The 57,671-nt window shown below is 38.0% G+C and carries 49 protein-coding genes, 1 tRNA gene and 1 pseudogene; 17 read left to right on the top strand and 34 right to left on the bottom strand.

What is annotated here, in order from left to right; translation table 11 throughout:
- Nucleotides 1-124 precede the first annotated feature (124 nt).
- The 6 genes from M1381_02520 to M1381_02495 all read right to left on the bottom strand — a co-directional run bounded on the left by M1381_02520 (nucleotide 125) and on the right by M1381_02495 (nucleotide 9,488).
- On the bottom strand, nucleotides 125-844 hold the full coding sequence (locus M1381_02520; GenBank protein MCL4477963.1) for a glycosyltransferase family 2 protein: 720 nt from the start codon (nucleotides 842-844) through the stop codon (nucleotides 125-127).
- Nucleotides 837-1,985, bottom strand: coding sequence for a DegT/DnrJ/EryC1/StrS family aminotransferase (locus M1381_02515; protein MCL4477962.1), 1,149 nt, complete (start codon nucleotides 1,983-1,985; stop codon nucleotides 837-839). The genes M1381_02520 and M1381_02515 overlap by 8 nt, the downstream gene beginning before the upstream one ends.
- Before the next feature lie 11 nt (nucleotides 1,986-1,996).
- Entirely contained in the window at nucleotides 1,997-4,444 is a 2,448-nt protein-coding gene (locus tag M1381_02510) for a YfhO family protein (GenBank protein MCL4477961.1), read from the bottom strand.
- Nucleotides 4,434-5,783 carry a glycosyltransferase family 39 protein gene (locus tag M1381_02505; protein MCL4477960.1) on the bottom strand — a complete coding sequence of 450 codons (1,350 nt, stop codon included), beginning with the start codon at nucleotides 5,781-5,783 and terminating at the stop codon, nucleotides 4,434-4,436. Before M1381_02505 ends, M1381_02510 begins: the two co-directional genes overlap by 11 nt.
- Nucleotides 5,780-6,601 (bottom strand): hypothetical protein, encoded by an 822-nt coding sequence (locus tag M1381_02500; GenBank protein ID MCL4477959.1) that lies wholly within the window; start codon nucleotides 6,599-6,601, stop codon nucleotides 5,780-5,782. The genes M1381_02505 and M1381_02500 overlap by 4 nt, the downstream gene beginning before the upstream one ends.
- Nucleotides 6,602-7,073: 472 nt before the next feature.
- Entirely contained in the window at nucleotides 7,074-9,488 is a 2,415-nt protein-coding gene (locus tag M1381_02495) for an SLBB domain-containing protein (GenBank protein MCL4477958.1), read from the bottom strand.
- Between the two features lie 660 nt (nucleotides 9,489-10,148).
- Here M1381_02495 and M1381_02490 point away from each other — a divergent pair.
- The 4 genes from M1381_02490 (at nucleotide 10,149) to M1381_02475 (ending at nucleotide 14,957) form a co-directional block, all read left to right on the top strand.
- Nucleotides 10,149-11,732 (top strand): cobalamin-dependent protein, encoded by a 1,584-nt coding sequence (locus M1381_02490; protein ID MCL4477957.1) that lies wholly within the window; start codon nucleotides 10,149-10,151, stop codon nucleotides 11,730-11,732.
- A 215-nt stretch (nucleotides 11,733-11,947) separates the two neighbouring features.
- The gene (locus M1381_02485; GenBank protein ID MCL4477956.1) at nucleotides 11,948-12,181 is read left to right on the top strand and encodes a hypothetical protein; all 234 of its coding nucleotides are present in this window, start codon (nucleotides 11,948-11,950) and stop codon (nucleotides 12,179-12,181) included.
- Nucleotides 12,182-12,193: 12 nt separating this feature from the next.
- Complete coding sequence (locus tag M1381_02480) at nucleotides 12,194-13,606, top strand: hypothetical protein (protein ID MCL4477955.1); 1,413 nt, start codon at nucleotides 12,194-12,196, stop codon at nucleotides 13,604-13,606.
- A gap of 157 nt (nucleotides 13,607-13,763) precedes the next feature.
- A complete protein-coding gene (locus tag M1381_02475) occupies nucleotides 13,764-14,957 on the top strand; it encodes a hypothetical protein (GenBank protein MCL4477954.1) in 1,194 nt (397 codons plus the stop codon).
- 146 nt (nucleotides 14,958-15,103) lie between these two features.
- On the opposite strand, the gene M1381_02470 is transcribed toward M1381_02475, so the two are convergent.
- The 6 genes from M1381_02470 to trpE form a co-directional block, all read right to left on the bottom strand.
- A complete protein-coding gene (locus M1381_02470; protein MCL4477953.1) occupies nucleotides 15,104-15,712 on the bottom strand; it encodes a phosphoribosylanthranilate isomerase in 609 nt (202 codons plus the stop codon).
- Nucleotides 15,713-15,824: 112 nt separating this feature from the next.
- The gene (locus M1381_02465; protein ID MCL4477952.1) at nucleotides 15,825-17,174 is read right to left on the bottom strand and encodes a TrpB-like pyridoxal phosphate-dependent enzyme; all 1,350 of its coding nucleotides are present in this window, start codon (nucleotides 17,172-17,174) and stop codon (nucleotides 15,825-15,827) included.
- Between the two features lie 11 nt (nucleotides 17,175-17,185).
- A complete protein-coding gene (gene trpC, locus M1381_02460) occupies nucleotides 17,186-17,995 on the bottom strand; it encodes an indole-3-glycerol phosphate synthase TrpC (protein ID MCL4477951.1) in 810 nt (269 codons plus the stop codon).
- Complete coding sequence (gene trpD, locus M1381_02455; protein ID MCL4477950.1) at nucleotides 17,992-19,014, bottom strand: anthranilate phosphoribosyltransferase; 1,023 nt, start codon at nucleotides 19,012-19,014, stop codon at nucleotides 17,992-17,994. Before trpD ends, trpC begins: the two co-directional genes overlap by 4 nt.
- Nucleotides 19,015-19,016: 2 nt before the next feature.
- Nucleotides 19,017-19,595 carry an aminodeoxychorismate/anthranilate synthase component II gene (locus M1381_02450; GenBank protein MCL4477949.1) on the bottom strand — a complete coding sequence of 193 codons (579 nt, stop codon included), beginning with the start codon at nucleotides 19,593-19,595 and terminating at the stop codon, nucleotides 19,017-19,019.
- Between the two features lie 5 nt (nucleotides 19,596-19,600).
- Nucleotides 19,601-21,085, bottom strand: a complete 1,485-nt coding sequence (gene trpE, locus M1381_02445) for an anthranilate synthase component I (GenBank protein MCL4477948.1) — start codon at nucleotides 21,083-21,085, stop codon at nucleotides 19,601-19,603.
- 283 nt (nucleotides 21,086-21,368) lie between these two features.
- On the opposite strand from trpE, the gene M1381_02440 reads away from it, so the two are divergent.
- From M1381_02440 to M1381_02420, 5 genes are all read left to right on the top strand, one after another.
- Nucleotides 21,369-22,091 carry a UDP-2,3-diacylglucosamine diphosphatase gene (locus tag M1381_02440; protein ID MCL4477947.1) on the top strand — a complete coding sequence of 241 codons (723 nt, stop codon included), beginning with the start codon at nucleotides 21,369-21,371 and terminating at the stop codon, nucleotides 22,089-22,091.
- 168 nt (nucleotides 22,092-22,259) lie between these two features.
- Nucleotides 22,260-23,069: a prolipoprotein diacylglyceryl transferase gene (lgt, locus tag M1381_02435; protein ID MCL4477946.1), complete on the top strand. Its 810-nt coding sequence runs from the start codon at nucleotides 22,260-22,262 to the stop codon at nucleotides 23,067-23,069.
- Nucleotides 23,038-23,334: a DnaJ domain-containing protein gene (locus M1381_02430; protein ID MCL4477945.1), complete on the top strand. Its 297-nt coding sequence runs from the start codon at nucleotides 23,038-23,040 to the stop codon at nucleotides 23,332-23,334. The genes lgt and M1381_02430 overlap by 32 nt, the downstream gene beginning before the upstream one ends.
- Nucleotides 23,335-23,364: 30 nt before the next feature.
- Nucleotides 23,365-25,458 (top strand): acetate--CoA ligase family protein, encoded by a 2,094-nt coding sequence (locus tag M1381_02425; GenBank protein ID MCL4477944.1) that lies wholly within the window; start codon nucleotides 23,365-23,367, stop codon nucleotides 25,456-25,458.
- A gap of 10 nt (nucleotides 25,459-25,468) precedes the next feature.
- Nucleotides 25,469-26,539 carry a phosphotransacetylase family protein gene (locus M1381_02420; protein ID MCL4477943.1) on the top strand — a complete coding sequence of 357 codons (1,071 nt, stop codon included), beginning with the start codon at nucleotides 25,469-25,471 and terminating at the stop codon, nucleotides 26,537-26,539.
- A gap of 3 nt (nucleotides 26,540-26,542) precedes the next feature.
- Here the strand turns inward: M1381_02420 and M1381_02415 are convergent, their stop codons facing one another.
- The 4 genes and pseudogenes from M1381_02415 to dusB all read right to left on the bottom strand — a co-directional run bounded on the left by M1381_02415 (nucleotide 26,543) and on the right by dusB (nucleotide 29,652).
- Nucleotides 26,543-27,004 (bottom strand): hypothetical protein, encoded by a 462-nt coding sequence (locus M1381_02415; protein ID MCL4477942.1) that lies wholly within the window; start codon nucleotides 27,002-27,004, stop codon nucleotides 26,543-26,545.
- Nucleotides 27,005-27,181: 177 nt separating this feature from the next.
- Nucleotides 27,182-27,900, bottom strand: a pseudogene (locus M1381_02410) (hydroxymethylpyrimidine/phosphomethylpyrimidine kinase).
- Between the two features lie 56 nt (nucleotides 27,901-27,956).
- Nucleotides 27,957-28,643, bottom strand: coding sequence for a hypothetical protein (locus M1381_02405; GenBank protein ID MCL4477941.1), 687 nt, complete (start codon nucleotides 28,641-28,643; stop codon nucleotides 27,957-27,959).
- Nucleotides 28,636-29,652, bottom strand: coding sequence for a tRNA dihydrouridine synthase DusB (gene dusB / locus M1381_02400; GenBank protein MCL4477940.1), 1,017 nt, complete (start codon nucleotides 29,650-29,652; stop codon nucleotides 28,636-28,638). The genes M1381_02405 and dusB overlap by 8 nt, the downstream gene beginning before the upstream one ends.
- A 245-nt stretch (nucleotides 29,653-29,897) precedes the next feature.
- On the opposite strand from dusB, the gene M1381_02395 reads away from it, so the two are divergent.
- The 8 genes from M1381_02395 (at nucleotide 29,898) to M1381_02360 (ending at nucleotide 38,435) form a co-directional block, all read left to right on the top strand.
- Nucleotides 29,898-30,587, top strand: coding sequence for a phosphatase PAP2 family protein (locus tag M1381_02395; GenBank protein MCL4477939.1), 690 nt, complete (start codon nucleotides 29,898-29,900; stop codon nucleotides 30,585-30,587).
- Nucleotides 30,584-32,623: a glycoside hydrolase family 31 protein gene (locus M1381_02390; GenBank protein MCL4477938.1), complete on the top strand. Its 2,040-nt coding sequence runs from the start codon at nucleotides 30,584-30,586 to the stop codon at nucleotides 32,621-32,623. The genes M1381_02395 and M1381_02390 overlap by 4 nt, the downstream gene beginning before the upstream one ends.
- An 88-nt stretch (nucleotides 32,624-32,711) precedes the next feature.
- The gene (locus M1381_02385; GenBank protein ID MCL4477937.1) at nucleotides 32,712-33,857 is read left to right on the top strand and encodes a hypothetical protein; all 1,146 of its coding nucleotides are present in this window, start codon (nucleotides 32,712-32,714) and stop codon (nucleotides 33,855-33,857) included.
- Nucleotides 33,858-33,860: 3 nt separating this feature from the next.
- On the top strand, nucleotides 33,861-35,174 hold the full coding sequence (locus M1381_02380) for a DUF4388 domain-containing protein (protein ID MCL4477936.1): 1,314 nt from the start codon (nucleotides 33,861-33,863) through the stop codon (nucleotides 35,172-35,174).
- A gap of 1 nt (nucleotide 35,175) precedes the next feature.
- Nucleotides 35,176-35,871 (top strand): orotidine-5'-phosphate decarboxylase, encoded by a 696-nt coding sequence (gene pyrF / locus M1381_02375; protein MCL4477935.1) that lies wholly within the window; start codon nucleotides 35,176-35,178, stop codon nucleotides 35,869-35,871.
- 21 nt (nucleotides 35,872-35,892) lie between these two features.
- On the top strand, nucleotides 35,893-36,600 hold the full coding sequence (locus M1381_02370; GenBank protein ID MCL4477934.1) for an ABC transporter ATP-binding protein: 708 nt from the start codon (nucleotides 35,893-35,895) through the stop codon (nucleotides 36,598-36,600).
- A gap of 24 nt (nucleotides 36,601-36,624) precedes the next feature.
- The gene (locus M1381_02365; GenBank protein ID MCL4477933.1) at nucleotides 36,625-37,338 is read left to right on the top strand and encodes a tetratricopeptide repeat protein; all 714 of its coding nucleotides are present in this window, start codon (nucleotides 36,625-36,627) and stop codon (nucleotides 37,336-37,338) included.
- A gap of 65 nt (nucleotides 37,339-37,403) precedes the next feature.
- The gene (locus M1381_02360; protein ID MCL4477932.1) at nucleotides 37,404-38,435 is read left to right on the top strand and encodes a PQQ-binding-like beta-propeller repeat protein; all 1,032 of its coding nucleotides are present in this window, start codon (nucleotides 37,404-37,406) and stop codon (nucleotides 38,433-38,435) included.
- 68 nt (nucleotides 38,436-38,503) lie between these two features.
- On the opposite strand, the gene M1381_02355 is transcribed toward M1381_02360, so the two are convergent.
- From M1381_02355 to M1381_02270, 18 genes are all read right to left on the bottom strand, one after another.
- Nucleotides 38,504-39,913, bottom strand: coding sequence for a glycosyltransferase family 39 protein (locus tag M1381_02355; protein MCL4477931.1), 1,410 nt, complete (start codon nucleotides 39,911-39,913; stop codon nucleotides 38,504-38,506).
- A gap of 213 nt (nucleotides 39,914-40,126) precedes the next feature.
- Complete coding sequence (gene ruvB / locus M1381_02350) at nucleotides 40,127-41,152, bottom strand: Holliday junction branch migration DNA helicase RuvB (protein ID MCL4477930.1); 1,026 nt, start codon at nucleotides 41,150-41,152, stop codon at nucleotides 40,127-40,129.
- Nucleotides 41,153-41,175: 23 nt separating this feature from the next.
- Nucleotides 41,176-41,760 carry a Holliday junction branch migration protein RuvA gene (ruvA, locus tag M1381_02345; GenBank protein MCL4477929.1) on the bottom strand — a complete coding sequence of 195 codons (585 nt, stop codon included), beginning with the start codon at nucleotides 41,758-41,760 and terminating at the stop codon, nucleotides 41,176-41,178.
- Nucleotides 41,744-42,247 carry a crossover junction endodeoxyribonuclease RuvC gene (ruvC, locus tag M1381_02340; GenBank protein ID MCL4477928.1) on the bottom strand — a complete coding sequence of 168 codons (504 nt, stop codon included), beginning with the start codon at nucleotides 42,245-42,247 and terminating at the stop codon, nucleotides 41,744-41,746. The genes ruvA and ruvC overlap by 17 nt, the downstream gene beginning before the upstream one ends.
- A complete protein-coding gene (locus M1381_02335; GenBank protein MCL4477927.1) occupies nucleotides 42,244-42,999 on the bottom strand; it encodes a YebC/PmpR family DNA-binding transcriptional regulator in 756 nt (251 codons plus the stop codon). Before M1381_02335 ends, ruvC begins: the two co-directional genes overlap by 4 nt.
- Nucleotides 43,000-43,054: 55 nt before the next feature.
- Nucleotides 43,055-44,935, bottom strand: a complete 1,881-nt coding sequence (dxs, locus tag M1381_02330; protein ID MCL4477926.1) for a 1-deoxy-D-xylulose-5-phosphate synthase — start codon at nucleotides 44,933-44,935, stop codon at nucleotides 43,055-43,057.
- Nucleotides 44,932-45,678 (bottom strand): polyprenyl synthetase family protein, encoded by a 747-nt coding sequence (locus tag M1381_02325; protein MCL4477925.1) that lies wholly within the window; start codon nucleotides 45,676-45,678, stop codon nucleotides 44,932-44,934. Before M1381_02325 ends, dxs begins: the two co-directional genes overlap by 4 nt.
- Nucleotides 45,679-45,786: 108 nt before the next feature.
- Nucleotides 45,787-46,530, bottom strand: coding sequence for a C4-type zinc ribbon domain-containing protein (locus tag M1381_02320; GenBank protein ID MCL4477924.1), 744 nt, complete (start codon nucleotides 46,528-46,530; stop codon nucleotides 45,787-45,789).
- Between the two features lie 28 nt (nucleotides 46,531-46,558).
- A tRNA-Ile gene (locus M1381_02315) sits at nucleotides 46,559-46,631 on the bottom strand.
- Nucleotides 46,632-48,512, bottom strand: a complete 1,881-nt coding sequence (gene rpoD / locus M1381_02310) for an RNA polymerase sigma factor RpoD (protein MCL4477923.1) — start codon at nucleotides 48,510-48,512, stop codon at nucleotides 46,632-46,634.
- On the bottom strand, nucleotides 48,509-50,260 hold the full coding sequence (gene dnaG / locus M1381_02305) for a DNA primase (protein ID MCL4477922.1): 1,752 nt from the start codon (nucleotides 50,258-50,260) through the stop codon (nucleotides 48,509-48,511). Before dnaG ends, rpoD begins: the two co-directional genes overlap by 4 nt.
- A 9-nt stretch (nucleotides 50,261-50,269) precedes the next feature.
- The gene (gene rpsU / locus M1381_02300; protein MCL4477921.1) at nucleotides 50,270-50,470 is read right to left on the bottom strand and encodes a 30S ribosomal protein S21; all 201 of its coding nucleotides are present in this window, start codon (nucleotides 50,468-50,470) and stop codon (nucleotides 50,270-50,272) included.
- 65 nt (nucleotides 50,471-50,535) lie between these two features.
- Nucleotides 50,536-52,968: a S8 family serine peptidase gene (locus M1381_02295; protein MCL4477920.1), complete on the bottom strand. Its 2,433-nt coding sequence runs from the start codon at nucleotides 52,966-52,968 to the stop codon at nucleotides 50,536-50,538.
- Nucleotides 52,969-53,123: 155 nt separating this feature from the next.
- Complete coding sequence (gene gspN, locus M1381_02290) at nucleotides 53,124-54,041, bottom strand: type II secretion system protein GspN (protein ID MCL4477919.1); 918 nt, start codon at nucleotides 54,039-54,041, stop codon at nucleotides 53,124-53,126.
- A 12-nt stretch (nucleotides 54,042-54,053) separates the two neighbouring features.
- Nucleotides 54,054-54,608 carry a type II secretion system protein M gene (locus M1381_02285; protein ID MCL4477918.1) on the bottom strand — a complete coding sequence of 185 codons (555 nt, stop codon included), beginning with the start codon at nucleotides 54,606-54,608 and terminating at the stop codon, nucleotides 54,054-54,056.
- A complete protein-coding gene (pilM, locus tag M1381_02280; protein ID MCL4477917.1) occupies nucleotides 54,605-56,056 on the bottom strand; it encodes a pilus assembly protein PilM in 1,452 nt (483 codons plus the stop codon). Before pilM ends, M1381_02285 begins: the two co-directional genes overlap by 4 nt.
- A gap of 4 nt (nucleotides 56,057-56,060) precedes the next feature.
- Complete coding sequence (locus M1381_02275; protein ID MCL4477916.1) at nucleotides 56,061-57,017, bottom strand: acetyl-CoA carboxylase carboxyltransferase subunit alpha; 957 nt, start codon at nucleotides 57,015-57,017, stop codon at nucleotides 56,061-56,063.
- 255 nt (nucleotides 57,018-57,272) lie between these two features.
- A partial coding sequence (locus M1381_02270; protein MCL4477915.1) for an SRPBCC family protein occupies nucleotides 57,273-57,671 on the bottom strand: 399 nt, incomplete at its 5' end.

Genomic DNA, 57,671 nt, shown 5'->3' with positions numbered 1-57,671 from the left:
TCCATGAATAATGTCAAGGTATTGCTTAGCTTGGAAAAGACAGAAAAAATTTTTTCTTTTGCTTTACATGTAAAACGGAGGGTAATAAAAATAATGTACCTTCAAATACATTATTTAGGTTAGTTTACAAAGATTTGTACACGGTTCTGAATTTTACCAGTTTCTTAAAATAATATATTGAATCCGGTATAATTTTGACGGTTGATCTTTTCGTACTGCTCCTTGCATAAACACATGGTATCTCTTTAATTTTATAACCTTTTTTATACATCCTGGCGCATATCTCCGTATCCCAGAACCAGTGATGATCCTCCATACTATCCAAAATAAGCATGAGTTTTTGCCTGCTAAAGAACTTAATGCCGGCCTCTGTATCATGCAAAGGTAGATTTATCAATGTACGCATGAACATATTATATCCCCTGCCCGTAAAGAACCTTGGAATTGAATGCATGCTAAAACGTGATACCCGTTCACCAATGGCGGCATCATACCCCCGTTCAATAGCATGATAAAATGAATAGATATAAACCGGGTCTATCTCAAGATCTGCATCTATGTAGCCGGCTACTTCACCCTCTGCTGACTTAAGACCATCCGTAACAGCCTTTCCTCTGCCTGTATTTATGTTATGAAGGATTTTATTTAATCTCATACCACGGTGACTTTTGAAAATATTATCTATTACTTCTATGGTATTATCTGTACTTTTGTCATCAACAAATATAATCTCATAAATCAAATTTGAGTATGAGAGTATACCTTTTAATCTGTCAAAACTTTTCTCGAGATGTGATGCCTCATTATAACATGCAAGAACGATGCTTAGCTGCGGTTTATCCATTGCATAACCGCCTTACTGCATTTATCACCCTATTTACATCCTGATCGGTCATACCCGATGTAAGAGGCAGCGATAGTGTTTGATTTGAGATCTTTAAAGCATGAGGGAAATCATAGGCACTATAGCCGTATTTCTTCTTGTAATAGGAATGAAGATGCAATGATATAAAATGGATACCCGTTCCAATGCCGTAGTTATTAAGTTTATGAATAAATGTTTTCCTGTCTATGCCGGTTCTCTTTTTGTCGATCATGATTGTGTAAAGATGCATAGCATGTAAATGATCAATATCACCTGCATCGGGTAGACCTATGGGAAGTGTTTTAAATGCCGTATCGTATTGTTCCCATATATATCTCCTGCGTGCAGTCCTTTCCGAATAAGTGTGAATCTGGGAAAGTGCAATTGCAGAAAGCACGTCGGGTATCTCAAAATTGTAACCAGGCAAGACTGTATCATACGGGATACCGCTCTCAGTTTTTTTAAACCTTTCCCATGATGTTTTTGTTATTCCGTAGGATCTCAACAATCTCAATTTATCAGCAAGCCCTTTATTGTTCGTTGTTATAACTCCACCCTCAGCAGAAGTTATGTTTTTTGTTGCATACAAACTGAATACCGCCGCATTCCCAATATTACCTATACTCTTACTTTTGTATTTAGCACCAAGTGCATGAGCCGCATCCTCAATAACAAAAAGTTTGTGTTTTCCCGCTATATCCACAATGCTATCCATATCACACGGCCTTCCGTATAAATGTATAGGTATTATAGCCTTTGTTCTTTTTGTTATGGCCTTTCCTATTTTTGAGGCATCAATATTACCATTGTCATCAACATCCACAAACTTTACATCAGCTCCTGTGTGTATAATTTCATTGGCAGTTGCCGGGAACGTCATTGGTGATGTAATAACCTCATCGCCCTTTGAAATACCGGATGTTATCATCGATATAAACAAACCCACAGAGCCGCTTGATACCGCAACAGCGTATTTCGCCCTTGTTAATTGTAAAAAAGCCTTTTCAAGAAGCTTTGTCATAAAGCCCATACCTATCCAACCGCTTTTTAAAGCAGCTACCACAGTATCAATGTCTTCTTTTCTGATATCTGGTTTTCCAAAAATAATTTTATTCATCATTTGAAATTCCCTTAAGTTTTTTTCTTGTTTTTTAACGGCATATCATTATATTCAGGATGCGATACTTTCACGGCTGATGGATATGCATTAATTGCACTTTTATCATCGTGCGATTTGAGGTAAACGATATACAACAATAGTACAGCAAGAATACCTATTATTGAAATCACAAACCCGATAACAAAGCTCAGCGGCATGTAATCCAACTCAATCCAGTGTATGCCTTCGGGAACAAATACCCCCTGAAATGCATAATCAGTCCTTATGACCTTTGACTTCCTGCCGTCGATACGAACATGCCATCCTGGAAAATAGGTATTGCTTATTACAAGCAGCCCGGGCAAAGTTGTAACAACATGCAGCTTTATATGATTTGGAGAGTACTTTTCAAAAGAAACACTACTGCTTGATGTTGTTACCGTATTTACCGGCATAAATGATGCATACCTTGCATCTTCCTTAAATATGACTGCCGTCTCGCTTAATTGTGATGCATACCAGCTTACAAGATCAAACGCTTTGTTATGCGTATCCGCAATCTTATAATTATAGACCATAAATGCCCTTCTCAATGTATCCGGATTTTTGTAAAGCGTAAAACCGTTGGCAGAAAGAACAGGTTGAAACTTATTTACAGGCATATCAATGTCAAAAGAATATCTGTTTATATAAAGCGAGATATTATTATAAGATACGATCGCTGGTTCTAAAGTCTGCACCTGGGAAGCTGATACAGCAGCATTAATAGCTGTATGCCGCGGCAATATAATGTATTTGACATTCAAAAAGTTTGTTATGCGCGGCTCTGTTAAGAGGTTTAATACAAATTTATCATACCATCTTACACCCATTGTATCATAGTTTCGAAGGTCCTCTATGTTATAAAAGGTATTCAGATCGGGATCATAAGCCTTTATACCACTTTTCATTACAGGAAAGACACGGAAAGGGGGGTTATCACCTTTTATTTTGTTTATAATAGCATTGGTCGGGAAAAAGTAATCAGGGTTCAGAGGTGGTGAAAGAACAACTATCAATAAAACGGCCTGAAATAAAAACACCATTATACCAAGCAATACTGCTACAACATTTTTATTCTTTATCTTCATTGTAAAAAGGACAGCAATGCCCACAAATATGGCTATACATACGGGAGCAATGTTAAGCCTATAATACCTCCCGGACATCAAGAATAAAACAAGGATTATGAATACAGTTAAGTATACGGCAATGTTGATTGTTTTTGGTTTATATTTCCCGTTTAAAAAGGCACCCAGATACTTCGCCCCGATAAATATAAGGAAATAGCCTGAAAATATTAACAGATAGCTCTTTCTGGCAACATCAAAGCCTAATATATCGGCAAAAATATTGTGTATCAAAGGGATATTGAATGGTATAATCATTGTCACAATAAATAACGCGGTGTATGTTTTAATAATCCGTTCTCTAAAAAGATTTACTATCCCGGCAAGACCAAAAAGGAAAAACACCATACCAATATAATTCACCACCCGAGTATGCATCCAGTGAAAAGAAGATGCGTTTATAGTGATAATATTCATACCGAAGAAATCGCTTATCGCAGCCAAAAACGATGAAAGGGGATAAAATGATATGCCCTTGATTGAGGTTCTGTAAGAAAATACCGTGTTTGTATGTAAATACTCAATAAACGGCAATAGCTGAATTGCTGATATGAGAATGCCTATAAATATAAATAAGCATGCTTTCCCTATAATGAGATATCCCTGTTTATCAAATCCATATTCGGTAAATACCCTTATTAGGAAATACACAGCAAGAACAAATGTCATAAAAAATAATATTTCTGGCTGGCCTGCAAATACGGCGGTAACGAATGCCGTCATCAATAAAACATATCCCATAAATCTATCAGGATGTTTTATTACGAACTCTATTGCCCATAGCCCGAGAAAGAAACAGAATGCCGCACCGGTATCCTGGAATTGGAACATATACATATAGCCGGAATACATACACGCCATAGATGCAACAAGAGCAGCACGGTAATCTACACCTATTTCCGATAAATAAAGGTACGCAAACAAACTAACAAGGAAAAACTTAAAAAAGTATAAGAGCAGCAATCCCCATTTCCAGTCAAACAGATATACGAACATATTAAGGGGATAAAAAAATGCCGACTGAATATTTGCTATATGAGGCGCACCGCAGCCGTTATCGGGGTTCCATAGCGGCAGCGAGAAATTTCTCAAAGATTCCCTGTCAAAATGAAACCACGGCAGAAACTGATTGACGGTATCAAATGGTTCTGCCGGGAATGAAGGTACGCCTTTTACTGAAAAGAATGGATTGAAATCATGTACATTAGATATAAGAATTATTTTATTTGTAAAGATTGAGTGTGAAAAGACGATAATAAATGTAAGTGCAAAAAAAGAACATGCTAAAAGAAGCTTATATTTATCTTTCATCCATGATGTCCTTATCGAATAGAAATGCAAGGCTTACCAATAGCATAGAAGGCGTGATCTGTATCATCAACCTTTGCACAGTAAAACCAAGCTCCGAGGATAATGGATTCGGCTGTAGATAAAGTGCAATTATGTACGCAGCGAACTGAAGAAAGAATACAGTGTATACGGATAAAATAAGCCCGATTCGTTTTCTGTAGATCGTGTAGATTAATGAGATTATAACAATAATCAGGAACGGCTCGTTCAGTATCATTTCTTTCCCAAATGACTCTGTAATCTTGTATAACCTGAAGGAATTGACAGTCAAATTATTATTAAGGCCATACCTGATCCAATCTACAGGAAAATGGTATATATGAATAAATACACGCCACGGTAATATGAAGACCATGCCAGGGACTAAAAAACATATTGTCCGTTTTAATGATGTAAAGACAGTTTGCCTGAGATAATACTTCGTAACTACAAATATGCATATCGCCATACTTGCAAGATATGCAATCCCTTCATACTTTATCCATGCACCGATACCAATGGATAATCCGGCCAATATTAGATAGTGTACATCTCCTTTTTTTATAAAAAGATAGTAAAATGAGGTACCGATAAGCAGGTACAGTGCAAGCGGAACGTCAACGCCCGAATAAGTCAAACCGAGGAGTCTCCGGAGTGTAAAAATTGCAAGGGCTGATAATAACGCGGCATATTCCGGCATTATTGATTTTAAATAACCGTACATAAATATACATATAAAAAGAGGATACATCAAGAGAACAATCTTCGCCGTATCGGGATCAACATGGCCGAGTAATTTATATAGATAAGCGATCTGAAGCGGTATGTGCAATGGGTAATCCGGATGAGAAAATAAATATTGCGGCACGGTTAGAGAAATTGAACTTACTCTATTTTCAAGAAAGAACATCTTTGCCTTGAAAAGGTAAATAAATCTTGGGTCCCAGCCGAGCGGCATTACCTTATAGGAAATAATAAGCATCACAATAATCAATACAAATACGGGGATGATATAAATATAGCCGGTTATATTTTTGGCGGATTTTTCCGGTTTCGGGTCTGTTTTTCTCCTGATTAAGTATACAATGGCTATACCAAGAATAAAAATAATCAAGCCATCGAAATTCCCCGCTGTTATCCCCGATATAAACATGAGCAGTGTTAATATGCCGCTTCCCATTGCATAATCAATCAACAATCGTATCATTTTGCCTTTTGAATATTTTCTTAAATCTATGATTGAAAGCACGAGAAACCCTATAAGCCAGCTTATAAAGATATCAAACAAGAGGGTAACGCATGGAATCATCGCAGCTTTCATTCGTTTTCCTTAATAATAAGTGACTTCATAGTTTTTTTTATTTTGTTAATGTCAAAATGTTCACCGGCCTGAGGTATATAAACAGTGTCCTTATCGCGTAATAATGGATTATAAACGATGTCCTTAGTCTGTATATATCTTATAAGGTTTACATGGATTATCTTGTTATGCCTTAGTATAAGAACCCTGCTTAAATCCGAGTTAGTCAATCGGAATTTAATTTTACTAAAGACATCTATTAATCGTGCCCCTTTATTCAGGGTAAAACTTCCGGTATGCTTCATAGCAACAAGCAAATATATCTTAACAACCTGCATTACGGTGGTTAATTCAGGGCTCTTGCCTATAGAGCGTTTTTCGCACTTATAAAGTAGCCATTTATCTGAGGCTTGTTTTATCAATTTGCATACATTTTTTAATGTCATGTCATATGGCAGCAAAACATAATCGAATTGCTGTACGAATTTTATATCCGGCATTCTTGTAAATACATCAACAGGTAAAGGCATAAGTTTATACTGCATTTCCGCATTAAATGTAAAAAAAGAAATATAAGATATGCCGGTTTCCATGCTCGAATTGGTCTGTAAAGGGGAAGTCGATTTATAAAGTACCAATACGCTTGCACGTTCTATATCCGCATTTTTGATAATGGAGGCTGCATCATCAGCATATTTTATAGCCCCGCCCATTGCACTTGATACTGCTAAATCCGGTCTTGATTTTTTATTGACATCGATATCGTTTATATCAAAAAAAACATATATCAGGGAGGATACAAATAAAATGGCAATAACCAGCTTCTGCAATTTATTCATTTTTACCGTTCATATTTTGCTTTTAGCAAAACCTATTTCCCTCTCGTATTTTTCTTCGCCTTCTTGAGATTAAAATATTGCTTCCTTAAAAATTGTATCGTCCCTATCCTTTCGGAACTGCTCATGCATAGACATTAATCCCCTCAAACTTCTCAGCGGGTTGAAGTGAATTTGCTTTATGAAACCAAATCCTTTTCACGCTATATACCCTCGTTAAAAGGACAGAATAATTTTCGGTAGAGTGTCCTTCTAATGATAAATTTATAATATACTTTTGATAAAAGCAATATTTTGAATGAACATTGCTATTACAGGAGAAGGCATAGGGATGGTAAAATACTTACTTAATCCCTAAAATGCATTCAAAAATAAGCGGACATGAAGGACTTTATAAATGACAGAATAGGATATTATATGTTTTGTGGACTACCACCGCAAAAGGCCGTGGATTCTGAGGCACGCTCACACGATGTTATTTAGATAAATCCCGTGATTTTTTGATAATTTGTGCCTTATCAATAACTTCACCTGTCTCCGGCAGGTATATAATATCACCGTTTTCTAACAATGGATTATCACCATTATTATGCGTCTGTATATATCTTAAAAAATCTATCCTCATTATTTGATTACCCCGTATCATGATCACATTTTTCAGATCAGCAGTTGGGGAAAGCTCCCTGCCGATCGCATCCATAAGTCTTGCACCCTTATTAAAAAAAATGCGTCCGGGTTTTTGTATGGTCCCGAGAAGTGTTATGTTCAGTGCCCCCGGGAATACCTTCTCCTGCCGTATACTCTGAGGAATGTAAATCTTATCACCTTTTTCTATCACAGGATTATATTCGTTGTTATGAGTTTGAAAATAATTAAGGAAATTTATATCAATGTTCTCCCCTCCTCTTTTTATAATGACATCACCCAGATCGGATGTAGTTAATGGACCACCTGCAAGCATCATCACATCGGTCAACCTGCCCCCTTGGTTGAGGAAATACCGCCCCGGCTTGTAAACGGCACCGGTAATGGATACTGAGAAGACCTCTGATGAAATCGATGTAATGCCATTGGTTGTTATACTGATCTCATCTGATGGTATCCCGTACTCGCGGGCAAGTATATCCTTAAGATCATACAAGGGCATACCAGATACGTTTATCCTTTTATTATGCGGCGATGTGATATTTCCATGCATGCCTACAGTAAATTGCCTGTACGAAGCATGTTTTTTGCTCACACCGTTAGCGGCAGTCACGGTAAGCACATCGCCGGCTTTTAAAAGCTTTAGTTTCCATAGATCAAAAAGACCCACATGGACCACCGGCTCATAGTTATCCCATATAAACTTCTCGATCATATTAGGCTTATACCCCACTCCGTTCCTTTGCGCCCAGATGATTATGAATCTGTAAGACCATTGATAAGTAATAATGTATTTTATTTTTAAACGTTCTAATTGATCAACGACATCTTTAAAAAGGCCTGACAAGCCACTCGCGATTTGTCCAAAACTTACTATTATATCATACTTCGTTGTATTTCTTAAGTTTAGCAGCGTATACAATGTGGATGCAAGAGGATAAGCAAACACCTCTCTATCGTTACCCAATATTCTCTCCGACTCATTATTAAATTTGATAAGGTCTTTTGCACCATCTTCATCGTATGTCCAGTAAGAAGTATTGTTAAGAGTAAAATGAAACACCCTTGTTCTTATGTTTGATATGTCTTTGTAGATAATCATAATGCTTATTGCAGCAATAAGCATAAATGCACCATGTATAAACAAATCTGCAAGTTTATACACCGACATGGAATAATGATTCTTTATATATCCGGTAAATAAAAACACACAGTAAATAATGAACGTAAAACTCAAGCCCGATGTCGCACGGCCCGGGTCTATTACACTATTGCTTATAGTTAACCAGTGCCACGTATAAAGAAAAAATATTATATTGCCTGCAAATAAAACAACCTCTTTATTTGACGCATTTTTTTTTAAGATCAGGAAACCAATACTCCCAATAAAAGAAACAACAATCATTAACTTTACAGGTGTTATTACGTTATAGAAAGATATTAACGGTTTTGAGTAAAATAAGGTATTGGGGGGATAGAGCTTCAAGAGAATAATCTGGCTATGTATGAACGGCATGAAGGCATTATTCAACAAAAGATATAATACAAAAGCCAAAACTGGTATAGCAATGCCGATACCGAACACAGCGATTCGTTTAACGATACCTTCATGCCTTCTCGTCCTGAGATAAAGGACAATCAGTAGTACAACCGTCGTATATATGCCCGCTGATTGCAAAAAGATGCCGGTTAGTCCAACAAAAAAACCAGATAAAAAAAGGTATGTAATAGTTGATTTATCCGATGCAGTCAGTCTTTCCATATAAACTGTAAGTAATATAAGAGCTGTTAGAAACGTGACCGATGTTGTCCAATAATGACTGAAGATAAACCAACTTGGGAAGCCTATAATAAGAAATAGTAACGGAGGTATAATAGCGTACCAGCGTTTTAACATCATGTATGAGATTTGAAAGAGCAGGATATTACAAATAACATCAAGAACAATTACGGCTTTATTTGTAACAATAAGACTATAGCCGAACAATTTATATATAAGTGCGAGTAAGAAAAAATTCCCGGGCGCAAAAAATTCAAAAAAGTCTCTGTAGATCACCTGCCCCTGCACAATACGCCATGCTCCCGACATTACTCCTTCATCGTTTGCTACATCGGTAGCAAAAAGAAAATGGGTGAAATGAGATAGATATAGAATGGAAACGATAGAGACTATAAAATATAAAGATAAAGTTTTAATCAGTTTTAGTTCTTTGGATTTAAAAACATTAACTATTTTATTATTCATACTAAAGCCTTTTTTAAAGTGAATCCTCTGGAGCAGAGGATATGATAAGATAAGATTATATTTAATTTATCCATGGGGATGGTATTCATATAACGATTGTCGCCTTTTATAGGATATATAAAACTATGTATAATGTCAACCACGGAATACATCTAAAAAAAAAGGGTGTGCTCGAAGCAGACTCTATATAAAGAAAATACGCCCTATTGACATCTACTGTAAAACTTGTATATTAAAATCAGAAGGAGGACAGATATGTGGCGTCCGGCTCCAAGAATGAATATATAATCTTTTTATTACTATTCTCCTATGATGTACAGAAAACCTTAACTGCATCTTTAGGAAAGTGGTATTATATTTGCTGACGTAAACAAACTTCCTTTTCCGGATTAGGTATTGAATTATATGCATTATTATCTACCCTTCTGATAGTGAATAAGGTTTACAGTAAGAATTTTGAGTGACTTCAGAGAAAACCATACGGAAGATTTTATACCAAGACGGAAAATTTTACAGATATGTTTAAAATTGTGAATTTGAGAATAAAAATCTCTTATTACTACCACAAATAAATTATAAGATAGAATTTTTCTTGAACTACTGTCAATTTTACCATAAACGAAATTAGAATAGAAAATAAATTTAAAATATTTAAAAAAAATGAATATAAATAACGTATTACCGGATAAGGATAACGAGGACATTGATTGTCTTCTGATACATACCCCGAAGTTTAATCATTATATGCACCCGTTTAATAAGGTGCAATTCGTCAATCTCATGCCTATGGGTCTTTTATTCATGGCGGATTTTTTGGATAGTCATGGATTTAATGTTAAAGTCCTGCACCTTGGTATTGAAAAGTTATTTACTCAAAATTTCTCTTTAAGAGAATATCTCCTTTTTACAAAACCGAAAGTGGTCGGCATTACGCTTCATTGGCATCATCAATCTTTTGACGCTATAGAAGTTGCAAGAGAGATAAAAGAGGTTTTACCGGACACATTTATAGTTGTCGGCGGCTTGACTGCAAGTTTTTTTAAAAATGAGATACTGGAAAACTTCAAATTCATTGATGGAATCATATCAGGGGATGGTGAGATACCTCTTCTTAAGATTATGAAGTACATTGTTAGAAGAGAAGCTGATATATCCTCCATTCCCAACCTTGTATGGCGGAACGGGGACAGCATCGCACAGAATAAATACAATTATGTAACAACAAAAGAGATATTGGACGGGACTTCTTTTAGCAACTATGCATTACTGAACAACTATAATTTCTATCCGCGGTTATTTTTTTTTAATTTCAACACCAATCCGGCGCTTAACAATATCATTTATAAAAGTTCTTTAGTAGCATCCATGTATCTTCCAATCGGTAAAGGATGCGCAGCCAATTGCAGCTTCTGTGGAGGAGGGTATAATGCAAATGAACTTTTAAACGGTAAAGCTCGTATTACATTAAGATCGCCGGATAAAATAATAGAAAACATCATGGACGGGATACAATGGGGTTTTAAAAATTTCAATACCGATTTTGATCTGCCGGACCAAAATTCAAATTCATATTTTTTAGATCTTTTTAAAGCTATTAGAGATAATAGGCTAAAGATAGTATATAACTTCAACTCATACGCACTGCCATCCATTGATTTCATAGACGCATTTAGTACTACCTTTTCTAAAGACTCTCAAATAATAATCTCACCGGAGAGCGGTTCTGAGCAACTCAGAAAGATACACAAAGGCTACTTCTATACCAACAATGAACTTATACAAACCTTAAAATATATGGAGAGAAAAGGAGTAAATGCGGGCATTTATTTTTCCGGTGGATTGCCGCTGGAAACAGAGAAAGACCTTGGAGAGACAATAGCATTACAGAGGTATTTAACAAAGTATAAAAATATTAAACAGCTTATTACCTATCCGATAGAGTTGGATCCAGCGTCACCAATGTTTTTGAATCCTGAAAAATTCAATATAATTTTAACAAGAAAGACTTTCATTGATTATTATATGGATCATTCAAAGCTATTGTTCAGCAGAGGATATTATATAGACGGTTCATCGGAGAAAAAAATGATGAAGATACAATGTAAAAACTATTGTTTTTTAAATCCAGTTTTTGGAAAATATGTTTGTTATGCATCCCACATCATCACCAAACCCAAACGTAACTTTTTTATGAGTTACGTTGGAGCTCTTTTTTCTTTTATTCTGAAAAAGCTGTTTAAATAAACGACAATCTTTGTCCTTTTTCAGAATTGGTATGCAATAGTTCTCTGCACAAAATTTCTAATTTTCAATACGTTTTTCGGGTTTACAAAAGAATCCCGATCTGTGACTAATCTGTGACTTTTCTTATGTTATAAGGATAGACATACCAAACTCAGCCGGAAGAGTTTGAGGAAAGGCATAAATTGGATATTGGATAGAGGACAATAATTAAAATTATGGCAAATAAAGACCTTATAAAAACTTATATTATCCGAATTTACAGGTACAGGAAAAGGGATCCCAAATTCCTCGTTGGGACCGTAGAAGAGGTTGGCTTTTACGGGAAAAAAGCTTTTTCCAACAGAGATGAGCTGTGGGAGATCATGAATTACGGTAAAATCGGGACAGGCGAAACCTATGAAACAAAAGAGAAAGCTATGGGTAAAAAACTTAAAAAATTACATAATTAAAAGGATGGAACAATGAAAAAATATAAAAGTAAAAAATTAAATTTGTTAGGTACGATCATGGTTATTACGATTTTCATAGTATCTGGGTGTCAGGGTAGTAAAAGCGGAGTTGGACAGACTATTGTATCTTCTGCGACTACATCAGGCGGTCTTGCAACAATAAATACCGGCGATCTGGTGATAGCCTTTATTCCAAATGGTAATACCGTGAATATTGTACCGCTATCTCAAAAAGGTTCTTCTTTTACCATCTCTTCTTATCAGCAGCACTCTCTCGGAGTGATGTCGTCAGGCCCTACACAAACTACCATAACCACATCGTTCGCGGTGGATAGCTGTGCTGCAGACGGTAAAAACCTCAGAGTTGTGTGCGTTGGCTACGACAGCTCAAAAATAGCAATTATAGATGTAGCCGGCTATATAAGCAATGGTTCTGCACCTACGGTAACCGAGCCTGATCTTGGTAATACGGTATATTCAAGTTTCAGCGGAGGAAGCTGCCTTGACTGCGGTGTTATCATAGATCCGGTTGATCACGGATTCATAGTTTCCTCGGGAGACGGATACCGGGTCGTCGATTATACAGGTAAGGTGACAAAACAGTTTCTGTCTGATCTGACTGCTACTATACCCGTTGACCTCTCAACCGAAAATTTCGGTTATGATCCTGCCGCTAATATGATATATTCCCCGGAATATGCTGATTCGGGATCAATAACATCTACAGATGAATATCTGTGGGTGATAGATATAAACAAAAGCAAGGTTTACCACTGGTCTAAAAGGATGGTGGATACAAACACGGACCCAGCCAATGGAATTCCTGAGCTTAATAGTACGGGTATTGGCTCACTTACCGCGGATGCGGTTTCAGTAGATCCATCTACCGACCTAATTACAATAGGACATGAATGGACGCCGCTTTTACTGGTTCTCAATATGAATGCAGCCGCGTTCAATGATTCAACAGCTACATTTGATGCTCCGTATGCAGTTGTTCCCCTGCAAAATGTGTATTCTCCAAGCGGTTACCTTACAACCGGCATGGTAGTAGAATCATCAAGCCATATCATGTTTCTTGAGGGGGAATTCGGAGATGATATCGGTGCGGCACAGATGCCGACAACATCCACATCAGGAGGCATCACTATAACATCCTACACGTCGGCTCAAATTCCAACACCAACGACCGTGTGTCCTTCGGTTTCTTCGTGGAGCAATGTCGGAGATCCACACGGGCTTTCTGCATTTACTGCTGTAATCAACAAACAGCCCATGGGACTCCTGATAGACAGTTCAAAGTCCTGTCTTGCCATAGTAGACCTTAACAAACTCCTTAACGCCCCAAAGCAGCCGGGAACGAACACTGTCTCTCCAACCTACGATTTAATATCCAATGGAGTAATCAGTTTTATAGCCATGTAAAATAACTTAAGCATAAAGGAGGAAACAATGAAAAAAATAAGATTGAGGAAGGTATGAAAAGCAAAAAGACAAATGTAATAAGTAAAATAGTTTTAGGTGTATGTCTTGCTATGTTTTTAATAGTATGATATTAGAACATTAAAATCGGAGGTAAATTATGAAACAATTAAAATTATTATCAATAATTCTGCTTATGGGTAGTATAGCGTTAGGCTGCGGATCATCAGGAGGTTCGTCTTCATCGGGTACTCAGGTTAGCGGCAGTTTAAATTCATTACCAAACGCACAGCTTACAGTTAGCAATATCGGCAGCGCTGCAAGCCAGGCACTGAAAGTGAATCAGGATGCAACAAACTATGCAAGTCAGAGCACAAGTGTAAGTTCAATTACAAACAGTACCAATGGAAATCCAAATAATCTTCCTGCATTTGGAGGATTATCAATGATTACACAAAATCCATCCAAGCTTGTGGTCAGTCCGTCTTACTTGAAACAAACAGTTCTTGATCAATTAAAATCGTTTAAAATTCTTCAGTATGCTAGTTGCAATACCCAGCCGGTTGTCACGAATAACAGTTCAACAAGCGGGAGCACAACCTATGTTGATATAACATCCACGTGGAGTAATGAAACATGCTCTTCCGGAGGTATAAGCTTTACTTTTAATGGCACAATTTCATGGACAGGTACTTATGATTCAAGTGCCGGTTCAGCAAACCTGAAACTCATATACACGAATTTTAATTTTGGTGAAACCTACTCCGGCACTTCAATGAGTATGACATGGAATGGGGGTTTTACCTTCACAGGCAGCAACATGATAAGCGGCGCTTCAAATGCTCAGTATACGGAAGATGGAAAGCTTAATCTTACCGGGATATACTCGAGCGCGCAAGGGATTATAGGGTTATCAGGATGGTTTAGTATTGATGATACATTCACCGGAAATACTTCATTCTTTACCCTTGTTTTGAATGAAGGGAATGAATTTGATGTAGCAAGCGGAAGTGAGTCTGCCCGGATTGGAGAATACCTGCAAACAACCCCGTCTCTAACCATATCAACTACAAGTAGCACAACGGTATTGAATGGAAGTGGAACCGCGGGTATTGCCTATATTATCAATGGAAAAAGCTTTACAACAGGTACAACATCCTATTCAGGCAAATACTCTTTTGCATTCAATAACCTCACTTATGATAATGCTATATGTCCTTATTGCCCTTCAAGCGGTACTCTTACCCTGACAAGCGGAACCGAGACCTTTGTTTTTAATTATAATAGCACCAGCTGCAATACTGGACAGTGCTGTGCCGATGTAACCGGTGCTTCATCTCCGGTATGCTGGTAATGGGCATATAATAGTATAAATTACTACACATAAATTAATGATTTTGCAGGGGTTCCAAGTTTTGAACCCCTGCCCGGTTTCATATAGTATAAATCGAATGTGTAGATGATTTATGTAAAAAAGGTGTATTAAAAAATGCTCAAAATTTATAGGGCTTTTTTTATATTTATGAATAATGCTGTTAGCTTTTCTTTTGATTTTTTACCTGGAGATGCCTCGACGCCGCTTGATACATCAATACCATAAGGCTTATATGTCTGTACTATCTCAGCAACATTCTCCGGTGTTATGCCGCCCGATAAAATAAACTTGATACCTATAGAAAGGTTTTTAAGGAATGCATGGTCAAACCGCTTACCGGACCCGCCGTGAAGGGATGTATGGCTGTCGAGTAGAACATATTGAAGCCCTGATCCGTTTACTTCTTCAATAGAATCCTTGTCTTTTATATTGAATGCCTTTATTGCCTTATTCCCAAACATCCTAACAGTACTTATGGGTTCATTTCCATGAAGCTGTACGTAATCCAGCCCAGTGTCTGTTATGAGTGACTTAACAGTATTAATATCTTCATCAACAAATACGCCGACCGAACTGACAAAAGGAGGCAGTTTTTCTATTATTTGTTTAGCCTGTTCAGGCAGGATGTATCGCGGGCTTTTTTTATAAAATACAAAGCCCAGAGCATCTGCACCATGTTCGCATGCTGCCACGGCATCGCTTAAAGATGTTATACCGCAAATCTTGATCTTCACTCATTCTTTCCAATCTTTGTTATCTTCAGCAGAGACAATCCTATGTGATTGCCCTTTAGTTCGGTGCATATAATATAGGGCAGACATACATATCTACCCTACCTTGCTATATCTATACCACCGGCAGTTCCTTTAGCGATTTTTTTATTTCTGCCTCCGGGTATTCATAATCCCTTAATTTACCCTTTAGATAACTATCATAAGCGGAAAGGTCAAAATGTCCATGTCCGCTTAAATTAAGCAGGATTACCCTTTCTTTGCCTTCTTCTTTTGCCTTTTTAGCCTCATTTATAGCACCGAGTATTGCATGGGCTGACTCAGGCGCCGGTATTATGCCCTCTGTTCTTGCAAATGTTATAGCTGCTTCAAACACCGGAAGCTGGTTGTATGCAACAGCTTCTATAATGCCTTCGTTGTAGAACTGGCTGACAAGAGGTGAATCTCCATGATATCTCAAGCCGCCTGCATGTATGCCTGGAGGCACAAAACTGTGGCCAAGCGTGTACATCTTTATGAGCGGTGTTAGTCCTGCCTCATCACCAAAATCGTAGGTGTACGGGCCCTTTGTGAGGGTAGGACATGATGCAGGCTCTACTGCAATGGCTCTGACCTTTTTCCCTGCAAACTTGTCCATGAGGAAGGGGAATGCAATGCCGCCGAAGTTACTTCCACCTCCGCACGATGCAATGACAATATCCGGATAATCATTGATCTTCTTAAATTGCTCCTTGGCTTCCAGCCCTATAACACTCTGATGTATTAACACATGGTTAAGGACACTGCCGAGTGAATAGTTCGTGTCCGCGTGCGTTGCCGCGTCTTCGACTGCCTCACTTATGGCTATGCCGAGACTGCCGGGTGATGATGGATCCATCTCAAGGACCTTTTTCCCTGCGTTGGTAAGGTTTGTTGGACTTGCATGAACATTTGCTCCCCATGTCTCCATCATAATCTTTCTGTACGGCTTCTGGTCATAACTTACACGTACCATGTAAACCGTAACATCCAGCCCGAAGAACCTGCCGGCCATTGCAAGCGCACTTCCCCATTGTCCTGCACCAGTTTCAGTTGCAAGCCTTTTAATGCCTTCCTTTTTGTTGTAATACGCCTGTGCTACAGAGGTGTTCGGCTTATGGCTGCCAGGGGGGCTGAAGCTCTCGTTCTTGTAATATATCCTTGCGGGTGTCTTGAGGTATGCCTCAAGATTATGCGCCCTGAACATGGGTGATGGTCTCCATAAGGCATAAACCTTTAATACCTCTTCGGGTATGTCTATCCATCTTTTCGTTGAGACCTCCTGCTCGATAAGTCCCATCGGGAATATGGGCTTCAGGTCATCTGGTGTAACGGGTTTTTTTGTGCCGGGATGCAATACCGCTGCAGGCGGGTTTGGCATGTCCGCCATAATGTTATACCATCTTCTCGGTATCTCTGTTTCATCCAGTATTATCTTTGTCTGCATATTTATCTCCTTTACTTGAAAGAACTTATTCTAAATTTATCTATAAACTCTTTTAACTTTTTTGAAGGTGATGACGCACGCATAAATGTCTCGCCTATGAGAAAACCGTCTATGCCGAGTTTCATAAACTCCAGTATAATGTCTGTAGATGTAATGCCGCTTTCTGCCACAGTAAACACATTGTCTGGTATATAATTTATAAGAGATGCGATTGTGTCAAGCGATACATTAAAAGTATCAAGGTTTCTTGTGTTTATGCCTATTATCCTTGCACCTGCATCAATTGCCGTCTTAAGCTCATTTTCATTATGAATCTCAACGAGAGGCTCCATGCCCAGCTGCCTTGAAAGCTCTAAATAATGATTAACGGCTTTATCTAAGATTTTAACAATCAAAAGTATCGTATCGGCGCCGTTTGCCCTTGATTCGTAAATCTGGAACTCGTCTACAATGAAATCCTTACGAAGTACCGGGATAGTCACGGCATTCTTTACCGTAATCATATCGGAGATGCTGCCTTCAAAATATTCCTCATCGGTTAAAACAGATATTGCACACGCACCCGCGGACTCAAAATCTGTTGCAACCTGTTTCACATCTATGCCGGAGGCTATAACGCCTTTGGAGGGTGACCTTTTTTTGATTTCTGCAATTATACGCGGAGGCACATTCGCAGAGAGAGTTTCTATAAAAGAGAGCGGATGTTTTATACTGTCTATAGCTTTGATCAGTGATCCAATACCGGTATGCTGTTTTTTGATCCCGACTTCTCTTTTTTTTGTATTAACGATGTCATTAAGAAAATCTATTTTATCAGTCATTTAAGATTATCCTCATTACTAAGTTTTTTCAAACCGTCAAGTTTTTTCAAAGCTAAGCCGGAATCTATACTCTCTCTTGCAGCGATAATTGCATCGTGCAGATTATCTTTAATATTTGCAATATAAATTGCAAATGCTGCATTCAATTCCGCTATGTCCCTCATTGCTCCACCGGCACCGTTCAATATGTCCATTATAATTGCTGCATTACGGTCTGCGTCCCCTCCAAGAAGTTTTTCAGGTGAGCAGCATTTATAACCATACTCTTCTGGATCAAATTTATATGTTTTGATACGGTCGTTTTTAAGCTCCGATATGGTTGTCTTACCAGTAAGAGTAATTTCATCAGTTCCATCGTCGCCGTGAACAACACAAGCAGCAATACTTCCGAGGTTATGTAATACATGGGCTATCTTTTCTGTCATCGTTCCATCATATATACCAATTACCTGATACTTTGCTTCAGCAGGATTTGTAAGCGGTCCAAGCATATTAAAAATAGTTCTTATGCCGATCTGCTGTCTTGGTCCTATAGCATACTTCATCGCACCGTGATAAATCGGCGCAAACAAAAAACACATACCTATGGTTTCAATCGCGTGCCGCGCCTTTCCCGCGCCCATTTTGACATTTATTCCAAGAGCCTCAAGCACATCGGCACTCCCACTTTTAGAGGAGACGGAACGATTGCCGTGCTTGGCGATAAAAACGCCTGCACCTGCCGCTATAAATGATGCTGCTGTGGATACATTGAACGTACCTTTGCGATCTCCGCCTGTACCGCACGTATCAACCAATACCTTTTTTGATGAATATACCTTTGTTGCCTTATCTCTCATAACCTTTGCAGCACCCGTTATCTCTTCTACGGTTTCGCCTTTGATTCTAAGCGCTGTGATGAATGAAGCGATCTGGGCATCCGTTGCATTGCCCGACATGATTTCATCAATAACAAGCTCCATCTCATTCTCCGAAAGGGATATATGTTCCGTTACCTTTTCAATCGCTTCTTTTATCATGTCTATTCCTTAACCAATTTTATAAAATTCTCAAGTAACTTTTTACCGTTTGCAGTCAGTATAGATTCCGGATGAAACTGAACACCTTCTATGATAAGACTCTTATGTCTTATTGCCATTATTTCCTGATCCTCTTCAGACTCTGCATCAATGACAAATTCATCAGACAATGTTTTTCTGTCTATTACAAGAGAGTGGTACCTTGTAGCCGTGAATGGATTGTCAAGCCCCATAAATATCGTTTTACCGTCATGCTTTATCTGAGACGTTTTCCCATGGTAGATCTTCTGCGCTTTAATTATGTCCGCACCGAATGCGTAACCTATTGCCTGATGACCGAGGCATACACCGAGTATGGGATAAATACCGGCGTATTGCTTTATGGCGTCAACGGATATACCGGCTTCTGCCGGTGTTGACGGGCCGGGAGATATAACGATTGCATTTATATCGAGGGTTTTTATATCTTTAACTTTTATACGATCATTCCTGAATACAATCACTTCAACCCCGAGTTCACCAAAGTACTGAACAAGATTATAGGTAAAAGAATCATAGTTATCGATCATAAGTATCTTCATAAAAGCTATTTTATCTCTCCGGATTTTTTCAGGGCGTCCATCAAAGCCTGAGCCTTTGATCGTGTTTCGGAATACTCGTTTTCGGGCTGGGAGTCGTATACTATACCTGCACCGGACTGTATATAAACGCCTTTTTTATCGACAAATGCAGTTCTTATCGCAATACACGTATCCATACTCCCTGTATAACTGATATAGCCGACAGCGCCGCCGTAAGGTCCCCTGTTGTCCTTTTCGAGATGTTCTATGATTTCCATCGCTTTAACTTTTGGAGCACCCGAAAGTGTCCCCGCGGGGAATGTTGCCTTCAGGATATCCACGGCATCCTTATCATCAAGTGCAGCACCTCTTACCTCCGATACTATGTGCATAACGTGCGAATACCTTTCCACGATCATAAGTTCATCGACCCGTACGCTGCCTGTTTTCGCAATTCTTCCGATATCGTTTCTGGCAAGATCCACCAGCATAACGTGTTCCGCTTTTTCCTTTTTATCTTCGAGCAATTCCTTTTCCAGTGCTTCATCTTCTTCCCGTGTTTTCCCGCGTTTTCTTGTGCCTGCAATGGGTCTTATGGTGACCCAGCCCCCCTCGAACCGTACAAGCACCTCAGGGGAAGAACCGATAAGATATTTATCTCCGAGATCAAAATAAAACATATAGGGTGAAGGGTTGATAAGTCTCAGTGCCCTATAAAAAGAAACGAGGTCTATTTTTGAGGGTGAGAAGAACCTCTGCGACAATACGACCTGAATAATATCGCCCTCCATTATGCGTGATTTCCCTTCGATAACCATCCGTTCATATTCCTGCTGCGTCATATTCGATCCGAATGGTTTAATTTTATTGATCTTCCGTTTCTTTGCTGCTTGAAGCGGCCGGTTGAGTATGGAAATAACCCTTTTTACGGAGGCCGCTGCAGTATCGTACGCACTCTTTGTATTACCTTTCTGTATAAAGGCATTTGATAGGACGATCATGGTGTGTCTGAGATTATCAAAGATCACGAGTTTATCCGTAAAAAGCAGGAAGACATCATCAAAATCGGGCGACCGTTTCTTTAGAGCAGGAACTTTCTCAAAGGTTTTTACGACATCGTAACCGAAATAGCCGACAGCACCGCCTACAAACCTCGGCAGGCCTTTTATGATTGCTGGATTGTATCGTTTCAGTTCCGTTTTTAAAAGTCCGAGCGGGTCAGGAACATCATGATGTATCTTTGTTTTCCCGTTTTCTGTTATAAAAACATCCCGGTTTTTTATCCTGAACATAACCGACGGCTCGAAGCCTATAAAACTATACCGTGCCCATTTTTCACCGCCTTCCACGCTCTCAAGAAGGAATGGGTAATTCAAATGTTTCAGTTTTAACAGTACGGAGACCGGCGTTTCCACATCGGATAGGATCTCCGTATAAACAGGGATAAGATTTGCATGCTCCGCAAGTTTTAAAAAATCTTCATAAGACGGATAAATGTGATTACTCTCCATTATTCAAACCTCTGTCCATAAAAAACATTGTAATGATCATACCAATGCCTTTCAAAGTGCCTATAATAACAGACTTTTCAAATTTTAAATAAATCATGTCAAACACTTTAGCTCCCGAAATATAATTCTTGCCGAAATTCTAACATATATAGCACAAACTAAGCAAGAAATGAACATCATCGCCGCAGGCAGCGAGGTATCTGCAGCTCGTGTGGGCAGCTCATTGTTCCGCTTAAAACAAAGTTATTTGACATTGCATAAAAATGATTGGATATAATCTTTTATGTACTGCATATTTCTTTCCGATGCACATTTGCATGGTAAGGATGACCCAAATCAGCGAATAATGGTAAGGTTTTTTAAAAGCCTGGAGAACGAGCCTCCAGATGCACTGTTTTTGCTTGGTGATATATTTGATTTTTGGATAAGCCCCGGCGGGTTAATCGATCCCGTTTATGTATCTTTGCTTGACAGCCTTAAAAATCTTTCTGAAAAGGGCGTCAGGCTGTACTATGCGGTCGGCAATCATGATTTCTTTGTAAAAGATGTGTTAAAAAATATATTTGATGTTGAAATAATAGACAGAGATTATGATACCACTATCAACGGGAAAAGATTTCATATAACGCACGGAGATACAATCGATTATACGGATAAAGGCTATAGGTTTTTAAGAGCCGTTTTAAGAAGCAGGTTTGCACGTATAATTGTTCAGATTGTTCCTGTAATGATGCTGAAAAATATCGCAGCATGGCTGTCAAAGCAAAGCAGAGATGTATGGACAGCAAAAAGAGAAATGCCTGCTCATGTACTTGATGAATACATAGAAAAAAAGGCAATGCAGGGCATTGAAGTGCTCATTGCGGGACATTTCCACAAGCCTTTGATAAGGGAACTTTTTTTCGGAGAAAGACATATAAAGTATGTTAACACAGGCAATTGGTTCAATGACTATACATATGTTATTGTAAGGGATGATAGAATTGATCTGAAGTTTTTTAGGTGATCAAAACGCAGATGGCTATAACAATCGGAGGCTTAATTCATCACATAGTCTTTCAGAATATTAAAAAGCCCGCCATCGCACTTTTCAACTTTGATTGACATTTTTATAAACATATTGAAAATGCAGTATAATAGATTTAATTTACACTTAAAAGGAGAACATACATATATGCATCCGATCCTATTTCACTACGGTCCAATAACAATTCATACCTACGGGGTTGCAATGGCTTCAGCGTTCATAGTTGCAATCTACCTAGCTACGAGAAAGGCCAAAAAACTTGCTCTTGATCCAAACATTGTCCTCGATATGAGCTTCTGGATCATGATCGGTTCTATCTTAGGCGCGAGGGTTGTATTCATAATAACATTATGGCATTACTATATGCAGCATCCGCTTGAGATGCTCGAGATCTGGAAAGGCGGGCTCGTTTTTTATGGGGGTTTATTCGGCGGAGTCCTTGCTATACTGATTTATATAAAATGGGTAAAAGCAAGCTTTTTTAAATATGCGGATTTAATCTCCCCATACCTAGGGCTTGGCTATGCAATACATCGTACCTTTGGATGTTACATGAATGGCTGCTGTTTTGGTAAACCTACTACACTTCCATGGCCACTTGGCTCTATATTCTCACCTAACAGTGATGCCGGCCTTGCCTATCCAGGCCAGAGATTATACTCTACAGAACTTTTTGAGGCGGTTAACGGGCTGATCCTGTTTGGATTTTTATTATGGTACGAAAAGAAATTCAAAAAGAATGACGGCGAGCTTGTAGGGCTTTTTCTGATTCTATATTCGTTTAACAGATTTATTATAGAATTTTTCAGGGGTGATACTATCCGTAGATTTGTAGGCCCTCTTTCAACATCACAGTTTATAGCAATACCCACATTTATGGTAGGATGGATAATATTTATCTGGGCAAGGACAAAGAAAACAAAAAATGAATCTACCAAAGTACAGGGAAATAAATAAAGCAAGAAGGATACTTGGATTACCTTATATAGCAACAATTGATCATATAAAGGATGCTTATCACAGATTGGCCAGGCAGTATCATCCCGATAAATGTGAGGATAAGAATAAGGATTTTTGCACTAAAAAGATGGCAGAGATCAATTACGCTTATAAGCTATTAATGGATTATACTCATAACTATAGATATTTTCTTACAGAGGATGAATACAAAAGACAGGATCCTGAATACGCGTTGAAAAGATTTTATAACTCATTTAAGTGAAGTTCCTATAGCACGATATCGGAGGTACAAATGCTTGATACAATATTCAATCCGGAAAGTATAGCCCTCATAGGTGCATCAAAGGTACCGGGTAAGGTCGGATACAGCATGATCAAGAATATCATAGAAGGGGGATACAAAGGCAGGGTCTATCCTGTTAATCCATCCGCTAACGAGATACTCGGGGTAAAGGTTTATCCGGATATTAAAAGCATACCCGACCCAATATCGCTCGCAGTGTTTATGATACCGCCCAAAGCAATAATAGCTTCACTAAAGGATTGTGCAGAAAAGGGTGCAAGATACATTATTGTAATATCGGCAGGGTTCAAAGAGATTGGGCATGAAGGCGCTCTACTTGAGAGAGAATTGCAAGAACAGGCAAAGAACTATGGAATGAGAGTGGTTGGACCAAATTGCCTTGGAGTCATCGACAGCAAGAGTAAATTGAATGCAAGTTTTGCTGCGGACATGCCCATTGCAGGGAATATCTCAATCATATCACAATCCGGCGCTTTATTGACCGCTGTTTTAGACTGGTCTTTAGAGAATGATATCGGTTTTTCTAAATTCATAAGTCTTGGCAATAAGGCGGATCTTAATGAAGCGGATTTTATAGAGTATCTGTCGGAAGACCCCGATACAAAGGTCATACTTGGATACATAGAAGGTGTATCGGATGGAAAAACATTTATAGAAAAGTCTTACATAGCTTCAAAGAAAAAACCCGTAATACTGATCAAGGCGGGTGGAACAAAAGTAGGTGCAAGGGCATCATCGTCTCATACGGGAACCCTTGCAGGCTCTGATGCAGCCTTTAATGCCGCGTTTAAACAATCAGGGGTAATAAGGGCACAGACAATTGAGGAGTTATTTAATATAGGCAGGCTGCTCGAAACCCAGCCGCTGCCTGATGAAGAGGGGTTGGCCATCATTACCAATGCCGGCGGTCCCGGAATAATAACCGCCGATGCATCGGAAAGATTAAATATAAGTCTTGCCCATCTTAGCGATGATAGCATGCTTGCCCTTAAAAAGGTACTCCCGGCATCTGCAGCGTTTGGTGATCCTTATGATATAATCGGCGATGCAAGAGAAGACAGGTACAGGGCAGCTCTTGAAATTATTACTAAGGATAAAGGCGTTGCCGGTGTTTTTGTTTTACTTACACCTCAGGACATGACAGAGATAAATAAAACCGCCGAGGTCGTTGTAGATATATCAAGACGTGCAAATAAAACAATACTCGGTGGATTTATGGGCGGGAAGGACGTTGCCTCAGGCATAGAGATACTTACAAAAGGCGGAGTCCCAAACTTTGTATTCCCGGAACCGGCAATGACCGCATATAGAACTGTACTCGATTATAAAGAATGGATTAAAAAGCCTGCAAAAACTTATAGAAATTTTGAAGTCGATATAAAAAAGGTAAAAGGACTTCTGCAGACGGTACAATCATCTGGGAGGTCAAGTCTTGTAGACGTTGAGGCACGCGAGATTGTAGAGGCGTATGGTTTTAAAACACCAAAAAGCGGACTTGCAAGAACATCACAAGAAGCAAGGGCTTTTGCCGAATCAATAGGTTATCCTGTTGTTATGAAAATAGCCTCACCCGATGTACTGCACAAAACGGATGTCGGGGGCGTGGTTATAGGGATACAGAATGTATCGGAACTTGAAACCGCATTCCAGAGTATCACGGGTAACGTTAAAAAGTTTATGCCGGATGCGAAGATATGGGGTGTTGTCGTTCAACAGATGCTTAAGACAGGGACTGAAACAATTATTGGAATGCATATCGATCCAAATTTTGGTCCACTAATGATGTTTGGACTTGGGGGCATATATGTTGAAGTGTTAAAGGACGTTTCATTCAGAGTAGCGCCGGTTGCCGAGGCAGAGGTTCAGGATATGATAAGAGAGATAAGATCATTTCCTTTGCTGCAGGGGGTCAGGGGTGAGAAGAAACGGGATATTAATGCGATTGCAGAGGCAATATTGAGGTTATCACAGCTTGTGACCGATAATCCTGAAATAGTGGAAATGGATGTAAATCCACTGCTTGTCCAGGGTGAGGGTGAAGGTGCAATAGCAATAGATGCCAGAATTGCAATAAAATATTAAGGAGGCTTTTATGGTTCCCTTTTTTATAAGTTCTACAAACAGCTATTCGGGTAAAACCCTCTTATCAATAATTCTCGGTAAGATACTTCAATCGCATCATAATAAAGTGGGTTATATGAGAATTATAGGCAAATCGGTGGCAGGAACCGGCGCAGCACTTTATGATATAGATACTGCATTTGTAAGAAGTATGCTTGGGATTCCAGACCCTATTGATAAAATGACCCCTGTTGTTGTAACGCATGATCTGCTCTCATCCGTTCTTAAAGGAAAGGATTTTGACGGCATGCGGCTATTTAGATCTGCCTATGAAACCCTTTCTAACGGCAAGGATGTAATGATTATAAGCGGTGCTCAAAATCTTTATGAGGGTCTTTCTATGAAGATCAGCGATCTCATAGTTATAAAATCCTTAAATATCCAGACAGTTCTTATTGATCCTTATAGAGACGAGGTTTGCATTGATTGCATACTATCCGCAAAGGAGCTGCTCGGGAATAGGCTTGCAGGTGTTATTATCAACAGGGTAACGGCTGATGATATAGAATTTGTCGGAAGGACGGTAGTTCATTATCTTGAGGGAAAAGGGATAAAGGTATTTGGCGTAATACCGAGAGAGCCCTTGATCGAGTCTGTTTCTATCAGACAAATCATGGATACAGTAGGCGGTGAGATGCTTTCAGGCCATGATAAGTTAGATGAATTAATTGAGAATCTTGTTGTCGGAGCCATGGACGTGGAAAATGCATTAAAGAACTTCATAAAAAGTAAAAACAAGGCAGTTATAACAGGCGCAAACAGAGCAGATATAATTATAGCAGCTCTGGAAACATCTACAAAATGCCTTATCCTTACAGGAGACATATTGCCCAATGAAATCGTACTCGGCAGGGCAAAGGCAATGGGAGTGCCGATAATGCATGTAAAATACGATACACTTACAACCATATCAAGGATTGAATCTATAATAGGAAAAATACGGGTGGCAAGGGAGGATCAGGTTAAAAAAGGTTATGAACTTATAAGTAAACATGTGGATACAAACAGCCTGTTCTCCGCTGTAGGGGTCAAGGTTAAGTAGAAGCTATTTTTTTATAAGTTTTACATTATCAACAGCATCTATTGATTCTAAGTTTACCTGAATAGAGCCGTAAGGCGTCATACCATAACACATCCATAAGCCGCTCACGGTAAGGCTAAGGGTTTTATCATCTTTAAAATGTACAATTGCGATAACAGGATGCTTATCCACTTTAAGCATAACCCCTGAAGGGGTGTGCGCGGCATTTGTAAAATCTATTGATGTAATATTGCTGAGAGGTACAATATTAAGTATTAACCCGTTGTAGCCCGATAGATAATCTTTCCCGTCTATACTGCCGTGCTCAACCGATGTTCTAACCCCAAGCTTATCTACAACAGTAAAGCTAAGATTTTTTGCCGGCATTGGTATACGTTCTGTCTTACCGCCGAGTATACCCATTGGGAAAGCCTGGACAGGCAGCATCAATATCAGAATAGTTATTATAAATGACAATCTATTCATTGAAAATTCACCTCTTCATTTGAATATCATAACAATCATATTCGGGCAAGCCAAAAGTTAACGAAGGTAAAAATGAATCACACTTGCATTCTTAATGCAGTGATAGAGCCGCCGGCTTATGTCATAGCGGTTCAATAACCCAAAATATGCATTTCAAAAAAGGCGGGCGGTATCCTCCTACAATGCTCTTCCAACGTACCTTTTAAAGTTATAGGAAAGCTTGTAGCTGCCTTTTATATACCGTGACGTAAGTAACTTTGCATTTTTTACTGCCTCCATTGTGTCGTAACCCTTTATCAGATAAGCAGTGATTGCTGACGAGAATATGCAACCAGTGCCGTGGACATCTTTATTTATTGCATTTGCTTTTAAAAAAATATGCTGTTTTTTATCCATATAAAGATCCGTGGCCTTCAGGATAAAATGCCCCCCCTTTATTACAACAGCAGGTACACCCTGATTCAGAAAATATTTGCCTGCCCTTATCATGTCATCTTTTTCATTCTCTCGATGTTGATTTTCGTAATAATCTTTGCCTCATGAATATTGGGAGTTATTATCGAACATAAAGGTATAAGTGCATAAAGTGACTTTAATGCATCATAGTTTAATAATTTACTGCCGCTTGATGATACAAGTACAGGATCAAGCACAACATTTTTTAGTTTATACGTATTAATGACATCTTTAACCAGATTTATGTTTTCTTTTGAATAAAGCATGCCGATTTTCATGCCGTGCATCTTTGTATTTGATAAACTTATGTCAATCAGTTTTTTGATTGTATGGGTTTTTATAGGAACTACATCTTTCACAACGTCTGTGTTTTCTATTACAAGTGCGGTGGGTATGGCGGACGCATGAATGCCGGCCGATGTTAATACCTTAATATCCATTAACAGCCCTGCACCTGCAACCGGATCAAAACCAGCAATAATAAGTGCGTTTCTGCTCATTGTTTATTTATGCTAAGTTTTGTCATCTTTGTTTTTAACGTATTCCTATTTATTCCGAGTATTCTTGAAGCCATTACCTGATTATTTTTTGCTGCTTTTAAAGCTGTTTCTATAAATGCCTTTTCAACAAGCGGCATGCCGAGAGAATACAAACCGGTAAGTTTTATGTTCGAATGCCTTGAGAATAGATGTGAAAGTTTTTTCTTTACAAGTTCATCAATCCCAAGCTCCTCTATTTCTTTCTCCAACACATCAACCTGTACACGCGAATCCCTGTTACTATTGTTCAATGATGAGATCGCTTTCAGTTCTCTGTATAGATTTATGACATCATAAGCCCTTTTAATAGATGCCTCTACAAAATGCTGTTTTAAAGGTTTTTGCAGTATATCAAACGCACCGTTGTTTAAAAGTTTTTTATAATTTGAGATCCTGTTTTTAGGTATAACGACTATCAAAATGCACGATTTAAGAGATGAGATCCGTTCTATTATTTCCAGAATCTCCATACCATACCCGCATATATCTATGAAGACAAGTTTAAACCCTCTTTTATGTATAATTTCAACAGCAGTTTTTTGTTCGGACGTTATGCGGCAGGTTAAACGATTTTTTCTCAGCACTTTTAGCAGTATAGGGGGTGGGAGTTTTTTTGAGAGAATGAATACTTTTATTCTATACATGCACTACACCATGAAAATGTTTTTCTAAATAATAAAAGTATTGATCTATGAGTTTGAATAGACTGCCGGCATCACTTATTAAAACAGCACGGCTTCTAAAATCAGAACTATTGGGTGCTCTCAGTAAAGGCGAGATTTCACTGCCTTTTGAATAATGAACAAGATGTTTTCTGAACAATTTTACGCCCTGTACCTCTCCATGGTACCCTATCATAAAATTAAGATGCCTGATGATGGTGTTTTTTACAAGTGTCAGTTCTGGCAGTGTAAAACTATTATTCTCCATATACTCATTGAGCAAACCAAATATCCAGGGTACACCTAATGCGCCTCTGCCAATCATGATACCTGCACATCCTGATTGTTCCAACATAAACTTTGCATCGTAGGGTGTGAGTATATCCCCGTTGCCGATTACCGGTATCCTTGAAATTTTTACGGCATCAGTCAATGTTTGCATATCAATACCTCTTTTAAACCCCTGCATCTTTGTTCTGAGATGTATCGCTATTGCATCGATCCCCTCCTCGTTTGCTATTTCGAGTATTTGAAGAACATTTTTTGATTTATCATCCCAGCCAATCCTTGTTTTAATCGTAAACGGAACAGTTATACCTGCCCTCATTTCCTTTATAATTTCTCTTACGAGTTCGGGCGACTTCATTAAAGCAGCGCCGGAACCGTTATTTACGACATTGCTTGCAGGGCATCCCATGTTAAGATCTATGATATCGGCACCGGAAGCGATTGCTATCCGGGCTGCATGCACAAGTATCCCAGGTTCTTTACCGAGCAATTGAATGGTCAAAGGTTTTTCTTCCTTTAGATGTGACATAAGGGCAAGCGTTTTTTTATTTGAATGGACAATCGCATCAGCACTTAATAGTTCCGTGTATACAAGTGATGCTCCATAAGATTTTACCATTCGTCTGAACGGACTATCCGTATACCCTGCAATGGGTGCCATTATAAATGGATTTTGGAATGCCAAATCACGAATTTTAAACATGCTTAATGATTAAGCATAACGTTAAAAAAAAATCAGCAAGTATTTTTGAATGAGCATCCTCGCCGAAAGCAGCAAGGTATCTGTTATACCAAAGTACGCTTACATACATTCTCCGGATTCCCGCTTTAGCGGGAATGACAACGTTGGCATTTTACCCAGGCGTAAACGCCGGAAAATTTTTTTGATTATATCTTTTGACAGTTTGTATAAATTTTGGTTTAAATATTATTTCAAAAGGATAAATTATGAATTATAATAATCAGATGGATGAAAATACCGTCTCATTCAGCATTGTGGATTTTTATATTAAATACGAAAAAATAATAATCACCATGTTTGTTGCGAGTTTTTTAAGTATTAGCTTTTATTACCTTGACTGGTATAATAATATATTATGGAAAGAGGGCAGCAGCTTTCATTATCTTAATACATGGATAGACCAATCAGTGCCATTCGAACCCGAATTTGTCTGGCTCTATTTACTGTACTATCCTTTTTGTTTCGCACCGATAATTCTATTAACAAACATAGATACATTCAGAAGGATCGCTTTTGCTTACCTGTTTGAAGATGTTATAGCTTTTATCGTGTTCATTGTTTATCCCACTAAAATGATCAGACCTGATATAGTTGTAAATTCAATTAGCACAGAAGCACTCTCACTGGTTTATAAGGTTGATCCGGGATTTAACGTGTTTCCAAGCCTTCATGTGGCTAATTCATTGCTTGTTGCCCTTATCTTTTATAGGTATAATAAAAAACTCGGTATCCTGTTTATGCTTATAGCAGTTTTGATTTCCATATCCACACTATATGTAAAACAGCATTACCTTGTTGACATTTTTGCAGGTGTGATTGATGCTTTGGTTGTTTATGCAATAGTGTTTAAAGGGCATATCCCTGTACATAAAATGTTTAAACCGGATGCAGTATGATGTTTAACAAAAGAAAACCGAAAATATTTATTACATTAATCTTTATTATTACAATACTTGGCTGCGGCAGTTCCAAAGGCTTGCATTTTATAGCAATGCCTCAAAACCTTACACTCACGAGCTCCAATTATTCGCTCATAATAAACAGATCGCCATTTGGCTTTACGGTAACATCCAATAATGTGCCGGTTTTCGCTTCAATACCATGTACTAATACGACCTTATCCAATGCTACGGGGAATTATGATATTAACGGGAAAGCAGGATGTGTGTTCTCTGCCTCGGGTTATAACACTATAACAAATGGAACTATTGTTTACCTCCAGGGCAGTAATACCGGTTTGATCTCATACACATTTTCATTATTAAACGATATGATAAAGATTGATATCTCAGCGCAGAACTCTAATGTTACGGGTGTTGGCGATAGTTTTTCTGTTGGAACAGCAGGACATTGGTACGGTCAGGGAGAGATTGGCAACTATATAGATCCGATTTCAGGAAATTCTCAAGCAGGCGCACAATGGTTTCCGCTTGAGCAGGGCAGTTTTACCAGGTGTCCATTACAGACCGGTGATCAAAATAATATCATAACACCGCTATGGTTAACTTCTAATGGTGCAGGATTGTTTGTAGACAGCTATGGACCTATGTGCGTAAGTCTCGATAATATTATGTTCAGTATTACAAGCACAACAAATAATTTTTCTTATTACATACTTGTGGATAAAGATATTCCGTCAACATATAAGGACTGGATCTCAACAAACTTTACTTATAAAAAGGCGTGGCAGCCTGTCCCCATACCTGCACCTCAGATGTTTCAAGGGCCTGTTTGGTCAACGTGGGCAGAATATCCGTTGTTCAATGTAAACCAATCGAACGTGCTTTCAATGGCACAGGACATAAAATCACTTGGTTTTACCTATTCGGTTTTAGAGATTGATGATACATGGCAGCCCGCATGGGGTGATACAGATTTCGATAAGACCAAATTCCCTGATCCAGCATCAATGATAGCACAACTGCATGATATGGGATTTAAGGTATCATTATGGGTTCCGCCCTTTGTTAATGACAATTCTTCAAACTTTAACACTTCAACAAAAAAATACTTTGTCCAGTCAACGAGCGGCGGAGTTTCACTTGTAGGATGGTGGGATACGTTCGGTAAAAAAGAAGCCGGTCTTATAAACTTTGCCGATCCGGATGCGATGAACTGGTGGGCCGGCTTGCTTGGCGGTATAATATCAACTTACGGCATTGACGGATTTAAATTCGACGCTGGCGAGGCAAACTGGTTTCCGCCCGGCGGGGTTACATCAGGCTATCTCTCATCAAACCGGTATGCTGATTTTTATATAACAATTAACAAGCATGTACCTGCAATGGAATTCAGATCAGGCTGGTTTGCGCAGGACAGCGGACAGATCATGCGTGAGTATGACAAAGATTCAACATGGGACATCAATAACGGCTTACAATCCGCACTTACACAGATGTTTGCACTTGAGCTTATTGGTTACCCTTTTGTGTTACCCGATATGATCGGCGGTAATGCATATACAGGTTATCCGAGTTCCGAACTTTATATAAGATGGGTTGAGATGAATGCGTTTATGCCGCTTATGCAGTTTTCCCTTACACCATGGAATCAAAATATATCAGGCTACACCACACAAACAACGACAGATATCTCAAAGCTTTATACCGGAATTCACCAATCACTATCAACTTATATGATGGGTCTTGCACAGAGCTCGGCACAAACAGGCATGCCCATGGTTAAGCCGCTCTTTTTTGATTATCCTTCCGACCAAAATACCTACACAATAGATGATGAATTCCTGCTCGGGGATAAGTATCTTGTATGCCCCGTATTTACAGCAGGTTCAACATCCAGGGATGTATACCTGCCCTCAGGGACATGGACTGATTACTTTACAAGCGGAACATTCACAGGGCCGGCAACTCTTAAAAATTACCCTGCCCCCTTGAATGTTATCCCCGTATTTGTGAATAAAGCAATCAAATAGTGATAGACAAACTCTTACAGTTACGATAACAGATACAGCAGGTCTACAGTAATGTGGGTTATGATTAATTAGTGTTACGAGGTAAATTATGACATATATACCGAGCAATGTGATTTCATTTAACATAGATAAGGATCAATTAAGGTCATACATAGGTGACATTGACAATGCAATACTTATCCAGTCTTCACAGATCGAGCCTGTAACTTTAATTGGAACAGCAGAAAGGTTATATTCAATATCTTTTACCGGCATTATACTGTGCGATCGGGCTGATGCCCAAAAGGTTGTCTATGTAAAAGACGGGGAACTCTATTTTGCCAGATCCAGTTTAAAAGATGAAAGGCTTGGAGAAACATTGTGCCGGATTGGGAAATTAACGATAGAAGGGCTTGAGAAGGCTTCAAAAGAAATCACAGCCACAAGAAGGCTTGGCAAGGTGCTTGTAGAGAGCAAATATATAACGCCAAAGGATCTGTGGATTGGTGTAAGGAGACAGATATTTGAGATATGGGGCAGTTATATATTACCTCAGGACGGCTGGTTTCATGTAATACAAACGAACATAGATTCCGGCAATATGATAAAGCCTGATACAAATATGGTAGATAATCTTTTTCAATACATAAGAGAGGTACACGATCAATTAAATGTTAACCTTTTATACGATAGCGTGATTTATCTAAATTCTATAAACAGTTTTTCCAAACCCACCGACATAGAAAAGGTAATATTAAAACAGATGATGGTTTCCAACAGCATAGCTGTCGACTCACTTGCAGAGAAAACCGATTTGAAAGTTCCTTTACTAATAGAAGCTCTAATACCGCTCGTTTATACGGGCAAATTGGGGATTAAAAAACCGGTTCTTAAAACCGAGTCAAAAACAGAAACTCAAAAATTTAATGAGCTTATCAATTTAACGAATACGATAATGACAAGTATTGCAGAAATCATGCAGCAAAAAGCGCCCGATGTAAATTTTAAGATCAGCGTTGCAGAATATGTAAGATCATCGGGAGGCATGTTTAAGGACTGTAAATTAAATGAAAAAGGCTGTTTTAATACTGAAGTGATACTCAAAGTTTATAAGGCATCACAAAACCTCTCACCTTATGAAGATGCAGTTCATTTTATTAAAGAGCTTATACACTTTGAACTGTTTGAAATGAAAAATTATCTCTCAAAAGAGCAAACCACAGAACTTGAGAATATAATATCTACACTTGCATAAAAAATGACAAAAAAGTATAATCTTGAAGAGCTCATAAAGGTTTTACACGATACAAATTTTGATGAGTTTGTTAAAAAGAAGTCGGAGTTTGACTTTGAGAATACATCACGACTGAATGTTATAAGCTTTGGTAAAACATTTATACTGCTCAAAAACGTATCCGATCATAAAGACGATAAGGATTTAAAGCCCGTTTTTATGGGTAATCTTGTCTATCTCAGTTCTGCTGATGTGTTTTCTATAATAAATATGCTGCAAAAAACAGGTATGCTTGTTATAAATTCGGCTGATAAAATCAAAGGTGTTTACTTTATGAAAGGCGAGATCGTGTTTGCATCATCCAATCAACCCGAAGAAAGACTTGGTTATCTGCTTTATAAAACCGGTAAGCTTTCTAAAGAACAGTGGGAAGAAGCTGAAAAAGCGATGGTCATGGGAGCAAGGTTCGGTTCAATTTTATTAAAAAATGAACTCATATTGCCGAAGAATTTATGGTGGGGTGTTAAATACCAGATTGAAGAGATTGTCTATAGTATTTTTGGCATTACATCGGGTGAGTTTTTTTTTCTTGAAGGCTTAATCCCAGAAGATGATCTGATAAGATTTTCATTGAATACACAGAATATGCTTATGGAAGGCTACAGGAGACTTGATGAATGGAAACTCATAATAGAGAGGGTTCCATCCGATGAAACAATGATAAGGCTATCAAGCAGGCTGCCGAACATAGAATTAACTCAAAGCATGAAATCAATAATAGAGGGAATAAACGGAGAGGCAAGCGTAGCTGATGTTGTGAGGTACAGCCAGCTTGGCAGGTTTAATACATATAAAATCCTGTACACACTTTTAAACGCCGGTTTTGTAGAGGTTGCCGGCACCCAAAAGAAAGAACAGACATTTGATGAAACAACAATAAAAATTATAAGCCTCATAAGGAAATACAATAAGATGTTTGAAAAGCTGTTTGCAACAATTAAAACCACCAATCCTGGGTTTGCGCATAATGAATTACTTGATAACTTTGTATCAGAATCATCTGAAAGGCTTAAAAAGCTGTATGAGAACGTAGGCATATCAGAGGATGGCGAACTTGACGAAGTAAAGCTTGTTATGAATCTTGACTCTATGAAACTTACAGAAACAGATTCCTTAAGTAAGGTTGTTGGTGTGGCGGAGCTTATGCTCTCTCAATATATGCTTGAAGGTTTGAATGAGTTTTTAAATTATCTGATTTTTATGGCAAAAAATCTTACGACATCAGAGACATTTGAGGAATTACATAAAGAGATAAAGGCTATACAGCAAGGGGCTTAGCATGGATTATGCAAAAAAGATCATATTGGCAATAGACGAAACATCGATAGACAGGATCAGGACAATAGTTGAGGCAACATCAAAGTATATCTCAACATACAAGCTCGGCAGTATTCCATTTACAGCGCATGGACCTATACCCGTAAGAGAGATAATTGACATGGGTAAAGATGTGTTTCTCGATTTAAAATATTTTGATATTCCAAACACGGTAAGCAAAGCAGTTGAACAGGCTATAAATCTTGGAGTAAGGATGATAACGCTGCATGCAATGGGTGGGGAAGAGATGCTGAAAAGGGCGGTAGAAGTAAATAGCGGAAGGTCAATGCTGTTTGCCGTAACAATACTCACAAGCATGGAGAATTCACAATTGTCTATAATAGGCATGAACGGCGATATTAAAGATATGGTAGTCGGACTTGCAAAAATGGCCGTTAATACGGGTATAGATGGTATTGTTGCGTCCGGTCGGGAAACATCATTATTAAGGGAGAGTTTTGGCAGAAAACCTGTTATTGTTGTTCCAGGTGTAAGGATGGATAATAACAGCAGAGATGATCAAAAACGTGTCGTAACTCCAAGAATGGCTTTTGAATCGGGGGCTGATTATATCGTTATTGGCAGGCCAGTAACAGAAAGCAGATACCCTGAAAAAGTATTAGAAGAAATCATCCAATCCTGTGAACTATACAAATAATGATGCTATATGATTTAAAATATGCTTAAAATAGAGAACTTATATACAAGTTATAATCATATAGAAGTCTTGCATGGTATAAATATAGAAATAGAAAAAGGAGAAAAGATAGCACTTCTGGGAGCAAACGGTGCAGGTAAAACAACAACCCTTTCAAGTATAGTCGGGATAACGAAAGAAAAAAAAGGCAAGATCACATTCAACAAAGAAGACATTACGCACATAAACACATACGAAGCCGTTAAAAAAGGTATTGTGCTGATTCCGGAGGCAAGACATATTTTTATAAAACTAACAGTAGAAGAAAATATTTATATAGGCGGTTTTCTTATATCAAAAGATCGTAAAAAGTTAAATGAAGCTGTAGAAGAGATATACAGGTTTTTTCCTCTATTGAAAGAAAGAAGAAAACAAATGGCAGTAACATTGAGCGGCGGTGAACAGCAGATGCTTGCAATTGCAAGAGGTTTGATGGGTAAACCAAAATTGATGCTCCTTGATGAACCTTCCCTTGGACTTTCACCAATTATGGTTACAAAAATCTTCAAAACTATTGACGAGATCAACCATCTTGGTGTTTCAATTCTACTCGTTGAACAGAATGCAAATATAGCACTTGATTTTACACATAGGACGTATGTGCTTGAACTCGGTAATATTACTTTAGCAGGAGAATCAAGACATTTAAAAGAAGACAAAAGGATAAAGATAGCTTATCTTGGTATGTGAACAATTTTAACATTCGGAGGTCAAATGGCAAAAAGACTTACAAGAAAAAAACTTAAGCAAAAAGATGAGTTCTTAACAGTTGCAGAAAGAATTATAGCTGCCGGGACAGGACACAAAACATTTCTTATAATAATAGCGATAAGCCTTATATTTATAGGCATATTTTCGTCTATAGGGTTTTACTATTACAAGGATTATACAAAAAGAGGTAGTATTGCCTATTCTCATGGTTTACATCTGTACGATGTTGCAACACAAACGAAAAATAAAAATGATATAAACAATGCATTAAATGCTTTTGAGGCCTTTAGAAATAATTTTAATTTTTTAAATACATCAAAAATCGCATTGTTTTATATAGGAAATTGTGAGTATCTTCTCAACAACTATGACAAGGCAATTAGTGATTATCAGGAGTTTATTTCTACGTGGGGTAGCAATAATAGATACCTGATCTCTATTGCAAAGAACGGAATTATTCAGTCTTATATGGCACAGCATGATTGCAAAGACGCGATGCCCATTATACAGGAATTGATCAATCAGGAAGATAATCCTTTAGTGGAGCTTACTTATTTGCATGCAACCGATTGCTTGCTGCAATTGAATCAGCCGGATAAAGCCGTAACACTATTACAACAAGGTATAAAAAAATATAGTATAAATAGTGCTGCATATCAGCAGCTTACGGCTCTAATGACTTATGCAGAATCTGAAATAAACAAGGATAAAAAATAAGTTGTATGCTCACTACATTAATGACTTTAACTGCCATATTAATCACAAAGCAGCCAACCCATAATATGGCGTTTTTCTACAGGATAGTTCCTACAAATACACTTGTTTTTCATTTAAACTTTATGAAAAGTAAAGAAGAGCCCTGTAGCCCCGTTGTAGAAGATAATATCCTATATCAGGGCTTATATAACGGTTTGATCCTTTCGCAGGACATTGAAAACAAAAAATTACTATGGGAATACCATACTTATGGCTCACCTACGTCCATAAGTATCTATAACAATATATTAATAGCTACTACACTAAACGGAATGATCTATACTTTAAACAAATCTAATGGTCATTTAATCTGGTCTTACAATACGCAAAAAGAAATCATTTCAAGAGCTGTTATATACAATAATACGTTATTTGTTCAAACAACTATGGATAATCTATACGCGTTCGACGCATCTACAGGTACACTTAACTGGCAGTATGCTATAAAAAACCTTACAGGTAATCTGACTGTGTATGCTACACCATCTCCTTATGTTTCAGATGGTATGGTTTATACAGGTTTTTCGGATGGTGAAGCGGTTGCATTGAATGCAAATACCGGCGCAGTGGTATGGGATAAAAAACCGCCAACGACTAAAGGGTTTCAGGATATTATAACAGCACCATCAGGCAATAGCAAAGTAGTTGTATTTGGCAGTTACGATAATGGTTTGTTCTGTCTTAATAGGAAAAATGGATACCTGGTATGGGAGCGAAATGATCTTAAAAGACCGATCGGTTTATATACAACTCCAGACAGCCTTTATCTGATAAGAGTAAACGGAGAAATTTATAGGCTTGATATGAGGACAGGTGATACGATATGGAAAACTTTAATTAGCAAGAATGCAGACCTGTTTGGCCCTGTTTTGTATGACAACCTAATTGCAATAGGCGTAGGGAATAGCTTAAAAAGAGGTGTGATGCTGCTTAATAAAGATGATGGTAAAATAATAGATCTATTCCCAATAGTTTCAGGATTGTCGGCACCTCCGGATGTGACGGAGGATGGCATTTATGCTACCTCAAATGGTGGATTTTTATATAAATTCAAATAACAATGGGTTTTAATTGATCCAAAAACCTAAATAGTTTTGCAGTGCGGGTTTTAAACTTGTCCGGAAGATTATTGTTCTAATGCCATCAAAACAAAACCACCCCTCCTGAATACAGGGACATAATGATGCATTATGTACTCATCAAGTTTATTCGGAACATATTTAATCCCAAGCTCTTTGGATGTCGTTTCAAATGTGTTTGGAGCCCAATCATAAGTAATAATAAATCTTACCGGAATATTCTTGAGATGCTTGATTGTATCTTCCAAAACAGCATTGGGTGTTCCCTTGCTGTTACCAACCTTTATCAGGACATCATATTTTGACGGACTTTCGAGATCTAGTAATGTATAAAGAATAGGTGAATATGGATAAACAAGTACCATCCGCTCGTTACCCATGATCCGTTTAGCGTGCATGGAAAAACTCTCCAAATCCATTGCGTTCTGCTTATTGTATGTCCAGAGTTCTATGCCGTTAACATTAAACCAATTAGCGTTATTTTGTATATAGTTTATGCGTGAATAAAATTTAAAACCTATACCCACAAGTGCGGCAAATGCGACAATACTTATAAGCCTATTTATCCCGTTATACAGTACTATCCACAGTTTCGTTCTTAGATAATCAAGTAAAACTTTAAAAAGCCATATCAAAAACACCATTGTCATTGCAGAGTTTATAAACACGAGATACAACGGTGCAAATATAATTCTCTGCCATGTATTTAGAAATAATACACCTGTTCCAATAAATAAAACGGTCTGGGCTGGTGTTTTGTGTTTCTTAAAGACAAGCAAGATTATACCCGTTATACCAATAATACTAAAAACTGATACGATTATTATCGATTGTTCATGCCATACGGGTAACATAGACTTAAAAAGCATAAGCATGGAAAACGATACCAACCCTTTGTAGATACGTGCAGCAACAAGTTCATCTTGTATAAAAGATATGAAGGCATGCTTATACGCAAGATAGATAAATGGAATAAGAATTATAACCGATAAGCTTAAAACAAAAAAACCTATAGATTTTATTCTATCACTATTCTTTCTTGTCCACATAACAAAAACAATGGCAATGAATGCATAAAAACCCGCAGACTGCAAAAATAGCGTTGTTAAGCCTACAAATATGCCTGTAAACAATAACAGGATATTGTTATAATTATCAAGATAATAAAGAAAAAATAATAATGATGTAAACAGAAGAAGCATGCCATTTGTATAATGGTAATAACCAAATACTTCAGGAAAGCCGTAAAGTACAAACAACAAAGGTGGAATAACTGAGAACCATTTATCTATGATTTTACTGGAGAGATGGAACAATAAAAGGCTTATAATCGTATCAATTATCAGTACCAATTCACGTGTAACACCAAAGCTGTAGCCGAATATTTTATATATGAATGCAAGAAAGTAGTAATTACCTGGTAAAAGTATTGCACCAATATCCTTGTATAAAACCATGTGATGCAAGATATCATTAGCTCTATAAAGGAAAGCACCTTCATCCTCAGTTGGAGACGGCAAATAGTATTTATAAAATGAAAGATAAAAATATGTTAGAACCCCGATAAATAGATATGGGAAAACCAACCTGAAGTATTTAATAAGTCTCTGTTGATTTATTTTTTTATTTGAGGAAAGGGTCATTCTGTTTTACATTTTTATGCAGTAAACTCATTTATTTTTGAATAGATCCGTCTGATTTGATAGAGGGTATTTTATTCCAAGATGCCTATACGAAAGCTCGGTTGCAATCCTTCCTCTAGATGTCCTTGATAACATGCCGCACTGAATCAGATAAGGTTCGTATACCTCTTCAATCGTATCACTCTCTTCTCCAACAGCTACCGCAATGGTATCAAGTCCGACAGGGCCTCCATTAAATTTTTCAATGATCGCAGAGAGAATCCTTAAATCCATTCTGTCAAGTCCAAGCTCATCTATACCGAGCATTTCTAGTGATTTTTTTGCTATATCAATATCTATAATACCATTACCCTGAACCTGCGCATAGTCCCTTATCCTTCTTACGAGCCTTATAGCAACCCTTGGCGTAGCCCTTGCCCGCTTTGCAATCTCAAAGCTTCCTTCTTCTGTAATCTCTATACCTATGATTGCGGCGGAACGCCTCACGATCTGCTTTAGCTCCTGAGTGGAATAAAATTCAAGACCAGCAGAAAATCCAAACCTATCTCTAAGCGGCGAAGGAATAAGACCGGATCGTGTTGTCGCACCAACAAGTGTAAATTTGGGGATATCAAGCCTGATAGCCCTTGCTGAAGGGCCCTGTCCTATGATTATATCAAGTTTAAAATCTTCCATCGCTGGGTAAAGCACCTCACCTACGGATGTATTTATTCTGTGAATCTCATCAATGAAAAGCACGTCTTTCTCATTAAGGTTTGTAAGTATTGCCGCTATATCCCCTGTTTTCTCAAGAATGGGACCTGATGTTGTTTTTATTCCGACGCCAAGCTCTGATGAAACGATATATGCAAGTGTAGTTTTACCGAGTCCCGGTGGTCCATAAAATAGAACATGATCGAGTGCCTCTCCCCTCTCTTTCGCTGCCTGAATAAAAACCTTTAGGTTCTGTATGACTTTGTCCTGACCGATATATTCGGAAAACTTGTTAGGTCTGATCTTCTGCTCGTAAACCTCATCCTCTATTTTTTTTCTTGGATCAAATTGTTCGTTCATTTTTTAATGTTATCTTTACAGTTTCATTTACTGAGTTCTTTTAATGACAGTTTTATTATTCCCTCGATCTTGCTGTTTAGATGTTCCTTTAAAACCGACTGTACCGCTATTTGTGCCTGCTGGTACTTGTAACCTAAATTAACAAGTGCTGATACCGCATCGGAAAACATAGTTTGTGTATCTAAAGTTTGAGCTGTATGTTGAAGATTGCCGATCTTTTCTCTTATCTCTACAACGATCTTCTCTGCACCCTTTTTCCCAAGCCCCGGGACTGAGGACAGCCTTGCTATATCCTTTGATACGATAGCATTTATAAGCTCCTCTGCTTGAATACCTGACAAAATATTCCTTGCTATTTTGGGACCTATGCCTGATACGGAGATTAAGAGTTTGAAAAGCTCTTTTTCCCTTAACGTTGAGAATCCATATAAAAATATATCATCATCCCTTACCTGGGTATAAATATGAACCGTAACTTGCCCGCCTTCATCTGGCATGTCTTTGTACGTAGTAGCGGTTACAAACAATTCAAAACCTATTCCGTTTACATCTACCACGATTGAATCGATTCTTTTCTCTGACAATATGCCTTTAATGTGAAATAACATTGGGTATAAATCTGTTTTTTAGTTGAATAGAATTTATGTGGCATATAGCAACGGCCATTGCATCGGATGCATCAAGCACAAAGCTCCCGTTAAGACCGAGGAGCCTCTTCACCATAAACTGAACCTGATCCTTTGTCGCATTCCCATATCCGGTGAGTGCCTTTTTTATCATCATTGGCTGGTACTCATATAACGGGATACTTTTATTAAGTGAGGCGAGCATGGCAGCAGTAGCAGATTGGACGATAATAAACGCACTCCTCTGATTCTTTGAGAAGAAAGCCGTTTCTATAGCTACAGCTCCCGGATGATACAGTTCTATAAGCCTGCCAATCTCCCAATAAATGGACTTCAGGCTTTGTTGAAGGGAATCAACATTCTTTAAATTAATTACCCCTGATGAGGTGTAGCCATAACCGTTATTAATCTGCTCAATAACAGCCCATCCCATGATATTGGAACCTGGGTCAATACCCAGTATTATCATTGACTTACGGCCTCCATCTCTTTTTCAGAGATATCAAAATTAGCATAAACCTTTTGAACATCGTCATGATCCTCGAGCGTTTCCATAAGCTTTAGCATCTGTTCTGCCTCCCTCCCCTTTAAAGTAATGTACGTCTGCGGAACAAGTGAAACTTCTGCAAAGTTATATTTAATACCTGCCTTATCAAGAACATCTTTTACTGTATCAAAAGCAGACGGTAAAACAAGCACTTCAAAAATCTTCCCGTCTTCATCGTGGCTTACATCCTCGATATCAAACTCCATGAGCATCTCAAGCAATTTATCCTCTGTTGTTATATCATCAGGTATAAGAAACTGCCCTTTTTGTTTGAACATCCAGCTGACGCAGCCTGCCTCTCCAAGATTACCTCCATGCCGTGAGAAGATATGCCTGATCTCCGCTGCTGAGCGGTTCTTATTATCCGTCATTACCTGAACTAACATGGCAACTCCACCCGGTCCATAACCCTCATACATGATTTCTTCATATACCTCTCCCTCAAGTTCCCCGGTACCCTTTTTGATAGCGTTATCAATATTTTGCCTGGGCATATTTTCCTGTTTTGCCAATGTTACTGCTGATCTAAGTCTTGAATTTGTATCTATATTCCCGCCCCCGATCCTTGAAGCAGTAATAATCTCCCTTATAAGTTTGGTAAAGATTTTACCTCTTCTTGCATCTTCTTTGCCTTTTTTGTGCTTTATCGTTGCCCATTTAGAATGTCCTGACATTATAAATACCTCCTTTATTTTAATACTTAAATGCTATCTTACCAAGATCAAATGCTCATGTTTTCTGTAAAAACAAAATGATTCTTTTTGCAATACCTTCAGGGTATAAATCATAAAGTTCTTTCAGTTTATTCTGATCTCCATGAGGAACAAAGATATCCGGCAGACTGATCGTATAAATACGATTATACTTTAATGCTCTTGCTGCAAGAAACTCTGTTACCGCACTGCCAAATCCACCTATACCCGTATTGTTTTCAACTGTAAAGATAACTTCAAACTTCTGTGCAAGCTCTGTAAGAAGCTGCTCATCGATTGGTTTTACAAATCTTGCGTTTACAACACTGGCACTTATTCCATGTGAAACGAGTATTTCCCTCGCTCTGAGGGATGGATAAACCATATCCCCGATTGCAACGATTGCGACATCATTCCCTTTTTCAACAATTTCACCCTTGCCTACCGGTATAGTTCTAAAGCCATTGGTAATGGGAACTCCAATACCCTTGCCTCTTGGGTATCTTATTGCGCATGGCTTACCAAGATTTACAGATGTATAAAGCATATGTCTTAATTCTTCTTCATCCTTTGGCGCCATTATAACCATGTTAGGTATAAGCCTTAGATAGGAAAGATCAAAAATACCATGATGGGTTGGGCCGTCCTGACCTACAATACCGGCTCTATCCAATGCCATTGTAACACCAAGATTCTGCAGGCATACATCATGGATAATCTGATCAAAAGCCCTTTGAAGAAAGGTAGAATAAATAGCTGCAACAGGCTTTAATCCCTCTACCGCAAGACCTGCAGCAAATGTAATACCATGCTGCTCTGCAATACCAATATCATAAAATCTATCTGGAAATATATTTTTAAACTGCTCAAGTCCTGTACCATCAGGCATCGCAGCAGTTATTGCGACTATCTTATCATCCTGTCCTGCAAGTTTTATCAAAGAATCACCAAATACCTTTGTGTACGACGGTATCTTGTTGCCATTTGAGTTAACCCTGCCGCTTAATTTATCAAAAGAACCAACCCCATGCCAGAAAACGGGATCCTTTTCCGCGGGCTCATACCCTTTGCCTTTCTGTGTTTTTATATGAACAAGTACGGCACCATCCCAGTTTTTGACATTTTCGAATGTTTCTACAAGTTCTTTAATGTTATGGCCTTTTATGGGTCCTATGTACTGGAAACCAAGCCCTTCAAAAAGTATACCGGGAGTTACAAGGCTTTTGAATGAAGCTTCTGTACGCTTTGCGACAGAATAAAGAGAAACACTGAACCTTCCCGGAAGAGAACGGATAAAATCTTTTATACGTTTTCTTAAATGAGCGAACCTCGAACTCGTCATTTTCCTGCTTAGAAAATTGGAGATAGCTCCAACATTCGGCGAGATGCTCATACCATTATCATTAACGACAACAATCAAATCACTTCTTAAATGGCCGCTGTGATCAAGCCCTTCAAAAGCGATGCCGGCTGTCAATGAACCATCACCTATTACGGCAACAACTTTTGAATCTTTGTCTTTCTTTATCTTTAATGCTTCTTTTATACCAAGAGCTGCCGATATGGAGGTGCTTGAATGTCCTGCACCAAACACATCGTATTCACTTTCGTCCCGTTTAAGAAAACCGCTTATCCCATTAAATAATCTAAGCGTTTTAAACTGCTCTCTTCTACCTGTGATTAGTTTATGAGCATAAGCCTGATGCCCAACATCCCATATAATCTTGTCATTCGGCGTATCAAAAACATAGTGAAGGGCTATTACAAGTTCTACTGCTCCAAGACTTGCTGAAAGATGACCGCCATTAACAGAAACGGTATCTATAATCTCTGTCCTTATTTCATCAGCAAGCAACACAAGCTCATCAAGCTTGAGTTTCTTGAGATCCGATGGATTATTTATTTTCTCCAATATCATAGGTTAAAACTCTCTTTTACCCAATCGCATATACCTATAAGATATTTGTTATTCTCTTTTTGCTTTACAAGGCTTTTTGCCTTATCTATATATTCATAAAACAAATCCTTTGCAGTATCAAGTCCCACAACATTTACTATAGATGGCTCACCATTATTCTCTGATTTATCATGATCGTCAATATCGTCACCTATCTGAAAAGCCATACCGAGCGATTCACCATAGTCTCTAAGCTCATGAATTTTTGACTTTCTCTTAAAAAATACGGCAGGTGCAATGGCTGAGAATCTTATAAGTGCTGCGGTTTTGTTTCTATGAATAAAATCTATATCATCCATGCCGATTTTCTTGTTTTTAGCTTCTATATCAACAACCTGCCCTCCGACAAGCCCGGCTGTACCTATGTGATGCGCCAATTCAACCAAAAGGTTTTTTATGTCTCCGCTTTTTTTGAAAATTGCAATATTTCCGAGTGCTTCAAACGCATAAGTAAGAAGAGCATCGCCTGCAAGTATTGCTATGGGCTCATTAAACATTTTATGAACCGTTGGTTTTCCTCTCCTGAGGCTTGAATCATCCATCGCAGGCAGATCATCATGTATTAGTGAATAGGTGTGTATGATCTCTATGATACCAGCTATTGCGTAAATCGTTCTGTCTATTCTTATATTTAGATAGTCAGCGGATGCAATTGCTATCAATGGTCTTAATCTCTTACCCCCGTTAAATACAGCATATCTCATTGCTTTGTGAATAGTTGAGGGGGGTATTTGTCCTGAAGGGAGAAGTAAATCTAAGGTACTTTCAATACCTTTTCTATGATATTTAAAATACTCATCGAGATTCAAGATTTACACTACTTTTCTGCTCTTTTTTATTTTTTGTTTCTGAACCTTCTCCTCAGCCTTATAATAAAGAATCCTCTGACAATGAGGACATCTAATGAGTCTGTTATTCATCATGATCTCATTATACAACTGGGGAGGGATATTCATGTAGCAACCCTGGCACACACCATTCGAGACATTCACTATCGCAATTTTTCTCTGTTTTTTTATCTGTTCATACATACTCAGCAGATTTTGTTCTATACCTTTTGACATGCTATTACGATGAGATTCAAGTTCATTTAATTTTTGCGTTAAAAAAGAAATCCTGCCTTCGCTTTTTTCTTTAACCTGTTTTAACCTGTTGTTTATTATCTCAAGATTTTTAATCTCTTTCTCTTTATTTTTATTTACCTGTTCAATCTCTTCCATCAGCTTCATTATAGTATTCTCCATATTACTGATGTCTTTCTTAGCACTATTAATTTCTCTCATAAATGCTTGATACTCTCTGCCTGTTGACGCATCTTTTAACCTCATATCCCATCTTTTTATCATCTCATTTGTTTGCTGAACCTCTGATTCTTTTGACTTCCTTTCACTTTCAAGTTGTTCAAAACTTTTACCCAACGCATCTATAAGTTCTTGCACCTCTTTGCTTTCCTCAAAATCCTTTCTTAAACTCTCTTCCAACTCAATTTTTTCTTGCAATAACGTGTCTTGCTGGAGATCAATTTCCTGCAGTTGCTTCAATACCTCAATATCCAAATTTTGCTGCCTCCTTTCTTTTATAAAATGGGCCCACCTGGACTCGAACCAGGGACCAACCGGTTATGAGCCGGTAGCTCTACCAGCTGAGCTATGGGCCCTCATTCTTCTACAAATGTCCTTAAATCCTTACTCCTGCTTGGATGCCTTAACTTTCTTAAAGCTTTTGCCTCTATCTGCCTTATCCTTTCTCTTGTAACTTCAAAATCTTTACCCACTTCTTCTAGGGTATGATCTGATTTTTCTCCAATACCAAATCTCAGTCTTAAAACCTTTTCCTCTCTTGGAGTAAGTCCTGAGAGAATGCTCCTTGTGTATACCTGCAGGTTATCGTTTATAACAACTTCATGCGGACCCGCAAATGATTTATCTTCTATAAAATCTATTAAATGGCTATCCTCTTCTTCCCCTATAGGAGTTTCAAGAGATATAGGCTCTTTAGCTATTTTTAACACCTTTCTTACTTTGTCAACAGGAAGTTCCATTTTTTCTGCAATCTCCTCAGGCGTGGGTTCCCTACCTATATCCTGAACAAGATATCTTGATGTCCTTATGAGCTTATTGATCGTTTCTATCATATGCACGGGTATTCTTATTGTCCTCGCCTGATCCGCTATTGCCCTTGTAATAGCCTGTCTTATCCACCATGTGGCATAAGTGCTGAATTTATATCCGCGCTGATATTCAAATTTATCTACAGCCTTCATTAACCCGATATTTCCTTCCTGTATAAGATCCGCAAGGTTAAGTCCTCTGTTTGTATATTTTTTCGCTATACTTACAACAAGCCTTAGATTTGCAAGGATTAATTTTTCTTTTGCCTTTTTTGTCTCATCCTCACCCAACAGAACTTCTCTGAGTGTATTTCTTAAGTCTTTATTATTAGACTGAGCCTCTGCTTCAATAATCTTTATCTGCGAAATAGAATTCTTGATTCGCCTCATTATTTCTTTGAATTTATCATAATCGAGTTTATATTTAGAAGCTAACTTCAATACCTCCGATGCAGATGACCTATTAAATTTCGGCAATAGGCCTATAAGTGTTATTAAAGGTATTTTTGATTCCTTTTCACATCTTCTCTGTTCAGCCTCTGCCGCATCAAGTCTATCCACAAGTAATCTAAGTTTAGCCGTAATCTGGGAGATAAATTTTTCATTCGGTGCAAGTTCTACCAACAGTGATGCCACTTTTTGATTGAGTTTCTCAAGCTGTTCTTTTGAGTTATTAACATCCCTGCCTCTTTTTATAGAATCCCTGCAGATATTTCTTTCATCTTCATAATCATGCATCTTTTTAATTATTGCAATGGTTTTCTGGATCGTTGCTGCCTCTTCTTCGGGCGTAAAATCTTCTTCAACCTCCCTTATTATATCTTTAACTTTAATAGTTTCTACTATCAGCCGATCCCCTGTCTCCTGTATCTCTCTTATCGTTATGGGCAAAGAAAGAAGCGCGTTAAATACCTTATTTCTCCCATCTTCTATGGTTTTTGCAATACCAACTTCCCACTCTCTATTTAAAAGAGGCATACTCCCCATTTCTTTAAGGTATAATTTTATGGGATCGTTAAACCTTTCATAAGGAACATTTTCTTCGCTCTCTTCTTCATGCGGATGATAATCCTGAACCTTGATAGATTGATTTGCATCTACAACTTCAATATCAAGTTTACCAAACATGTTCATTACTTCATCTATCTGATCAGGCGATACGATATCAGAAGGCAGCAGGTTGTTTACCTCATCAAAGGTCAAATAACCCTTTTCTTTACCAAGATTGATCAGCCTCTCAACGCTATCGTTAAGTTCCCTGTTTTTTATCTTGTGAGTCAGCTTATCTTTCTTATTAACCCTTTTTGATTTTTCTGCAGAAGTAATGCGGGTTTTTCTAAGTTTTTTACTTTTTAATTTTTGAGCTGAATTGCTTTTATTGATGCTGCTTGATCTCTTTGTAGAATGAATTTTTTTTGTTCTACTCATAAAAATTGCCTTTGAATAACTGCCAACTCCTTTTTTTTCTTTAATAACTCATTTAAGATATCACTATTGCCATTTAAAGTAGCCTTACCGATTTCTATGGAAAGCTGTTTTTGCTCATCAACGTAAAATGTTTTAATAATCTTTTTTAAAGATTTTTCAAGCAATTCTTCAATATCAGACTCCTTTAGCTCTTTTAGCATTGCCACCGAGACCACCGAGTTTACTTTTTCTTCTTTTTGACTGTGAAAGAACTCAGTCTTTATATCTCTTACACCGTTTTCATATAAAGTATTTATATGACTTATTGAACTGGCTACATAGGGATCTGTTAACATCTTAACTATACCGTCATTAAACAGTTTATGTACTATTCCAGGATGTTCAACCACTATTGCCAGAAGCGTAAGCTCGGCATCTTTAATATAATCACTACTCCGTCCTGATGGAAGACCTTTCCTTGTGTTATTTATAGTATCTTTTTTAAAAGACTTCTTTATAGTTGTACCCAATATGCCCGATAATTCTTCAAGCTTTTTAATATAAAGCTCCTGCTTTATTGGATAGGTTTTTATCTTCTGTATTATTGAAACGATTTCATCCAGAACTTTTAGTCTGTTAGCCGTATTTTTCCCCGATTGTTCAAGCCTTTTTTTAACATAAAATTCAAATAACGACCCGGCATTATTTACAAGATTATCCATACTGTCTTTACCATATTTCTGTAAATAGGTATCAGGATCATAACCTTCTGGCAACCTTACTATCCTCCCTTCAATAGGTGAATCAATAATTATGTCAAGCGCTCTGATGCTTGCCTTTTCACCCGCCTCATCACCGTCAAAGATAAACACACCGTCTCTTACAAGTTTTGATACAGTATTTATGTGAAACGTGCTTACAGCAGTTCCTGCTGTGGCAACCGTATTTTTAAATCCATACTGGTGCATAACGATTGCATCTAAAAATCCTTCTACAAATATAATAAAACCCTTTTTTGAAGCCTCTGCCCTTGCAACATCAATTCCATACAGCGTCATACCTTTTTTGTAAATAGTAGAATCAGGAGAATTAAGGTATTTGGGCTCTTCATTATAAAAAGTCCTCCCGCTAAATGCTATTATGTGTCCCCTTACATCGTTTATAGGGAACATTATTCTACCTCTGAACCTATCATAATAGCCATCCGTTTTTTGCTTTTTTATTATAAGTCCGATATCAAAAGCAGAATTTAAAGACACATTCCGTGCCTTTAAAAAGGATAAAAGTACATCCCAGCTTTTTGATGCATAACCGATATTATAATCGTTTATTGTCTGCATACTAAGTTTTCTCTCGGTTTTAAGATACTCTAAAGCCTTTTTACCCTCAGAATCAGACAACAGCAATTCTCTAAAATAATCTGCAGACATTTTATTTATTTCGTAATAGCCCGGTACATCCTTATTCTTGTTAATGTTTACGAGAGAAACACCCGAAATTCCCGCAAGGTATATTAAAACTTCATTAAAATCTGCACCTTTAATCTTCATAAGAAAGGTGAAGACATCTCCCCCTGCACCACAACCAAAGCAATGGAAAACCCCTTTTTCTTCATTTACTGTAAATGACGGGGTTTTTTCATTATGAAAAGGGCACAACCCTACAAAGTGTGCCCCCTTTTTTTTAAGACTTACATACTGCCCTATTACATCTACTATGCTTACACGGCTTTTTATTTCTTCTATTTGATCCCCTGCAATACGGTTCATTATACAACATTACATAGTGGATAATCTTCTTAATTTCTTATACACGCGTTTTTTAGAGGCAAGTTCTTTCCTCTTTCTTTCTTCACTCGGCTTCTCATAGTATTCTCGTTTTCTGAGTTCTGCCTGTATACCTGCTTTTTCAACAAGCTTTTTAAACCTTCTGTAAGCCTGTTCAAAGTTTTCGCCGTCTTTTAATATAATACTTGTCATTAAGGAACGTCCCTCCTTTCTTTTCGGAACACTAAAGTATACTCTAACAATTATAACACGTCAAGTCAATGATAAAACTTATTTTTCTTTCTTACGCTGATGAAAAGTATAAGCCAAGCCGACATTAAAATGATAACGGGTAATGCATCACCAGGATTGAAACCATTAGACTGTTCACACATGCACCCATTAGAAGAAGTTCCTGCAGAAGGTGTTGTAAATGATAGAGTTTGTGCAGCGTTTGGTGATGGATAAACAGCAATATTTCCAACCGGATCAATTGAGATAACCTGATACGCATAATTGGTATTTGCACTAAGGTTGGAAAAATTAACAATATGGGATTCTGTCATAGTTGTTGTACCTGTAGAAATAGCTGAACCGGGGTTTGATGCATTCCAGTATTTAACATAGCTTGTACTGAGTTCATCTGTTGACCAGCTTATCTGGGCAGAAGATGGACCTGTTGCTATCCCTGTTACGCTGGATACCGCAGGTGGCGTTGTATTTACTGCAGTCGGTGTAATTGATTCGACAAGCTGAAGTGCATTTAATTTACCAAACCCCCAGTTGTTATTTGGAACCGTACCTGTAGTTGAATCCTGCGATGCGGTTGTTTCAAGTAATGCCATTGTTTCTGTTATATCCAATGCATCATTTCTATCAAACAGCAATGCTATTGCGCCGGTAACGTGAGGTGAAGCCATGCTCGTTCCTCTTAATACAACATGCGATCCATCGGGTGTAATCAGACTTGGATCAAATGATGCCTGTGTAGACAGTGCCGATACTATAACCTCACCAGGTGCTGTAAGATTTGGTTTCTGCCCCGTAACTGATGGAGCGGGTGTAGGTCCTATACTTGAAAAAAATGATAAATCACCTATTGGCATGGTATCAGTAAATCCATAGCGGCATGGTGCAGTTGGGCATGAACTTCCGGCTGTTTGATTTGATAACCAATATTGTTTTGTAACAAAAGAACCAACGGCAATAGCATACCTTGCCGTTGCAGGAAAGGAGACGGTATCGGATGTATCTCCCTGCGTTACAGTATATCCTGCTATTGAAGGTATGGTTGTTTGTGTATCAAAAGCACTGTTGTCCGTTGCAAGCCATCCATTGAACGCCTGAGCTTTAGTATCGTTATTTTGAATAAAGATTGCATATCTATAAATGTATAAGGATTGCGTAAGGTCTATTCCTGTATTACAATTATTTGTAATACTAAGTACAACCTCGTTCTCATTTGTTCCACCAGAGCCTGTATTTGTAGCATCTATACTTGAGCACCCATAATCGCTTCCATTGCTAATATTAATTAATGTATCGGACAATGATTGTTTAGGTAAAACAAATGATGTCTCCGTAAGAATATTTCCAGATAGATCAATCACACCGAGTGCGAAAGAAAGATCAGGGCTTGGAGTAGTATACCATAGATCTATAACTGAGCTGCCGGGATTTGCACTGTTTGTTACCACCGAAAAATATGATGCGTACGATGCACTCGCAGGCATTGTAAATCCAAGGTGCACCGGGTTACCCCCGTCGTTGCCTGCTGCAACAGCAACAGCCCTGGCAGGCGCCTGTTGTACAAGTGAGTCTAAAGCCTGTTCAAAGCTGGTTGAATCATCATGAGGTCCGATCTGTGCACCAAGACTCAAGTTTACAACAGCGGGTACATGATACTGCGATGCAAGGGAAAATACATAATTAATCCCATCAAGTACATGCGCTTCATTTAAATCTGTTTTTACAATAACGAGCATTGCATCAGGCGCCATGCCTGTGTAAACTGGGTTACTGCTTGCTATAATGCCGGCAACATGTGTTCCATGACCAACTGTATCCTGCTCATTACATAGACCCTGATTAATTTCATAACCTGTATATTCACTGCCGTACGAATATCCCTGCGGTGCGGGATATTTCGGGTTTACAGACGTTTGATCCCATAATGCTATCACTTTTGTACTGCCGTCGGGGTAGTGCAGATCCGCGTGTGTCAGATCAAGCCCTGTATCAACAATGCCTACAATTACATCCCTGCCTGTATACGGTCGCGGCAGTCCGGTACCGGCATGCACGATGTTGCCATACACAGCAGGCACACTCTTATCAAGCAAAAGATGCAATTGCTTTGAAAGGCTTATTTTTGTAATATCATGTCTTGATACAAGCTCTGGAACCATTGATAAAGGTATTGTTGCCGTTATGATACCATCAATAGATGTACCTGTCATACCGCCATTATTTTCTATAAATCTTTTTACATCACCGGGGACTGATGCCCTTATCAATACATTGACCATTGTCTGGCCTGACGCTGAGATAGTAATGGACTTCCCTGCAAACATAGAGCTTGAAAGTAGGGAGAATGAAGGATTAGCATTGGCATTATTAACTGCATTGTAAACGCCCATAAGGAATGGGTCTACCTTGCTCCATGCATACAGTGGTGTGGCTGTTGAAAATATGGATAGAACAAATATCATCACTTCTATATTCAATAAACGTAGAAAGGCGTTTTTCCTTCTAGTGTTATGAAACAGATTCTTCGCTATACTCAGAATGACAAAAATAGAAGTTGTCATTCTGAACGAAGTGAAGCATCTATTAGTGTTAATGTTACAACAATAGTTTATTTTTCTCATTGTTCAAACCTCGGCATGTTCAGATTCCCTTTAATAGATACATTGTAGTAACCGGTTACATCTCTTTTAAGCATAAAAATAGGCACCGCATTCTTTATATTTTTTTCTGTACCGGGGGTTGGATTAAATTTTAGCTGTATATTAAGCATGCTGTCAACTAATGGATATCCAAGTATTATGCTTCCATTAAGCTGTGAGTTTATATCATTACTCGTTTGAGACGCGTCCTCTATATGTACCTCTCCATTTTTTATGAAAAGCGGTATTTTTATTTCACCAAAACTTATCTTCGGGATCGTTAATATCCCCATTATAGTTGACGGTTCAAGATTAACATCTCTCATGCTTAAAAAGACATTACCATTATCAGCCTGTATGTTATTAAGTGAACCCGTTATATCCAATTTCGCATTTACCGTACCGTTCATATTTAATCCATACATATCTTTTAATACAGAATAATCCCCGATAGATATGTTTTTGATCACACCGTTAAGATAAAACTTATCCTTTTTAAGTCCAAACCCCATATTGACATCCCCATTATAAAGACTTGCATTTGTATTTAAAGAGATCCAGCCCTTAAATATGGATATTATGCTGGGTTTTAAAATAATCTGTTTTGCATTAAATATATGATTTGCTTTCTTTCCTTTGGTAACTATTAAAGTAACATCCTCCAGTTTTAATCCTATCGGGAATGCACCTTTTGCATTTTTGACACTTACTTCCATAGTTGTGCTGTTACCCAGGCTATTGGTTAACTTTGCTACAAGTTCATTGTAAGGAAAAAGAAACCATAAGAACAGGATATAAAATATTATAACAAAGAAGCTGTATCCGGCAAACTTTAAAAGTATCCATTTGCGGTCTATAATACCATTCCATATTGATTTAAAAAAAGAAGTGATCATGAGCTTAATTAATTAAACTTTGCCCGATATAACAATCTGCATACCAACATCCAGCAACGATTTGTTTTCATAGGATGTTCTAATATCAAGTTTTTTTACTCTTAATGGATATTTGCCTCCTATTTCTATACTGTATAAAAGGTTTGTAAGCTGATAAAGGGTTATTTTTTTCAGCCGTATATCAATATAAGAATAGCTGTTATCGGCGGAAGTTCTTGGTTGAACGGAGTCATAAGAAACACCAACCGTATTGGCAATACCCTCAAGATAAGTCATTATAGAAAAATCAGCCGGTAATCCCTCATTCCCGCGCAGAACAGCCTTATATCTTAAGTGCTCATCGTATAGCCGTTCCATCTGCACAAGTTCCGATTTGTAATCTTTTATTTCTTTTTTCATCCTCTCACTATTTTTATATAACGGCGTTATCAAAAGCACATCAAGCATAACAACGATAAATACCACAATCGCCAATATCGCAAGTCCTTTCTCTCTTGTATTGAGATTTGAAAATGACTTTTTAAGAGCAGAAAGTATATTCAGATTTTTAAATATTTTTATATTCATTTGAGTATTATTTTTAATTGGAAATCAAAACCATTTTGATCCGCGGATTTCCTCGTATCCACAACCTCTACATCTTTTATGGTGCTGAAGCCCTTTATTCCGGCAACAATCTTATCAACCGCATCTATACTGTTAACCTTTCCTCTTAATGTTATTTGTTCTGGATCCACCGATAAATCCCGAACATCAACCTTGACATTTTTGGGTATACCATTACTGATCTCCCTTAATAATTCTATCATAGGAATAGCCGATGTAGCATTTTCTGCTTTTTTAGCTTCTTTTGAAACAAGACTCTTCATTGCTCCAATTGGATCACCCATTGATAATTGATCAGGGAAAGCATCGGTAAAGATCCGGTTTAGTTTGTTATATAAAAGATTTCTCTGGTGTTTCAGGCTTATATAGCTGTAGGATATACTGGTAATTAATATGGCTATTAAAACCGCAGCTATTGAGATAGTGGTAATCATTCTGCCCCTTATTTGCTCAATCGCCCGCTTAAATTGAAATGTATGCTGTCTTAAATTTATAATGTTACGTGGTTTCTTCATTATATTCCTGGCGGCATAAGCAAAGGCAAGCGTATATTTAGATTCAATTGATATGTTTTCTCCAATTATTGCGCTCGCGATATCGTTTAATGGTAAGGAATACGCCGGTACACCAAGATGTTTTCCAAACGTAAGTTCCTTGTCTGCAAATCTCCCTGCAAATATGGCTGTTTGAACTGTTATATTAAAATGTTTTTCAGCCATATTTACCGCATGCTCAATAGCTTTAACAAGGTTTAATAGCTTTGCATCATTTATCGGCTCATTGTCATTAGACATATCCAGCATGGATGCGCCAATTTTTATATCTCTTGTAACAAATACACCCAGTTCATTTATAAAAGATAAAGATGTGTGCATCTGCCCAACATCTATAACAACAAAAGGTTCTTGTACTTTAATATAGGTTGTCAGGTTTGAATAGGCACAATGATTTACATCAATCACATTTGGATCGATACCGGCATGGAATAATGTTTCAAGAAACTGTTTAAGTAAACCGCTGTTTGCTGAAAATGTAATCGCACTTGCCCCATCACTATTCTTATTAAGAATCGTATAATCCATTATCGATTCTTCAAGACTGAATGGACTTACATTTTCAAGCTCAGGACCTATGGCTTGTTTTATTAACTTATCTTCCTTAAACGGGATATTAACAATATGGGTAGAAATATTGTAAGATGGTATGCCAACAATGATTTCATAAGTTTTAAGCCCTTCAATATTAAAGAAATCTTTAATACTGTTTATGTTTTCTTCAGACATTAAGTTGTTTGGCTGAGGCAGAATCAACTCCTTAGCCATAACAAGTTCAACATTCCTTAATGTTGTTTTTAAACCAACTGCCTTAACAGAATACGCACCTATGTCTATACCTAAGATATTACTCATACCTTCATTCTTTAAATACCCCTACAGCCCTATATCTCTTATATCTATTTTCCACAAGTTCATTTACAGGCATAGAGCTAAGTTCCTTGGTATGCTTAATCAATGCATCCTTGATTGTCTGTGCCATTTGTTTATAATCAGTATGTGCCCCGCCAGGAGGCTCTTTAAGTATCTCATCTATAATGCCTGCTTTTTTTAACTCATCCGATGTTAATTTTAATGTTTCTGCAGCTTGCGAAGTCCTTGCTTTATCTTTCCAGAGTATTGCAGCACAACCTTCAGGAGAGATTACAGAATATATAGCATACTCAAGCATTAACAATCTGTCAACAAGTCCAATGGCGAGTGCGCCGCCGCTACTTCCTTCCCCTATAATACAACCAACCGTTGGAACTCTGATCCCTGACATTGTTAATATAGAAGAAGATATGGCATCTGCCTGTCCCCTTTCTTCCGCACCTATACCCGGATAAGCGCCTGGGGTATCGATAATCGTGATGATAGGTATTTGAAATTTTTCTGCAAGCTTCATTATCCGAATTGCCTTTCTATAACCTTCCGGATGCGGCATACCAAAGTTTCTATACATCCGCTCTTTTGATCCCCTGCCCTTTTGTTCACCTATCAAAACCACCCTCATACCAGCAATGGTCCCTATGCCTGTTACCATAGCTGTATCATCCCTGAACAGCCTGTCGCCGTGTAACTCAACAAACTCATCGAATATCAGATAAATATAATCCCATGTGTACGGCCTTTCCTGATGTCTTGACAGCTGAACAATCTTCCATGCGTCAAGATTGTTAAAAATGTCCTCACGCAATTTCTTTAACTTTTTTTCAAGTTTCTCTATCTCGTCAGAAAGCTCTATGCCTTCTGCTGAAGACAACTGTTTGAATTCTTCTATCTTTTTCTCTAACTCATGAATTGGTTTCTCAAAATCAAGAGGTTGATGGATCATATTCCATAATTAATAACACTCTGATTTACGTACGTCAACTCCTTAGCCCGAAAATGCAATGGGAATGTCAGCCTGTCAAGGACAAACCCCTATCTCCCACCTTTTGGAGTATGCGTTTATCCTTTTCCGCAATTCAGCATCGAATTTTGTATAAAACCCAGCTGCATTTTTTAGAAGAATCACCTTATATGACACAGTATAACGAGTTTTTTCACTAACTACACAAACTTTCTTATTCCCGAATGCATCTTTCGGTTATTGGTTTATTGTAGCATGTTGCTCTTTATTTACACTATCTACCCATTTTTGTATAGCTTTTGTATAAACAAGTACAGAAGAAGTAGCTATCGCTGTCCCGAGTGTCGGTTGTTTTTTGAGCAGATACTTTAAAAGGAAGCTTATTGACCCAACATCCGTATAAACCCTGTAAAAACCAATTGTCCTTGTTCCGTTATCTATTGAGATCAGATGCCATGAACCGGTTACGTCCTTAAGATTTCCGCTTATACGTGTCCATGTAACACTATTAGGAGGGTTAAGGACCTGTTTTAATGTATAGTCTGCACGCTCTGAAATTATGGAAAACTTAAATTCTATTTTGTAACTTACAGTCCATGTATTGCCATTCTTCTGTAAAATCTTTACGTCTGTAGT

This window comes from Deltaproteobacteria bacterium, from assembly GCA_023382265.1.
GTDB lineage: Bacteria > JAMCPX01 > JAMCPX01 > JAMCPX01 > JAMCPX01 > JAMCPX01.
The sequence above is the reverse complement of the archived record's forward strand: the minus strand, read 5'-3'. Positions and strand labels throughout refer to the sequence as shown.

Bases quoted from the DNA above. Each gene is read 5' to 3' on its own strand.
- M1381_02520 (MCL4477963.1), bottom strand. From the start codon at position 844: ATGGATAAACCGCAGCTAAGCATCGTTCTTGCATGTTATAATGAGGCA.
- M1381_02515 (MCL4477962.1), bottom strand. From the start codon at position 1,985: ATGATGAATAAAATTATTTTTGGAAAACCAGATATCAGAAAAGAAGAC.
- M1381_02510 (MCL4477961.1), bottom strand. From the start codon at position 4,444: ATGAAAGATAAATATAAGCTTCTTTTAGCATGTTCTTTTTTTGCACTT.
- M1381_02505 (MCL4477960.1), bottom strand. From the start codon at position 5,783: ATGAAAGCTGCGATGATTCCATGCGTTACCCTCTTGTTTGATATCTTT.
- M1381_02500 (MCL4477959.1), bottom strand. From the start codon at position 6,601: ATGAATAAATTGCAGAAGCTGGTTATTGCCATTTTATTTGTATCCTCC.
- M1381_02495 (MCL4477958.1), bottom strand. From the start codon at position 9,488: ATGAATAATAAAATAGTTAATGTTTTTAAATCCAAAGAACTAAAACTG.
- M1381_02490 (MCL4477957.1), top strand. From the start codon at position 10,149: ATGAATATAAATAACGTATTACCGGATAAGGATAACGAGGACATTGAT.
- M1381_02485 (MCL4477956.1), top strand. From the start codon at position 11,948: ATGGCAAATAAAGACCTTATAAAAACTTATATTATCCGAATTTACAGG.
- M1381_02480 (MCL4477955.1), top strand. From the start codon at position 12,194: ATGAAAAAATATAAAAGTAAAAAATTAAATTTGTTAGGTACGATCATG.
- M1381_02475 (MCL4477954.1), top strand. From the start codon at position 13,764: ATGAAACAATTAAAATTATTATCAATAATTCTGCTTATGGGTAGTATA.
- M1381_02465 (MCL4477952.1), bottom strand. From the start codon at position 17,174: ATGCAGACAAAGATAATACTGGATGAAACAGAGATACCGAGAAGATGG.
- trpC (MCL4477951.1), bottom strand. From the start codon at position 17,995: ATGACTGATAAAATAGATTTTCTTAATGACATCGTTAATACAAAAAAA.
- trpD (MCL4477950.1), bottom strand. From the start codon at position 19,014: ATGATAAAAGAAGCGATTGAAAAGGTAACGGAACATATATCCCTTTCG.
- M1381_02450 (MCL4477949.1), bottom strand. From the start codon at position 19,595: ATGAAGATACTTATGATCGATAACTATGATTCTTTTACCTATAATCTT.
- trpE (MCL4477948.1), bottom strand. From the start codon at position 21,085: ATGGAGAGTAATCACATTTATCCGTCTTATGAAGATTTTTTAAAACTT.
- M1381_02440 (MCL4477947.1), top strand. From the start codon at position 21,369: ATGTACTGCATATTTCTTTCCGATGCACATTTGCATGGTAAGGATGAC.
- lgt (MCL4477946.1), top strand. From the start codon at position 22,260: ATGCATCCGATCCTATTTCACTACGGTCCAATAACAATTCATACCTAC.
- M1381_02430 (MCL4477945.1), top strand. From the start codon at position 23,038: ATGAATCTACCAAAGTACAGGGAAATAAATAAAGCAAGAAGGATACTT.
- M1381_02425 (MCL4477944.1), top strand. From the start codon at position 23,365: ATGCTTGATACAATATTCAATCCGGAAAGTATAGCCCTCATAGGTGCA.
- M1381_02420 (MCL4477943.1), top strand. From the start codon at position 25,469: ATGGTTCCCTTTTTTATAAGTTCTACAAACAGCTATTCGGGTAAAACC.
- M1381_02415 (MCL4477942.1), bottom strand. From the start codon at position 27,004: ATGAATAGATTGTCATTTATAATAACTATTCTGATATTGATGCTGCCT.
- M1381_02405 (MCL4477941.1), bottom strand. From the start codon at position 28,643: ATGTATAGAATAAAAGTATTCATTCTCTCAAAAAAACTCCCACCCCCT.
- dusB (MCL4477940.1), bottom strand. From the start codon at position 29,652: ATGTTTAAAATTCGTGATTTGGCATTCCAAAATCCATTTATAATGGCA.
- M1381_02395 (MCL4477939.1), top strand. From the start codon at position 29,898: ATGAATTATAATAATCAGATGGATGAAAATACCGTCTCATTCAGCATT.
- M1381_02390 (MCL4477938.1), top strand. From the start codon at position 30,584: ATGATGTTTAACAAAAGAAAACCGAAAATATTTATTACATTAATCTTT.
- M1381_02385 (MCL4477937.1), top strand. From the start codon at position 32,712: ATGACATATATACCGAGCAATGTGATTTCATTTAACATAGATAAGGAT.
- M1381_02380 (MCL4477936.1), top strand. From the start codon at position 33,861: ATGACAAAAAAGTATAATCTTGAAGAGCTCATAAAGGTTTTACACGAT.
- pyrF (MCL4477935.1), top strand. From the start codon at position 35,176: ATGGATTATGCAAAAAAGATCATATTGGCAATAGACGAAACATCGATA.
- M1381_02370 (MCL4477934.1), top strand. From the start codon at position 35,893: ATGCTTAAAATAGAGAACTTATATACAAGTTATAATCATATAGAAGTC.
- M1381_02365 (MCL4477933.1), top strand. From the start codon at position 36,625: ATGGCAAAAAGACTTACAAGAAAAAAACTTAAGCAAAAAGATGAGTTC.
- M1381_02360 (MCL4477932.1), top strand. From the start codon at position 37,404: ATGGCGTTTTTCTACAGGATAGTTCCTACAAATACACTTGTTTTTCAT.
- M1381_02355 (MCL4477931.1), bottom strand. From the start codon at position 39,913: ATGGTTTTATACAAGGATATTGGTGCAATACTTTTACCAGGTAATTAC.
- ruvB (MCL4477930.1), bottom strand. From the start codon at position 41,152: ATGAACGAACAATTTGATCCAAGAAAAAAAATAGAGGATGAGGTTTAC.
- ruvA (MCL4477929.1), bottom strand. From the start codon at position 41,760: ATGTTATTTCACATTAAAGGCATATTGTCAGAGAAAAGAATCGATTCA.
- ruvC (MCL4477928.1), bottom strand. From the start codon at position 42,247: ATGATAATACTGGGTATTGACCCAGGTTCCAATATCATGGGATGGGCT.
- M1381_02335 (MCL4477927.1), bottom strand. From the start codon at position 42,999: ATGTCAGGACATTCTAAATGGGCAACGATAAAGCACAAAAAAGGCAAA.
- dxs (MCL4477926.1), bottom strand. From the start codon at position 44,935: ATGATATTGGAGAAAATAAATAATCCATCGGATCTCAAGAAACTCAAG.
- M1381_02325 (MCL4477925.1), bottom strand. From the start codon at position 45,678: ATGAGATATGCTGTATTTAACGGGGGTAAGAGATTAAGACCATTGATA.
- rpoD (MCL4477923.1), bottom strand. From the start codon at position 48,512: ATGAGTAGAACAAAAAAAATTCATTCTACAAAGAGATCAAGCAGCATC.
- dnaG (MCL4477922.1), bottom strand. From the start codon at position 50,260: ATGAACCGTATTGCAGGGGATCAAATAGAAGAAATAAAAAGCCGTGTA.
- rpsU (MCL4477921.1), bottom strand. From the start codon at position 50,470: ATGACAAGTATTATATTAAAAGACGGCGAAAACTTTGAACAGGCTTAC.
- M1381_02295 (MCL4477920.1), bottom strand. From the start codon at position 52,968: ATGATATTTGTTCTATCCATATTTTCAACAGCCACACCACTGTATGCA.
- gspN (MCL4477919.1), bottom strand. From the start codon at position 54,041: ATGATCACTTCTTTTTTTAAATCAATATGGAATGGTATTATAGACCGC.
- M1381_02285 (MCL4477918.1), bottom strand. From the start codon at position 54,608: ATGAATATAAAAATATTTAAAAATCTGAATATACTTTCTGCTCTTAAA.
- pilM (MCL4477917.1), bottom strand. From the start codon at position 56,056: ATGAGTAATATCTTAGGTATAGACATAGGTGCGTATTCTGTTAAGGCA.
- M1381_02275 (MCL4477916.1), bottom strand. From the start codon at position 57,017: ATGATCCATCAACCTCTTGATTTTGAGAAACCAATTCATGAGTTAGAG.